Source organism: Pseudomonas mosselii, assembly GCF_005796105.1.
Taxonomy (GTDB): Bacteria; Pseudomonadota; Gammaproteobacteria; order Pseudomonadales; family Pseudomonadaceae; genus Aquipseudomonas; species Aquipseudomonas mosselii_C.
On record NZ_VAUO01000008.1, the window covers coordinates 57,286 to 114,956 of the forward strand.

At 60.4% G+C, this 57,671-nt stretch carries 42 protein-coding genes and 2 pseudogenes (2 of these 44 only partly in view); 16 read left to right on the forward strand and 28 right to left on the reverse strand.

What is annotated here, in order from left to right:
* The 3 genes from FEM01_RS16875 to FEM01_RS16885 form a co-directional block, all read left to right on the forward strand.
* Nucleotides 1-1,230 carry the 3' end of a S8 family peptidase gene (locus FEM01_RS16875; protein ID WP_138220629.1) on the forward strand. 1,266 nt of this gene lie to the left of the window's left edge, so only the last 1,230 of its 2,496 coding nucleotides appear in the window; its start codon lies beyond the left edge, outside the window; it ends in the stop codon at nt 1,228-1,230.
* A 1,391-nt stretch (nt 1,231-2,621) separates the two neighbouring features.
* Complete coding sequence (locus FEM01_RS16880) at nt 2,622-4,325, forward strand: VPA1262 family N-terminal domain-containing protein (protein WP_138220630.1); 1,704 nt, start codon at nt 2,622-2,624, stop codon at nt 4,323-4,325.
* Entirely contained in the window at nt 4,322-6,259 is a 1,938-nt protein-coding gene (locus FEM01_RS16885) for a hypothetical protein (protein ID WP_138220631.1), read from the forward strand. Before FEM01_RS16880 ends, FEM01_RS16885 begins: the two co-directional genes overlap by 4 nt.
* 528 nt (nt 6,260-6,787) lie before the next feature.
* On the opposite strand, the gene FEM01_RS16890 is transcribed toward FEM01_RS16885, so the two are convergent.
* The 3 genes from FEM01_RS16890 to FEM01_RS16900 form a co-directional block, all read right to left on the reverse strand.
* Nucleotides 6,788-7,000 carry a hypothetical protein gene (locus tag FEM01_RS16890; protein ID WP_431188612.1) on the reverse strand — a complete coding sequence of 71 codons (213 nt, stop codon included), beginning with the start codon at nt 6,998-7,000 and terminating at the stop codon, nt 6,788-6,790.
* A 102-nt stretch (nt 7,001-7,102) separates the two neighbouring features.
* Entirely contained in the window at nt 7,103-8,821 is a 1,719-nt protein-coding gene (locus tag FEM01_RS16895; RefSeq protein ID WP_171030984.1) for a UvrD-helicase domain-containing protein, read from the reverse strand.
* A gap of 3 nt (nt 8,822-8,824) precedes the next feature.
* Entirely contained in the window at nt 8,825-10,636 is a 1,812-nt protein-coding gene (locus tag FEM01_RS16900; protein ID WP_138220633.1) for an ATP-dependent nuclease, read from the reverse strand.
* A gap of 174 nt (nt 10,637-10,810) precedes the next feature.
* On the opposite strand from FEM01_RS16900, the gene FEM01_RS16905 reads away from it, so the two are divergent.
* On the forward strand, nt 10,811-11,527 hold the full coding sequence (locus tag FEM01_RS16905) for a GIY-YIG nuclease family protein (RefSeq protein ID WP_138220634.1): 717 nt from the start codon (nt 10,811-10,813) through the stop codon (nt 11,525-11,527).
* A 57-nt stretch (nt 11,528-11,584) separates the two neighbouring features.
* On the forward strand, nt 11,585-13,279 hold the full coding sequence (locus tag FEM01_RS16910) for a hypothetical protein (protein ID WP_138220635.1): 1,695 nt from the start codon (nt 11,585-11,587) through the stop codon (nt 13,277-13,279).
* A 41-nt stretch (nt 13,280-13,320) separates the two neighbouring features.
* On the opposite strand, the gene FEM01_RS16915 is transcribed toward FEM01_RS16910, so the two are convergent.
* The 5 genes from FEM01_RS16915 to FEM01_RS16935 form a co-directional block, all read right to left on the reverse strand.
* Complete coding sequence (locus FEM01_RS16915; RefSeq protein WP_138220636.1) at nt 13,321-14,193, reverse strand: hypothetical protein; 873 nt, start codon at nt 14,191-14,193, stop codon at nt 13,321-13,323.
* 479 nt (nt 14,194-14,672) lie between these two features.
* The gene (locus FEM01_RS16920) at nt 14,673-15,785 is read right to left on the reverse strand and encodes a TniQ family protein (protein ID WP_138220637.1); all 1,113 of its coding nucleotides are present in this window, start codon (nt 15,783-15,785) and stop codon (nt 14,673-14,675) included.
* On the reverse strand, nt 15,746-16,633 hold the full coding sequence (locus FEM01_RS16925; protein WP_138220638.1) for a TniB family NTP-binding protein: 888 nt from the start codon (nt 16,631-16,633) through the stop codon (nt 15,746-15,748). The genes FEM01_RS16920 and FEM01_RS16925 overlap by 40 nt, the downstream gene beginning before the upstream one ends.
* A complete protein-coding gene (locus FEM01_RS16930; protein ID WP_138220639.1) occupies nt 16,630-18,549 on the reverse strand; it encodes a Mu transposase C-terminal domain-containing protein in 1,920 nt (639 codons plus the stop codon). The genes FEM01_RS16925 and FEM01_RS16930 overlap by 4 nt, the downstream gene beginning before the upstream one ends.
* Before the next feature lie 2 nt (nt 18,550-18,551).
* Entirely contained in the window at nt 18,552-19,235 is a 684-nt protein-coding gene (locus tag FEM01_RS16935) for a TnsA endonuclease N-terminal domain-containing protein (RefSeq protein ID WP_171030985.1), read from the reverse strand.
* A gap of 114 nt (nt 19,236-19,349) precedes the next feature.
* Between FEM01_RS16935 and FEM01_RS16940 the strand changes: the two are divergent.
* Nucleotides 19,350-19,994 (forward strand): annotated as a pseudogene (locus tag FEM01_RS16940) (ATP-binding protein); the annotation flags it as partial.
* 20 nt (nt 19,995-20,014) lie between these two features.
* Here FEM01_RS16940 and FEM01_RS16945 read toward each other — a convergent pair.
* The 3 genes from FEM01_RS16945 to FEM01_RS16955 all read right to left on the reverse strand — a co-directional run bounded on the left by FEM01_RS16945 (nt 20,015) and on the right by FEM01_RS16955 (nt 22,088).
* The gene (locus FEM01_RS16945) at nt 20,015-20,470 is read right to left on the reverse strand and encodes a hypothetical protein (protein WP_138220640.1); all 456 of its coding nucleotides are present in this window, start codon (nt 20,468-20,470) and stop codon (nt 20,015-20,017) included.
* A 248-nt stretch (nt 20,471-20,718) separates the two neighbouring features.
* Nucleotides 20,719-21,072, reverse strand: a complete 354-nt coding sequence (locus FEM01_RS16950; RefSeq protein WP_138220809.1) for a response regulator — start codon at nt 21,070-21,072, stop codon at nt 20,719-20,721.
* 23 nt (nt 21,073-21,095) lie between these two features.
* Nucleotides 21,096-22,088 carry a response regulator gene (locus tag FEM01_RS16955; protein ID WP_138220641.1) on the reverse strand — a complete coding sequence of 331 codons (993 nt, stop codon included), beginning with the start codon at nt 22,086-22,088 and terminating at the stop codon, nt 21,096-21,098.
* A gap of 236 nt (nt 22,089-22,324) precedes the next feature.
* Here FEM01_RS16955 and FEM01_RS16960 point away from each other — a divergent pair, with 236 nt between their 5' ends.
* On the forward strand, nt 22,325-27,412 hold the full coding sequence (locus FEM01_RS16960) for a trifunctional serine/threonine-protein kinase/ATP-binding protein/sensor histidine kinase (protein WP_138220642.1): 5,088 nt from the start codon (nt 22,325-22,327) through the stop codon (nt 27,410-27,412).
* Nucleotides 27,413-27,553: 141 nt separating this feature from the next.
* On the opposite strand, the gene ycaC (FEM01_RS16965) is transcribed toward FEM01_RS16960, so the two are convergent.
* A complete protein-coding gene (gene ycaC / locus FEM01_RS16965) occupies nt 27,554-28,180 on the reverse strand; it encodes an isochorismate family cysteine hydrolase YcaC (RefSeq protein WP_138220643.1) in 627 nt (208 codons plus the stop codon).
* Between the two features lie 69 nt (nt 28,181-28,249).
* Nucleotides 28,250-28,615 carry a helix-turn-helix transcriptional regulator gene (locus tag FEM01_RS16970; protein ID WP_138220644.1) on the reverse strand — a complete coding sequence of 122 codons (366 nt, stop codon included), beginning with the start codon at nt 28,613-28,615 and terminating at the stop codon, nt 28,250-28,252.
* Between the two features lie 224 nt (nt 28,616-28,839).
* On the opposite strand from FEM01_RS16970, the gene FEM01_RS16975 reads away from it, so the two are divergent.
* Complete coding sequence (locus FEM01_RS16975) at nt 28,840-29,796, forward strand: GlxA family transcriptional regulator (protein WP_138220645.1); 957 nt, start codon at nt 28,840-28,842, stop codon at nt 29,794-29,796.
* 171 nt (nt 29,797-29,967) lie between these two features.
* Entirely contained in the window at nt 29,968-31,755 is a 1,788-nt protein-coding gene (locus FEM01_RS16980; protein WP_138220646.1) for a monovalent cation:proton antiporter-2 (CPA2) family protein, read from the forward strand.
* A gap of 3 nt (nt 31,756-31,758) precedes the next feature.
* On the opposite strand, the gene FEM01_RS16985 is transcribed toward FEM01_RS16980, so the two are convergent.
* Both FEM01_RS16985 and FEM01_RS16990 read right to left on the reverse strand, forming a co-directional pair.
* Nucleotides 31,759-32,043 carry a HigA family addiction module antitoxin gene (locus FEM01_RS16985; protein WP_138220647.1) on the reverse strand — a complete coding sequence of 95 codons (285 nt, stop codon included), beginning with the start codon at nt 32,041-32,043 and terminating at the stop codon, nt 31,759-31,761.
* A 13-nt stretch (nt 32,044-32,056) separates the two neighbouring features.
* Nucleotides 32,057-32,335 (reverse strand): type II toxin-antitoxin system RelE/ParE family toxin, encoded by a 279-nt coding sequence (locus tag FEM01_RS16990; RefSeq protein ID WP_138220648.1) that lies wholly within the window; start codon nt 32,333-32,335, stop codon nt 32,057-32,059.
* A 531-nt stretch (nt 32,336-32,866) separates the two neighbouring features.
* On the opposite strand from FEM01_RS16990, the gene FEM01_RS16995 reads away from it, so the two are divergent.
* Nucleotides 32,867-33,160 (forward strand): DUF6124 family protein, encoded by a 294-nt coding sequence (locus tag FEM01_RS16995; RefSeq protein ID WP_138220649.1) that lies wholly within the window; start codon nt 32,867-32,869, stop codon nt 33,158-33,160.
* A 67-nt stretch (nt 33,161-33,227) separates the two neighbouring features.
* Here the strand turns inward: FEM01_RS16995 and FEM01_RS17000 are convergent, their stop codons facing one another.
* The 3 genes from FEM01_RS17000 to ycaC (FEM01_RS17010) all read right to left on the reverse strand — a co-directional run bounded on the left by FEM01_RS17000 (nt 33,228) and on the right by ycaC (FEM01_RS17010) (nt 35,444).
* Complete coding sequence (locus FEM01_RS17000) at nt 33,228-34,118, reverse strand: hypothetical protein (protein WP_138220650.1); 891 nt, start codon at nt 34,116-34,118, stop codon at nt 33,228-33,230.
* A 61-nt stretch (nt 34,119-34,179) separates the two neighbouring features.
* Nucleotides 34,180-34,614: a hypothetical protein gene (locus FEM01_RS17005; protein WP_138220651.1), complete on the reverse strand. Its 435-nt coding sequence runs from the start codon at nt 34,612-34,614 to the stop codon at nt 34,180-34,182.
* A gap of 200 nt (nt 34,615-34,814) precedes the next feature.
* On the reverse strand, nt 34,815-35,444 hold the full coding sequence (gene ycaC / locus FEM01_RS17010) for an isochorismate family cysteine hydrolase YcaC (protein WP_138220652.1): 630 nt from the start codon (nt 35,442-35,444) through the stop codon (nt 34,815-34,817).
* A 276-nt stretch (nt 35,445-35,720) separates the two neighbouring features.
* Here ycaC (FEM01_RS17010) and FEM01_RS17015 point away from each other — a divergent pair, with 276 nt between their 5' ends.
* The gene (locus FEM01_RS17015) at nt 35,721-37,148 is read left to right on the forward strand and encodes a mechanosensitive ion channel family protein (protein ID WP_138220653.1); all 1,428 of its coding nucleotides are present in this window, start codon (nt 35,721-35,723) and stop codon (nt 37,146-37,148) included.
* Between the two features lie 75 nt (nt 37,149-37,223).
* On the opposite strand, the gene amaA is transcribed toward FEM01_RS17015, so the two are convergent.
* Nucleotides 37,224-38,510: an L-pipecolate oxidase gene (gene amaA, locus FEM01_RS17020; protein WP_138220654.1), complete on the reverse strand. Its 1,287-nt coding sequence runs from the start codon at nt 38,508-38,510 to the stop codon at nt 37,224-37,226.
* Between the two features lie 137 nt (nt 38,511-38,647).
* Nucleotides 38,648-40,138 (reverse strand): L-piperidine-6-carboxylate dehydrogenase, encoded by a 1,491-nt coding sequence (amaB, locus tag FEM01_RS17025; RefSeq protein ID WP_138220655.1) that lies wholly within the window; start codon nt 40,136-40,138, stop codon nt 38,648-38,650.
* A 135-nt stretch (nt 40,139-40,273) separates the two neighbouring features.
* Between amaB and FEM01_RS17030 the strand changes: the two genes are divergently transcribed.
* Nucleotides 40,274-41,164: a LysR family transcriptional regulator gene (locus FEM01_RS17030; RefSeq protein WP_138220656.1), complete on the forward strand. Its 891-nt coding sequence runs from the start codon at nt 40,274-40,276 to the stop codon at nt 41,162-41,164.
* A 112-nt stretch (nt 41,165-41,276) separates the two neighbouring features.
* A complete protein-coding gene (gene hglS / locus FEM01_RS17035) occupies nt 41,277-42,662 on the forward strand; it encodes a 2-oxoadipate dioxygenase/decarboxylase HglS (protein ID WP_138220657.1) in 1,386 nt (461 codons plus the stop codon).
* A gap of 218 nt (nt 42,663-42,880) precedes the next feature.
* On the opposite strand, the gene FEM01_RS17040 is transcribed toward hglS, so the two are convergent.
* Entirely contained in the window at nt 42,881-44,788 is a 1,908-nt protein-coding gene (locus FEM01_RS17040) for a methyl-accepting chemotaxis protein (RefSeq protein WP_138220658.1), read from the reverse strand.
* A 181-nt stretch (nt 44,789-44,969) separates the two neighbouring features.
* Complete coding sequence (locus FEM01_RS17045; protein ID WP_138220659.1) at nt 44,970-45,899, reverse strand: LysR substrate-binding domain-containing protein; 930 nt, start codon at nt 45,897-45,899, stop codon at nt 44,970-44,972.
* Between the two features lie 155 nt (nt 45,900-46,054).
* Here FEM01_RS17045 and FEM01_RS17050 point away from each other — a divergent pair, with 155 nt between their 5' ends.
* Nucleotides 46,055-47,440, forward strand: coding sequence for a NorM family multidrug efflux MATE transporter (locus FEM01_RS17050; RefSeq protein ID WP_138220660.1), 1,386 nt, complete (start codon nt 46,055-46,057; stop codon nt 47,438-47,440).
* 81 nt (nt 47,441-47,521) lie between these two features.
* On the opposite strand, the pseudogene FEM01_RS17055 reads toward FEM01_RS17050, so the two are convergent.
* A pseudogene (locus FEM01_RS17055) lies at nt 47,522-49,050 on the reverse strand (putative bifunctional diguanylate cyclase/phosphodiesterase); the annotation flags it as partial.
* A 470-nt stretch (nt 49,051-49,520) separates the two neighbouring features.
* Here FEM01_RS17055 and rep point away from each other — a divergent pair.
* Both rep and FEM01_RS17065 read left to right on the forward strand, forming a co-directional pair.
* Entirely contained in the window at nt 49,521-51,530 is a 2,010-nt protein-coding gene (gene rep / locus FEM01_RS17060) for a DNA helicase Rep (protein ID WP_138220662.1), read from the forward strand.
* 63 nt (nt 51,531-51,593) lie between these two features.
* Entirely contained in the window at nt 51,594-52,166 is a 573-nt protein-coding gene (locus tag FEM01_RS17065) for a xanthine phosphoribosyltransferase (RefSeq protein WP_138220663.1), read from the forward strand.
* A gap of 108 nt (nt 52,167-52,274) precedes the next feature.
* On the opposite strand, the gene FEM01_RS17070 is transcribed toward FEM01_RS17065, so the two are convergent.
* The 5 genes from FEM01_RS17070 to dadA form a co-directional block, all read right to left on the reverse strand.
* Nucleotides 52,275-54,134 carry an acetyl-CoA hydrolase/transferase C-terminal domain-containing protein gene (locus tag FEM01_RS17070; protein ID WP_138220664.1) on the reverse strand — a complete coding sequence of 620 codons (1,860 nt, stop codon included), beginning with the start codon at nt 54,132-54,134 and terminating at the stop codon, nt 52,275-52,277.
* A 330-nt stretch (nt 54,135-54,464) separates the two neighbouring features.
* A complete protein-coding gene (locus FEM01_RS17075) occupies nt 54,465-54,869 on the reverse strand; it encodes a c-type cytochrome (RefSeq protein ID WP_138220810.1) in 405 nt (134 codons plus the stop codon).
* Between the two features lie 154 nt (nt 54,870-55,023).
* Entirely contained in the window at nt 55,024-55,572 is a 549-nt protein-coding gene (locus tag FEM01_RS17080) for a cupin domain-containing protein (RefSeq protein WP_039581939.1), read from the reverse strand.
* Between the two features lie 108 nt (nt 55,573-55,680).
* Nucleotides 55,681-56,754, reverse strand: a complete 1,074-nt coding sequence (alr, locus tag FEM01_RS17085; protein WP_138220665.1) for an alanine racemase — start codon at nt 56,752-56,754, stop codon at nt 55,681-55,683.
* Nucleotides 56,755-56,883: 129 nt separating this feature from the next.
* Nucleotides 56,884-57,671: the 3' portion of a D-amino acid dehydrogenase gene (dadA, locus tag FEM01_RS17090; RefSeq protein WP_138220666.1), read on the reverse strand. Its footprint extends 514 nt past the window's final position; 788 of the gene's 1,302 nt are visible here — the last part of the coding sequence; its start codon lies off the right edge, out of view — the gene reads right to left on this strand; it ends in the stop codon at nt 56,884-56,886.

Sequence of the window (57,671 nt, forward strand, 5' to 3'; positions counted from 1 at the left end):
CAACGCGCAAATCCTCGGTTGATGATTGTCTCCGCCGGCAACGCCAAGGAATCTGGCTGGATGGAGTACCCCAATAGCAACATCACCGACGGTATCCACGATCCTGGTCAGTCTTGGAATGCGCTTTGCGTCGGAGCCTACACGCTCAAGGACAGGATTGTTCCACCGTACCCAAACTCAACTGCATTGGCCGCCCACGGCAGCTTGAGCCCGTACAGCACGACGTCGAGACTCTGGCTCAACACCCCATGGCCATTGAAGCCTGATGTCGTGTTCGAAGGGGGAAATCTCATCCGGGACGAGATTGGCGCGTTTAGCCACACATCGTTGTCGCTGCTCACCACCTCTCATCGGCCTCAAGAGCGCCTCTTCTCCACCACTTGGGCAACCAGCGCAGCCTCAGCGCTCGCCGCACGAATGGCGGCCCAGATATCGGCGGCTTACCCGGAGCTGTGGCCCGAGACCGTCCGTGCGTTGATTGTCCACTCCGCCGAGTGGACTGAGCGCATGAAGCTGGACTTCCTCAAAGGAAACGCCAAAGGGGCATATGAAAACCTCGTGCGTACCTGCGGGTTCGGTGTACCCGACATCGGGCGAGCGCTGTGGAGTGCTTCCAACACTCTGACCCTCATCGTCGAAGATGAATTGAAGCCCTATACCCGCGTGCAATCCAAACCACCCACTGCCTTCGACATGCATCTTCACCAGTTGCCATGGCCGAAGGAGGCTTTGATCGACCTGGGCGAGGCCGAAGTTGAAATGCGTGTGACCCTGTCGTACTTCATCGAGCCCAACCCCGGGGTAGCTGAGCGTGGTCTAAAAGGACGCTATCGCTACGAATCACATGGGCTTCGCTTCCAGGTAAGCCGCCCCAACGAAGACGTGATTGATTTCCGCCACCGTATTAACAAGCGGGCTCGCGACGAAGAAGAGGGGCTTCCGATTGTCTCCAGCGCGTCGGACGACCGCTGGTTGATTGGCGTGAATGCGCGCCACCGCGGCTCTCTCCATTCGGATGTGTGGCGAGGCCCAGCCTCAGATCTAGCAGGCCTGGGCATACTCGGTGTCTACCCCGCCCCAGGATGGTGGAAGACCTTGGTATCGAAGAAGCGATTCCACGATAAGGTTCGATACAGCCTGGTCGTCTCGATCAAAACACAGCAGACCGAAGTGGACCTGTACAATGCGGTAACCACTGAGATCGTGAATAGAGCGGCCATTACTGTCTGATCGCGCCTGGCAGCAATACGAGTGGTCAGGGGCTGTACGCTTCCGCGAGCCAGCGCTTGACCCACCCAAGCAGCAAGCGCTGAGCCACGTGCCGGTCTCACACAAAGCTCTGTGCCGACCGCTTCCAACGCACGTGAGGATGTACGACCACTTCAGTCCAGTGTCGCGGCAAATCCACCGTTCTGCGGCCCCACAAGAGCGTAATTGACACTCAGCAGCAAGCTACATCATTGCGCACTATCTCGCCGGGTATTTTTATACAACTTATGCAAGGAACATCACCATTCACTCACAAAACCCGAACATAAAGCAGTTTTTTGAGCTAGTTACTTCCTCGCTCGCCAAAGGCCTAGCGGCTCTATCGGACGGGAGAAGCACTTATCAACCATCGCCTATGGAGCGGTACTCTCAAGAAGTCTTTGCAAGGACTGCAGAGATTGACAATGCATTTAAAAACATAGATATTACATTCGAATATCTAGCAAAGAAAACACACACAAATTCTAATTTTAAATTCTCCGAACACCATGCATTCCATGTGGAAAACTTCCTTCTTAGATTAACCAGCGTAGTCGACCGCTCATACTTGCTGGCCGGCTCAACGATGCTTTTAGAGAATAGTAAAATTGAGAAGCTAGGAGGTAAAAAACTGGTCCACAATAAGATATCAGAGTTCTCACCTGAGTCCTTTTCCATTTTAAAGCGGATGGAGGATACCATCAGCCACTTAAAAGGCCATAGGAATAAGGTTGCCCATCAGTCAGGGTATTCAAATAAAAATCTTTGCATCCTGCAAGCAATCGAAAACTCAGATCCAACGTCAACTCCAATACGCGAGATCACAGAAATAATATCATATGAGAGCATAAAGAACCTTGTGATCACTGATTCTACTCGCGAGTTTCAAAAAATCACATCAACCTTGGACTCCCTAGTAACGCAGCTTATAGATAGCCTTTCTTTTGTATACTCCGGACTACTAAAAAATCACAAAGTTTTTAGCAATTAAGAAAATCTAACAAAGTTTCTTATTCTGCGTCACGGCCTCTAAATCATGGCTGTTAACCACACAATTGCGTTCGACGTGACCGGTCGTACCCATGGCTGAAGGGTAAGCGCCGCATCCACGACAGGCAGCTAAAGGCCCAAAGCAGCCTCGCATGAAGACGTGCTTACGGCCAGAAGCTGCCATTGGCAGAGAGCCTATTTGGCGCTGTTCATATTCAAACTTGGCTAGGGAAATAAGGTCGATTCACTTCCCGCGACAACCTTCTGCTGCTCCTTTTCAGAGACTGGATGCGACATTCGCTTGCTTCTGCTGGGTCGATAGCATATAGCAACGCGTGAGCTCATCGGGCGCAGGACCCATCATCCAGGGAGGCAAGAATCAGATGTTAACCACTGCCCAGAATGCGGCTATTCTCGAAGACGATTACGTGCATGCCGTGGTCGACATGGCGTGTCTGTTTCACAACGATGCATGCTACTTGGTATTCGCAGCAGCACAGCTGTTCCCTGCCGAACTTGACGCCCCCGCCGAAGAACAGCCAACCAGCTATCCGGTCAAGATTTTGAAGAGCAAAGGCCGATTGGTGCGTCGCCGGTATCTCGTGACGGCCAAGCAGGCGCAAGCCTGGTATCACAACTGCCTCAAAGGTGAGGTTCAGTTGCTGAAGGGCGATGAGCAAAGTTATCGACCGCTGCACGAGAAGCTATTTCCCGAGCCCTCTTGGCCACACTTGGCGACCACTGAAGACTTCGTCGCGGTGAGTGACGTGATGGGAGCACTACGCGTGCACCACCTCATGCCTCGTGAGTGCCCGTCCGTGCTATCTCAGCTCTGCGACGCCGCACCGGCTGCAGTCGCATGGCTGTGTAGTGAACTGGGTATCGACTTCCTGCGTCATCCTGAACAGTTTGGCTCAGTACATTTGCTGTTGCCGAACCCCGTCTTGCGCTACCTGCAGATCAAACTCCATATTGATGCACACGGCGCTGAAAAATCCCTGCTGCGACTATCGCCGAGGCGCAATCACTCGGTCAGTGGCCTCGAAGCGATGATGGTAGAGCATCGACCTACGGGGATAAGCGCCATCCAGACAGTCACTGCCGAGGGTTCGTACCTCGAAATTCCGCATGCAGGTACAGCCGAGAAATTCGAACTGTTCATCCGTTGTCCGGTGCGGGGCGTGCTGGAGTGGAAAAAAGACCGTAGCTATGTCACAGAGGGGCATTTGGGTCTGGAGGTCATAGGTACTCAAAAAGTCATTCAGGTCCCCGGCAAGGACGGACTTTCGTTCACCGTTGACGTCCGCGAGCGGGTTTCGGAGCAAGTGATAGGCAAGCCTGGCCGCGCTAACAGCATTCCGGCAAGACTGCGTCAGGGGCAATACGACCGTCAGCGGACACTGGCCGCCGAGGGCCTCGGGCAAAAGTGGCTGCATCGCAACCAGGAAGAAGCGACAGCCTTCGTTCGGCAGCTTATCGGCGCGGGCAAACACCGTGTATGGATCATCGATCCATATTTTGCGACGCCCGAGCTTTTCAGTTTCGCCGCTGCTACGGCCTATCTGAGCACCGAAGTGACGATTCTCACAGGCGCAAGTACTGCACTCACCAAACCCGATGTCAACGACAAGGAGAAGGAAGCTGGGGAGGTCATGTTGCTAAACACCTCCCACAGTGACATGAAGCACATTCAGATACGAGTGATGACGGGGGCTATGCCAACGGTGCATGACAGGTTTCTGGTGATCGACAACGATGTTTGGTTCACCGGTAACTCACTCAACTCGCTCGGTGAACGCGCTGGAATGATGATCAAGCTTCCGGCGCCTGAGCCGGTGATCGACAAGATTAGCCAGGTCCTGCATGACCCGGATCGGACGAAAACCCTGGCGGACTGGGTAAAACACCGCCTAGAGACACGGGAGTCTGCGCCATGCTCAAGGTTCATCAAACTGCTCCGCTGGGCCCGTAAGCTCAAAGGTCAAGCGTTTAGCAGGCCCCACCCGCCCTCGACATTGCAACCGCTTGTTTTGAAGGTTGATAACAAAATAAATGAGATCAGCGTCGAACTGGAGAAAAAGCCATGATCGATCCACGCATCGCTGAAGCGGATCACTACGTCAAACGGTGTGTTCAAGAGGATGATTTGGCACGCTCTCTCTGCGAACAGCTCTGGGTTCCCCGCGCACGAGAAGCCATCGCTAAACTGCTGGGCCGATTTCTCGCCAGTCTCGATGGTGCCACTGAGGATATTCCTGAAAAGCTCCGGAAGCTCAGTCTGCTGTACGGGCACGCACTAGATGATCTAGACCTACCTGAACAGTCGAAACATGCTATTCACGCCCTACTGCGCGACCTGATACACAATGACGCAGAGGGTGGTGAAGCCCTAATCGTCGGCCTTGCTCTGGGAGATGCACTGCTTGAACGCGCCCGATTCGCTATCGATATCGTGCCGGTTGCATTGCTGGCCAGGCACAACTATCTGCTCGTCATCGGTCTCACCGAAGCGACTCAAACCTCCCTTGCGTCTTCGGATCATCAACTGTGGGGCGCCTTTGAGTCACTCATCGCCTATGAGAATCAGCTCCATGAGGATCCGGGCCACTTCCGGCACAAACATCGGATGGACATGCTGAAAGGCTGGCAGCAAGAGACGGACATGCACGAGCTTTGGCATATGCATGCTTGGGGAATGAGCTGCTTGGGCCCGGAGGTACTTTTGCTTTTGATGGCTGCCCGCCATGCCGATCCAAAACGCTACCTACAAATGGCCGAAAAGCTCACCTTTCCGACGATTGCGTCGGACATGCTTTACACATACGACATTCGCTACGATTTCGATCACCTGCTTGTATTGCTGGAAAGTGCCCCGACCGTCTTGGATGAAAAGGGCAACTGGAATCGAAACATAATGGCTCCACTGCTGCTCAAGGTTGCCTTCCAGCATCTGCAGGATCTGGGCAACCCGCCAGGAACAGCAGAGCCTATAGCGGATCTGGACGAAACGAGAGCGAAGGTCCGTTCGATTGTATCGGTACTGCTCACGCGCACCGATGGTCGTCACCTCTGCGTGAACTGGCTGGTACATCTGCTAACGCCACTTCACCGAACCTGGGCTTCTCAGTTTGTGGACACTCTCATCGATGAATGCATCATTCAACTGACGATTAATGCTTTTCCGGCAGCAACGCTAATTCTGCCCCCCATGCAAAAACTGAAAATCGGACTTCAGGACCTAAAAGACGTCACGTTGCCCGACAAGGATGGCAAACGCGCGTACTTTCACTTTTTCATTGCGCTGTTACTCCAGAGCAAGGCACCCGTCACGGCGGACTTACGTGAGTCGTTCGAAAGTCTTCTGGTTGCAGCTCGAACTCAGTTCGGCTCCTCAACTCAGTACAAATACGGTTGGCAGCATACGTTGGTGGCCAATCTCTACCTGAGTGAAAATGAGTCTATTGCTCACCGATGGCAAGTCGCATTTGACCGTTTCGCCTCGATGCTCAGGCGTGATCGGCTCGATCAGGCCGTTAGGGACCTGGGTGTGCCGAGCTTGTTCCTCGCGGGTGTGGGCATCGCCATGATTCGAGTGGGCACAAGTCCAGACGCCCAACCAGCCCTTGCGGCGCAGATGGCCGAGTTATGGTCGACTGTCTTTGAAGCTGCATTTCACGCCCATGTCTGCTCCGACCCTTTTGGCACCTGGGCCGCCGTCATCGAAGACTTGTTTAGGTGCTTTCCCCGCATCCAAAGACTCGAAGGGGAAGATGGGTCTAGGCCGCTTCTGACTTACATTGAGCGTGTGGGCTCAGATGACCGTTTGCTGGTTCTGACCATCACGGCTCTTGGCATGGAGGGACTTGATCTACGCGAGTTCATCGATGACGACAATCTGCGAGACAAAGTAGAGGATCGCATCACCACATACCTTGCATGGAGCATGCAATTCGAATCACGACAGCCCCCAGCTTATATATGCTCTTATTGGCACAATAGACGCAATCGCCGAGTCACCTGAGATGACGGGGCAGTTGTCAGCGATCGCGAGCTCCCCACAATTTCGTTTTTTGCGCGCACTGCCTAACGGGCCTGCTTTGGGCCAAGGCTGTGTAAAAACACTTTCGTTCAGATGCAGTAATCAAAATCGGCGCGAAAATCACTCGCCTATGCAATACCTTGATCTGCTGACTAACCGAAACGCTTTCAGATTTAACGTAGAAGCCAAGACTTTAAAACGGAGTCTAAGTTTTACACAGCCAGGACCGATAGCCGCCAGTGGCGACAGGCAGCTCTTGGTCGATTGCTGCCGGTCAAAACGTATCCGAGCGCCGGTCACATCCGATGCAAATGGCTGGTCAAGAGGGATGCAAACGCTTGGTAAAGTCAGGTGCAACTTCCCAGCGCCCCAAAACTGAAAGCTATGACTAATGATTGGCGACCGAAAAATGGCTCTGATCCCTGAAACGAGAGGACTGAAGCAGCAGTGCACCCGATTAAGCAAGCATTTACTCATCGCTGATGGCAGATTTTGAGGGATACGAGCGCGTCAATGGAGCGTGGCGGAAAATCCCCCGAGTGCGCGCAACTGGTAGTCGGAAACCGCTTGATAGAGAGACTCTGCCAACAGCCGGCGGCGCTCAATATCATCGCGGCCAAGCCCAGCAGTTGCAGCTTCGTGATAGACGCGTAACGCCTCAATCGCCTGCGGCATGAGCGGCTCACCTGCTTCGATCATGCCTTGCAGTGTCCGTTTCATCAGCCCTCCCAACATCATCCGTCACTTGAACTAAACACTCGGGGCCCGATCCCACAGGTGCTCAGTGTGACTGTAAAACGCTCAGGCCTTAGCTCAGCCTTGCTCTCAAAGCAACGGGCTGCGCTTTCGTCCAATCGGCGTCAAAATGGTGACCTTCTTCATTGCACGAGTGACCGCAACACGCATAGCTAAACGGGTCTGAAGGACACGATCCGCTGTGGCCTCGGTCGGTAGAAAACGCCCCTTCATGACTCCCTCATAAAGAATGACCTCCGTGAACTCCTTTCCCTTAGATTTATGCATGGTCATGAGATGGATTCCCTTCCAGTCCTTTGTGACAGTTTGGAAGTGATCCTGAATTAGAGCATCTCGCACCAGCCTCTCTGCTCCTGGGTAACCTCCAGCTGAGCGCCACAACTCACTCAAGCGGCTTCGAAGTAGGGATCCCTTCCCCAGCAAGCGCACATATCGGCCATCGATACCTATCTGATTGAAGACCTGCTCGGTGTTTGAATCCAGCAAATGTCGCGCGGCAATCCAGTCAAGTTGGGGATCGCCAGTCAATTGCAGATCAAGACGCTGGGCCGCGATGACCTGCGCAGCCGCAAGAACCCGCTTGTGCGGCACTCGACGGAGCGGTTGTCCACCGAACAACTGCTCCAGGGCGAGCACCAATTCCAAATGCGGCTTGCTGGGGGCCTTCTCGCCTTTCCTGCCACGCAGGTGAGCACATAAATTTCTGAGCAGCCTTTCAGCAATGATCTCTGCAGTCGCGCCGCCTTCGAGAAGCGCAGCGATAGCCGTAGCAGACAGCGCCGCAGCCTCTTGGTCGAACGCAACCTCATGGGAAAGTCTCGGCAAATTATCCGAGTCACTCGACAGATACGCGGAAACCTCTGCCATGAAGCTCTTGCTAGGCACCAGAATGGCTAGCGACCAGTCACGTCCGTCTCTATTCAACCGTGCTATGGCGGTCAGAACGGCAAATTTGAAAGCCCGATGAAGCATCCCCTTGCGCGGGGCATAGGGTGTCACCGAAACATGGGTGTAGGCTCTGCTCCTATTGGTTCCTGTCAGCAAATCGTTGCCGAACTGCACGATGTCGGTCCCCGTGCTCCGGTGATTTTCCATTCCAAAAGAAAAGGAGGCGGGACGGTAGGCTTCTTCGAATTCTTGAATCCTGTTAGCACTAGCACCGCGGAATTCGTAGATTCGTTGTTCCGGGTCAGCCAAAGCCAGTACCTGGCTATGTCGAGTCAGCGCTCGAATGAAACGCCACTCATCCTCGTTCGTGTCCTGGAACTCGTCGAGTATGATTAGTGGATAGCTGTTGCCGTAGATGCGCTGCAGCGACTGGCTTCTCTCCAGCAACATGGCAGCATTGCTGGCGAACAGGTCAAAGTGCAACAGTCCCTCCTCCTCGAGCAGCCTGGCTTTCTCCAACGCTATCTGCTCTTGGCTCAGTGTGGACAATCGCGCAGCAGCCTCTGGCGGAGGAAGCAGCGATAAGGGCCGCCCGTTGCGGAGCAAGTAGCCATGGCTGCGCAGCAAATTCCACGTGAAGCCATGGTAGGTGTTGACCTCGAGCCGAGCCTGCTCGAGTTTCGGCAACATTTTCCCGGCTTGTTCCGCAACCCTTGCTACCGTTGCTCTGGCGAAGCTCAGGAACAGCACCTGCTGATACTCTGTGAGGTCTAGTCGGCCTAAAAATGCTTCAGCTTTAAGCAATGCGACTGTGGTTTTCCCTGAGCCAGGGCCCCCCATCACGACCAGATGGCTGGGGGAGTCGATAACATCCCGTCGAGACTGATCAAGCACCATCATCTGTTAAGGCCCGACCAAATCGAGAAGGTCATCATTCAGCTCTGGAAGTTCAGGCTCGGGCTTCTTGGGGACAATTGTGGCTGTAATGCTCTCGAGCGTGCTGACAATGAATTCCGGGAGGTGATGTCGGGTCATAGCGGTACAAAGCAAGCTGGCAGCAGCACCATCGCCTTTCCAGCGCTTCAGCAGCACCCCTAGAATCGCTACTACCTCATCTGTGGTGGCATCAACACCCGGGGCCTTGTCCCGTAAGTCTGAAGGCCAAGCACCACTGTCGATCAAAGACACCACCCAGGCACGCAACACATCCTCATTAGTGCCTTTGAGAACGACATTCTCGAAACCTTTTTCAGGCGCCTGATAGGGGTAGTCGACCGACGCCTTGATAGCTTCGAGCTGCTCGGGTGACTGTTCGTCAAACACGGCGTAGACCTTCTTTCCGAGTCTGCGGTAGTAAGCCCCCATCGGCGCGATCAAGGAATCTGTCGTCGCATCAATGATTGGGATGCCCAACGCCTCAAGCGGCATGAAAGACTCTGGTTCCTGCTGATGAAGCAGTCGCGCTACAGCGGGCCAAGCGTCGTATTCCGTCCGGCCCTCGGCAATCAGCACCCGACGCGCCAGAAGGGCCTCACAAACACGCAGCCGCATGTCCTGTCGGTACATTTTTGCTTTAATGCCCGGCGGCAGCCCTGCAGGCATGGCACTCAGTGTCCCATCGTTTCGGCTGATGACGATGACCTGCTCGGGTTCGAATTCTTCGAGCACGTAGGGCGAATGCGAGGTAAACAGCGCCTGGGCTGACTTGCTGCGCACGCCGTTGATGATGCGCTTTTGAATATGCGGCGGGATCGCTATCTCTGGCTCCTCCATCGCAAAAATCACGTTCTGCTTCAGCTCCGCGATCAGTGACAGAAGAGCCAGTACCATCATGTTGATAGTACCGGTGCCTTGGCTCTGGAATGGTGCTGCATGCGCTTCGCCATCACTGCGCTGAGCTCCGGTTACCATGAAGACAGTCAACGCTTTTCGCAGAGACTCACGAGTCAGCTGTGTAACTCGCATTTGGGGATCGCTGCCGTCATCGCTGGGCATGTAGCCGCGGATTGATGACTGCACATTCGCCAGGATGTCGTTGATCCCAATCTCTGGATCAGCTGCAACCTGCAACTGTCGAAGCTCGACCAAGAGTCCTTCCCAGATCTTGAAGTTCTTGTCGTCCTGCAACCGCAAAATAATGTCCAGGAGCGAACCACGCTCAAGGCTCAACGCACGACTGCCAGTTCGGATCGTGCGCAGGTACAGAAATCCACAGACACGCTTATCGGCCGTTCTGAAGAAGTCGTAGGACCCATCCTGCTTCATCGGCGAGCAGAAGAATGTGGTGCCAGCAAAATCATCCTCATCGGCGTCGTAGTTGCCGACAAAAACGACGCGCAAACAGGCCTGTACCATCTGCTCATCAGTACCCTCCGTTGGCGGGCCTCCGAGCAGATCTCCCGTACCGTTATCCCACCACTCGATGTGATCCCGGAAGCGCATTTCCTGATCCTGGTTCAGATCAGTGATCACTGCTTCAATAGTGATGTTGACTGGCTGCCCCTGTGGATCGACATATTCCCCCGCATAGAAATCGTGCTCATCAATCACCGGCCGACGCGAGAGTCGCTCGGGGCCTAGGACGAGATCAATCGCCTCCAGCAGCGTTGACTTTCCGATGTTGTTGTCACCGACGACGACAGCATGCTTGGGCAACAAGACATCCGCACGCTTAATACCCCGAAAATTCTCAATCTGCAGCCGTGCAACCCGCATATCCGTCCGCTCCCGATCCCGTGTAGGCCTTAGATGACAAGGCCAATAGCCATCAAACAGTAGTCGAGAAATGGGCCCGGCGCGTTCTCGGGGGCTGCTTTGCTCAACGCGCGAGTTGCCATCGCCGCGCTGTTGACCGTAGGCTCCAATTGCAAAGAGCCATCAGGAGCCCAAATGGACCGGGAAGCGATCGAACATGCCAGGCGGCTGAAGAGCACTATGCAGTCCGCGATTGATGCTGGGCTGATTCGGACTCGACAGCAGCTACTAGCGGTAGCCGCAAGCAACGACCTGAGCGTGACGCGAAACGGTCGTGACTATGCCGGCTTCCTCTGCAAGAGCGGAAAGCGGCTCAGAGTCCGATTCGACTTCAAAGACCGTCCGCCGCCAGGCCCTGAGAAAGTCCTGCGTCGAACGGAGACAGCCGGCTACTGGATCTACGCGCTGACCGCACAGAGCAATGACGGTATCCGTAAAGCCTGTTACATCGGCCAAGCAGCTAACCTGCGCAAACGTCTGCGAGAGCATTTCAATCACGCCAGAGTGGGGCACAGCTCGTACGCGCTATTTGAATGGGCAAAACATGAGCAGGTGGAGGTTCGCGCTGCCGTGTTGACCTGGGTCGCAGGCACCCAAAGCAATGCAACCTACTTTGAAGGTTATTGGCTTGAGCGTGCGCTGAAGGCCGGATTTGAGGCGCCTGACGTCCACAACTGGGGAAGGCTCCCTAAGCTTGAAAGCCTACCTGGCCAGCCAAGGAGTTGGCCGGGGACAGAGGTACAAGCCAAGTCGATACCGCTCGCCGACATCATCATGAAAAAGCTCACCCTGCAGCCACTGTATGCCAAGGAGGCGCCTCCCCATCAGGCCGAAATGGATTTCGACACATGAGAAGGCAAATTCATATAGCTGTGTGCTCAGCCCCCTTGTCCCCAGCATGAGGCGCCGATGCTAGACCCTTACTCAATTCGAAAGCCAGGAATCGGATCGAGCAATCTTCACGTTGAAGAACTTGCGAAAGTTCGAGGTCAAGTAGTGGTCTGCTGGCATGGCGGTCTGCAGAAAAATCATAGCCCGAACACCGTCCCGCTTGCCGAAGTCACGTTCAGGACGCTGCATCCAGACAACAATTTTGGCTCCCTTGTCCATCACGATGTGGTGATCTCACACTTGGGAAGCCTCAGGGTAGGAACCGTCTGGAAGCAAGGTAACTTGATCGGCGAAATTGGGATGGATCGTCTGCGACCCCAGAGAGTCAACTTCGACCCTAGGTCGTGGCAATTAGTAACGGCTAAATCAGCCAGCCTTTTCGAGAGCTACATGCAGCAATTCCCTAAGCGCTGCGGTTCCAGCTGGCTAATCAAACTAACGACAGCATCAGGCGAGACAATCTTAGTGCCTTGCCTAGAATTCCTAACCCGATGCTACGGGAGAAGCTCAGAAACTGCGCGATTGCTTGTAACCTATGGGCTAAAAACAATCCAAGACTTGTACTTCTATGAATTTAATCCAAACCCAGAGCGGCTTTTGCTACCTCTAGAACGTGGAGTATCGGTTCGTGAAGCTCCGTTTCTTGCACATGCAATGTATGACGATTACACCCGAGACATTTGCCAAATCCTTCACAATAAATTACAAGCAGAATTTAAACCTGGCAACCAAGCATTCATCCAAGTTCCACCTTGGTTCAAGGGTTGGGGGCAGATAGAAGGGCAAGGTTATTGGATCGATGACAAAACCTTTCTCTTGCTGAGGATCGACGGGCTTAGCGAACCTGATGGCCCACCGATTACAGTTGAGTATAAACGCTACACAAAGGATGCGGCAGAACAAGGTACGAGCGCTGGACGCCCTTATTCCCGCAAGCTTCCGCTAGGCGCCTCTACCGTGGCAGTATCCATCACCGGCACCGAAGCGCCCAACAGCAAGACGTCACAGACCGTTTATGACCCGCCTTTCCGAACCCTCGGAACAAAGCGAAAACTCCACCATAGAAAGAAATCTATTCCTGGCCAAGCAGGTCGACCGGTACCAGGATGTGAGAAAGATCGACTTGCCCCTGGAGACCCCCGGGGTAATGGCGAAGGTGGGGGGAAAAGCGAACACGTGTCGCCAGAAGCTACGCCAGAAGGAATAGTTGCGCTGATGTGGCAGACCTGCCTGTCTCTGGCTCAAAGCCTTCCCACGTACATCAGTGAGTTAGGCTGGTATACAAAAGCGTTTGGCTTCCAAACCGAGGGAGTGCCAAGATTTGAGTATTTGAGTTTCCCCACTAAGAAGAAGGGAGCTCCCATACGTCTACCAAAGCCCGTGTTGATCATTCGAATGATGGTGGGCGGCAGACACATCTACATTTTGGAGATTCACCGAAATCCCAGGAAATCCGAAGATGAGAAAGGTATAACCAAGCACGTCGAAGATAGCTACAGAGGTCTCATGGTAGAGCTTCCACCCAATGGAAAAGTAGCTGACATAGAGTTAGCGGTAATCTTTAAAAATATCATTGCAAATAACTGTCGAATCAAAAAATCGCAAATGTCCAACTACCCCCATGTCACCTTTGTTCATCGCCCCAAGGAGGAAGGCTGCCAGCCTTTTGGCAAGGTAGTTCTTAAGCATCTGAGTAAGCTAATCGGACACTAAAGAGCGCGTGGAAATTTCGAGTTCAAGACTACAGACACACGTTAACCGTGCCCCTGACCACCTGCGCCGATTGGTAAAGGGATCCAATAGTCTTGGCCTCTCAGCTTGACGAGCAGCCCTTCCTGATCAGGAATTGTCATCAGCGGCATATCTTTCTTATGGACCTTCGCCACACCATGGAAGTAACCCAAGGCAGCCACATGCCACCGATCAAGAACACTTTTACCCGCAGCAGCCTCACCCATGAGCAATCTGAGTTCTCTTTCAAAACGGCTGCGCCTACACATGATCGCATTGCGGTTATCTTTAGGAAACTCGATAGCAGCCCCATGAAATTTGTTCAGAAAGCTGACGAAGCTGCTCAGGGACGCGACTATCCCTGGTGTTTCTGCCAGCAATGACCTCAACGAATGCGAAGTCGGCATCGAATTGCCAGCTGCCTCACTGGCGAGAACAAGATTTGCCCCACTACGAAGTGCCATACGAACAGACCTCAGGGAGTTCGCTCGCCTATGGGGTTTAGATTCAAGGTGTAGGCGGTAATTTTCGAGCAGATTTCGACCCATCTCCGAAGGCACTGAAGCGAGGATGCCTTCGATACGGCGCTTCTCTGTGAGCTCAGTCTTCAAAGCGGCATCTACCTGCATTCCGTGCTTCTCGATCATCCACTGCACCGGTAGTTTCGCGCGCCTTATCCAAAGCGCACCTTTGGCTTTCAGCAATTCCTGATACGTAGGTAACCTCATCCAGAGGGCGTTCATTTCCCGAAAACTGTCCAAATGGCGATTGATCAACAGGGCCGCCCTCACCGGGCCGGCCCGATCGAGAAGCCACGCGCCATACTCGGTATAAGCCTCACGGAAACCATCATGAGTGAGCGCCTCGATGTTGATCTGCAGGCGCTTCTGGAACACACGGCGGCTGTAGCAATTTCGACATTCAGCCCCATAGCCTGCTGGAGACATCTCGCTGCAGGTTTTGCATTGGATGCTACCCACCTGCGCACAGAGCCGACACTCCCTGACACCGCAGCGGCCATCAATCAATACTCGGTATCGCCGGCAGCTTGGGCATGTCTGCGCGTTGCTCGCACATCTCGGGCAGCAGCTCAGTACCCTATCCCCAAAGTTTTTTTTTAGAGAGACGCGTCGAGGACGCATTACATAAATCGCAGCGTCGTGCGTTAGTGAAGTAGTGAGCGCAGGAGTTACAAGCAGGCCCATAGGGCGTGATCCGTCCCAGCGGCCTCCCGATACGCCGGCAGCGAACGCATGGAGCAGAGACGAGATTGGCGTAACAACCCTTACAGTAGCGCAGGCCGAAATAAGTACGGTGAGCTTTCTGCATATCCTCGCCGCATACCGAACAATAGGCACGCCCTACTGAATGCCCCTCAACCATCTCGATACACCTTTCGTTTCAACCGGGCCCACAGCTTTTTAACGGTCTGCCGTGATACTGGAGATCGCGCGCGCTTGGCTGTAGGCGCTCGCACACTACCTGGCGTAAGTTTTTTGAGCATCTCCTGCAGCGCAGGCGAGATATTTCCGGCCGGTATGGGAACAGAGTGTCGAGGCAGAGAACAGGCTTGTATCACCTCGATCAGCTGGTGCTCACCCATCTCAAGCACCTTCCAAACGGCCGACAGGAAATCCATTCTTTCTCGCACCGAAAGCAGCTCAATAGGTAGCCCAGAGTCAGGACGAACAAGGTGACCGAGGTTGAAGGCGTCCCTAAAGCACGCGAAGGTTTTTGAATTGTTCGTACTTGAAACCCTGAGTACCCCAAAAATAAAACGTGCCCGCTGAAACCACACGTCTGGCTCACAAGGTGCACCCGTATCGTGGTTTACACCATGAATGGCGTCATCCCCTGCGCACTGAAAAGCGAGAGCTCCAGGAGCAAATCCAAGCTCATGAGATGAAGTGCTCAACGGAGCATGACAGCGGTCGCAATGAGCGCAATTAGAGTCGATCTGCTGCAGGTTATGAGGTTGTAGCGGTGAGTCGCATCTTGGGCAGCGATCGATCAATCTCACCAGGTGTTTTTCACAGCACGTGTGCCAAGCCAAGCGCCATGAGATCCGGTAGTAGGGCGTGCCCTCCAACATACAAACAGGACAGCATTGCAAACCACCAGCATGGCGCCGATTACGCGCCCCGAGAGCGAGGATCCATGGCCAGATGCCTTTTTTGGAGTCCAGCGATGGATTAATGGCTGATGCGATGGGGTGTAGGGTCGCCGTACAGATATCTGATGTCCCGACACCGGTCATTTTGGCCAAAGGCAACGCATGCTCAGACGCAATGCCTCTATCTACATCAACAATCCAGCATCGCCAGCCTGGCCATAGACTTCCGGTGAGCGTCATCGGTGAGCAGCCATGCGCAAAAGCATTGCGAATGAGCCAAGAGGACAGGAGCTCATCCGCCAGCAAGCTCCTTGCGTTCGGCCACTGCGGACTGACTACATCAATTCGCGAATGCCACGAGTAGGTTGAAGCCATGACTTGCTCTTGATTATGTCAGCGTCAATCTTCTCCCTACCCGAACCAATCGCTTCCTTCGCGCACTCAACCAAAAGCCTGTGCAAGTCACCTGTGTTTCCTGCAGATATGCCATGCAGCAGGCCTGCCAAATGCGGCGTGAAAAGCCCAGAAGCCTCACGCAGCGGGAGTACGGATTCGAAGCCTTTCAGAAAACGCTGAAACTCCACATCCATCCTCCAGTTCTGCAAGGTAAAGACGTCGAACCGGCTCGCATGCTGGGGATCAGTATGTAGCACCCGAACAGCATCTTCAGTCCCCACACCGATGACCGGTATCGCGAGCTCGTTACAAAGCGACTTGATAACGTTCATCATCCCTCGCTGCTGCCTGGGCGTTCCCTCCAGCATGGAATGAAACTCATCAATGAGGAGTAACCTCACCTGATTCTGCCGCATCTGGTGTATCACCTGATATCGCAGTTTTAGTTTTGAGTCTGTCGTCCGATAGGGTGTCCAAAACCGCTCCAGAATCGCACAGTAGAGCGCGCACTCATCAGCAGAAGGTGGAGCATCGATCCTGATGATGGGTTTGACAGGCTCCCCCTCAGAGTCAGTGTAGCCCTGACCATGTAACGAATCGAACCTCGCTAGGATGGTTGTTTTACCGTTATTGGGGCTGCCCACGACGAGAAGATTGGGCATACGGGGGCGCTTCGGAACGCTCATCAGATGATGCAGGAGGTCCATCAATTTTTGCGCTACGGGGTAGCCGATCCAACGTGGCTCGTAGAGAAAGTCGATACGTTCTTGATCCGACTGGAGCATGACAGCCCGGAACTCGGGATGGATGTGCTTGTAATGAGTCATGAGATATCACCGAAGTCGTCAAGATCGCCATCAACCATGTTCACGAACGTACCCGCGGGCGCAGGAGCAATTTTGACCTTCTGAGGGCTTGGCTCGGCAGGGGTCTTACCTTTCGAATGCACCCGGTGCCGCTGGGCTTGTCTTCTGGTCTTGGCCGTCTGCGCTTCGGCCTTTGCGACCAGCTCCCGATTCTCCAAGATGTAACGCTTGATCAGCATTTCGTTGATATCGGCACGGCCCTCGTCGACCGCACGCTTCTTGGCTGCCTTGTACTCCCAGATGCTGGCAGCTGGAAACGCCTGGTTCGAGACAGGGACTTTGAAGTATTGCTTGAGTAGTGGGTCAAAAAACCAGATGAAGCTGATATCACGAGGGTCACGCCGGAAAACGAATGTCTGCGCTTTACCCGTATCCTGGTCTTTGGCATTTATCCAAGGTCTTAACGCCTCGGAGTAGTAGAGGAGATCGATCTGCACACCGTAGTGCTGAACAGTCCGATCAAAAGACGGCAAAAAATCTCTCTGTAGCGTGAAGGGGTCAGTCGGCCGGGGAGGAATTCCAACCAGGGGGTCTTGGTCAGAATTGCCAAATACGCCAATGTGCCACTTCCTGCGCGGGCTCATGAAAATCTTCGAATGGTAGGACTCGTTGTAGATCAGAATTTCCCTGATCAACCACGTCTCGAACTCATCGAAGGTCAGCGCTGCATGCCTCTCAGAATCATAACCGTCGCGGTCGGCTTTATTGCTGTAGGTTCTCCCTGGCATGTCTTTCAGCGTTTGAGCGAAGGTGCCCATGAGACGCTCAATATGCGCCCCGTAGCGGGGGCGCTTAACTGGCCTGAACCGGTTTTCGATCCCGTAGTTAGAGCATGATTTCTTAACGTCTTGGCTCTGAAAATCGGGACCGTTATCAGCGTGCAGAATCTTGGGCTTGCCCCAAACCGGCCATTCCCCCTCGACGCCATGTGCGAGAAGCCATTCCTCCTTAGGCAGAATGGCGTGCGCGACACACATCGCCACCGAAATGCCTGCTGGAGCATCCAACGACAAGTAGTAGCCAGTGATCATTCGGCTGAAAACGTCGATCGAGAAGGTGATCCATACCCTACCGATTGAACGCCTGTGAACATCGTCGACCAGCAGAATGTCCATAGGCGTGTGGTCAATCTGCACGACTGCCAGAGGGTAGTCTGCATCCGGGAACGAGCCGGGAGTGGGGGTGTATTTGTTCCGCGCCAATTCTGCAAAGCCTCGCCCACGGAGATACGCTTTGTCTGGGATACCTTTTAGCCTTGCCCGGATAGCCGTCTTACCTGGCGTTGGGAGTTGCGCCTCTTCACAGGCATCAACGATGGCCTGAATCGTGGCAGGTATTGTGGGGCGATGGGGCTTCAAGTAGAAGTTGGTGATGACCTTTTCGATGATCTGGTCCACTTCATCTGAGAGGCGCGAGCTACCTTCTTGCCATCCTCTCCTACGCGGAACCAACGCCAGCATTTCGCCCCAATCTTTGTATCGCTTGATCCAGCGGTACAAGGTAGCGACATCTACGCCGGTCGCATTAGCCCTGGCGATAGCGTCGTTCCGCCCCACAACCGTACTACCCAGCAGCGGCTGGATAGCAGCGTAACGCCTTTGAGCCTCCGCCCAATCCTCGCTACCAATCAGCGAAATATCATAATTCGCGTAAAGGCCATCAACCCGCTCCCGCTTAATCGCTCTCAAGCTTCCAATGGGTAGAGCAGCGGCTTTACCTGAATCGAGCTCCACGCCAACCACGGTGCGAAAATCAAGGATCTGAGAAATCCGGTACGCAGAGTCACCATGAGCGACAATCGCCCCTACCTCAATAGTCACCTGGCTCCGGTCAGGCTCATATGGGACCAGCTGGCTATCTGGATTTTCACTGTCCATGGTTAAACCACCCAAACTTCGAGGAAATTGTTCAGAGGAAGGCGAATGTCGCAGGTCAATCGTCGAGTAGCGATCAGATGCCAAAGGTGACTAATACACTCAGCTCGGTAGTAGTCACAGGAGTGCAACGCCAGCAGGTAGTGGACGGGAGCTACCCCCATTTTCTTCACCGTCCCGATGATCCAGTCGCTGTCTTCGGGAGCGAAGGTCATTCGCTCGTATCGTTCCAGAAACTTGATGTTCTGTAGTGCTGTATCCCGAATTCTCGACTCGTCATGGATGTGGAAAATCCACCCTTGGTCCCGAGCGTATCGCCAGGCGGCTTTCCATTTCGGGAGCCATGCCTGCCAATTTTTCCTCCACTCCGCCTCAGGCTTCACTTCAACAAGCAAGGGCTTTGGCCAGTTCTCGGGGCCACGATCACCGAGCCTGAATTGGACCAGGAAATCAGGGGTGTAGGTATAAGTACGCCCGTTAACACTGAACGGGATCGCCACTGGCTGCGACGTGATCGCTAGGACATCCATCGAAAATTCGGTGCGAAGGATGAAGTCCCGCTCAAGAAGGGATTCATACGGAATCCCGCCCTCGCCACGGAACGGAAAGACTCCCGATACGCTGCGCTTGGTGGGCTTGATGGCACGGACCGAACTGGGCCTAGGTTTGTCGCGGTTATTTGAAGCCATTCGTAGGTCCGTCGCAGCTATTCAAGAAATACGTCGCAGCTATTACTGGACGCGCTACTGAGAATTCAGGGTGTTCAGGACACAGTTGTCGCATTTTATTCAGAATCCTACAGTGGCAGTCGCCCGCAACCCGGCGAAATCACCCTCGCCCACCATGGCGTGCTGTTTCTCGACGAGTTGCCAGAGTTCGAACGCCGCGTGCTGGAGGTGCTGCGCGAGCCTTTGGAGTCAGGTGAAATCGTGGTGGCCAGGGCGCGTGATCGGGTGCGCTTTCCCGCACGCTTCCAGCTCGTGGCTGCAATGAATCCCTGCCCCTGCGGCTATTTCGGCGACCCCACGGGCCGCTGCCGTTGCAGCCCCGAGCAGATCCAGCGCTATCGCAACAAACTCTCCGGCCCGTTGCTCGACCGTATCGACCTGCACCTGACCGTGGCCCGCGAAAACACCGTGCTGCACAACCAGCCTAGCGGCGAAACCAGCGCCAGCGTTGCCCAGGTGGTGGCCCAAGCGCGCGAACACCAACAACGCCGCCAGGGCTGCGCCAATGCCTTTCTCGATCTCCGGGGGTTGCGCCGTCACTGCGCGCTGACGCCAGCGGACCAGACCTGGCTGGAAAACGCCTGCGAACGGCTGACCCTGTCGTTGCGCGCAGCGCACCGTTTGCTCAAGGTTGCGCGGACCCTGGCCGATCTGGCGCAGGTCGAGGCTATCGACAGGGCGCATCTGGCCGAAGCATTACAGTATCGGCCAGGGGCTTGAGGCTGAGCGGGGCTCGGCAACTAGCCGCCCAAGCCCTCACGTCGGGGCTTGGGCAGCACCCACCAGACCACCACCAGGCTGGCACCAGCGCCCAAGGCTGCCGAGGTCAGTCTGCCAAGCCCCGGCAATGTCAGGAACAACTCCCCGCTGATGGTCTGGCTGGCCATGAATTCGGCCCACCCCTGGGACAACAAGGCGGCCAACGACACGACCAGCGAACCGGCCCGCCAGGTACGCTGAAGACGCAACACCACGCAAGTCAGCCCCACGAGCACGGCGGGAATACCATAGAACATCAAGGCGCCGATCATCATCACCACGGCCAGGCCGAAGTAGCCGAGCGCATTGGTCAAAGCGCTTGCGCCCATGAGCGAATGCACAAGCTCGGCCAGCACCAGCAGCAACCCGGTCAACGAAGGCGCTGCAATGAACGCCAGCAGCACACGGGGGGTTGGATAGGCGTGTTGATCATCCATGCAAAATAGCCTTGCACCAGGTCGAGATGCCACCGCATAGGCGGGCGACCAAGCCGTGGATACGAGCACACATACTTTCAGTCCCTTGAACGCGTCGAATCAGCACAATCGCTGAAATGGTCGTCTAAGAGAAGCCGCACAACGTTTAGTTCAACCTGCGGCGTGCCGCTATCCCCGCCACCGACCACGCGCCTGGGCCGGTCAGCGCGGTGCTCAATCGATGGCGCCAGCAATGTGCTCGGCCCCGGTTACCGTGCCGCCAGTGCCTGCGCCACGGCCCTGAGCAGGGTTTCCTCGCTGAACGGCTTGCCCAGGCAAATCACCGCCCCCCGCCCCATCGAATCCTGTCGCGCCATGGGGTCCCAATGCGCCGACATGCAAATCACCGGCAAGGCATACCCGCGCCGTGCCAATTCACGCTGCACCTCATGACCACTGCACCCGGGCATTTTCAGGTCGACCAACGCGCAATCGGCCTCACGCGACAGTCGCGAGGCCAGGAACACCTTGCCATCGGCGAAGGGATACGCCTCGAAACCCGCCGAACGCAGCAGGTTCGACAGGCTCTTGCGCACCGAGACGTCGTCGTCGACGATGCACACCCTCACCGGGCGGCCCCGACCGGTCATGCCACGCCCTGGCCAAAGGCCTGGGCATCACCCGCGATCACCTGATGCATGGCCACTAGCTCGACCAGCGAGCGGGACTGCATCTTGTTCATGATGTTCTTCTTGTGGACCTTGATGGTCACTTCACTGGTGCCCAACTGACCGGCGATCTGCTTGTGCGACAGGCCTTCGACCACCAGCGCGAACACTTCGCGCTCGCGGGGCGTGAGATGCTGGTACTTGTCGCGCACTTGGCGTGCCTGTCGCCAGTCGCGACCGGCGGCCACCGCGCGAGCACGCACGGCCTCCAGCAACGCCAGCAACTGGCGCTCGTCGAACGGTTTGGTGAGGAACTCGAACGCCCCGGCGCGCATGGCCTGCACCGTCAACGGGATGGTCCCGTAGCCGGTCATGAAGACAATCGGCCAAGGCAGGTCGAGGCGGCGCAAAGCGTGTTGCAACTCAAGGCCCGAAGCGGCTGGCAGGTTGATATCCAACAACAGGCAGGCGTAGGGCGTGTCCCACTGCTGTTCGAGCAACGCCTCAGCCGAGGCGTACAGGCGATGGGGGATGTTTTCGGCCCGGAACAAGCGCCCCAGCGCATTGCGCACCGACGGATCGTCATCAACCACTAGCACGTGCACCGCAGCGCCGTCAGGCTCCAGGGCATGGCTGTCGAGCGCATGGCAGGCACGCGCCGGTGCCAGCGCCGAGGTATCCGGCGAAAGGTCGGCGAGCAAGCGATAACCCCGGCGCGGTACGGTCTGGATGACCTGCTTGTCACCCAGCCACTTGCGTAACAGCGAGACCTGTACCTGCAAGTTGTTGTCCTCGACCACCGTGCCTGACCAGACCTGGCTGAACAATTCGTCCTTGCTCACCACCCGGCCATTGGCCCGCGCCAAGGTCGCCAGCACCTCGAACGCGCGGCCTCCCAGCGGGATCGGCTGGCCGTCGCGGAAGGCCTCGCGTCGCTCAAGCGACACCATGGCTTTGCCTATTCGGATCATCGCATCCTCGACTCTCAGGGCTGTGGCGATTGCGCGGGCTTGAGCACGATAGGCCGGCGCACGCGGACAACGAGCAGTCTTAGAACTATCACACAGCCCCGCGCACCTTGCCGGCGCCCGAGCGGACCATAACGGTCAGAATGGTTCCCGTTCCTGCCAAGGCGCCCCGCGCCGCATTGCGTCGCCTAGGCGCTCCGTATACTCCTCGCCAGGCTGTCGTTTGCAGGGGTGCCATGATGCTCGATGAATGTCTCGTTCTCGTGTCGGTCGATAACGATCCGGCGATCGACGAACACTGGCTGAGCCGCTGCACCACGGTAGCGCTGGGCCAGGAAGGCGAGCTGTGCCACTTCTGCCTGTTCGACACCGAGACCCGCCAGTCCTGGCACGCGATCCGTGCACCGGTCGAGTCGCCGGCCGCCTGCCAACGCCTGGAGCGCGACTACCGACTGGCGCTGGACCCGGCCTGGGCAGTGCTGCCCGCAGCCTACGTGCGCTCGGCCGAAGGGCCATTGCTGGTCTATCCCACCGGGCTGTCGGTAGCCGACCTGATCGACCAGGGTCGGCTTTTTCTGGAGCGCTTCCTACACGTCGCGGTGAACGCTGCCACCACCTTGGCCAAGGCCCACCAGGGCAATGCCGTGCACGGCGCCCTGCGCCCGCGCCAGTTGCTGATCGGCAACGATGGACAAGTGCGCATTGGCGGTTTTCGCGCCGATGCCAGCGACATCCCGAGCACCCAGCCCGACAGCTGGACCTACCTGGCCCCCGAGCAGGTCTGCCCGCACGGCACCCACACCGACCGGCGCAGCGATATCTATGCGTTGGCGGCCATCCTCTACCAGTTGTTGCTCGGCCAACTGCCACTGGCCGGACGCGACATCCAGCACTGGCGCCAGCTGCATGCAGGCGTGCAACCGCGGCCAGCCGGGGAGCTTGACCCGACCCTGCCAAGGGTGATCAGCCAGATCCTCGGCAAGGCCTTGGCCAAGGAGCCCGATGCGCGCTACCAGAGCGCCGAAGCACTGGCCATCGACCTGGCGCATTGCCAACGGCAATGGGCTGCGCATGGCGACATCGCGCCGTTCACCCCAGGTTGCGCCGACCTGGTGCCCGCCGCCGGCGAGCGCCTGTATGGACGCGACGGTGAACAACAGACCATCGCCCGCCTGCTCGACAGCCTGCGCCGCGACAACACCCCCCAAGGCCTGCTGGTCAACGGCGCCACCGGCATGGGCAAGTCGAGCCTGGTGCACACCTCGCTCAAGGTCCACGCCAACGGTTATTGGGCCAGCGGCAAGTGCAACAGCCTTGAGCAAGCGGTGCCCTATGCCCCCTGGATCGAGATCCTCGGTACGTTGGCCACGCAGTTGCTGGCCAGGAACAGCAGCGACCTGGACGCCACCGCTCGCGATATTCGCCAGCGCCTCCAGGGTCGCGGCCAATTGCTCAGCCAACTGGCGCCCGATCTGCAATTGATCCTCGGCCCCAGTGCCGACTTCTCCATACAAGCGTCGCGCCTGACGCTGGAAAAAGAGCACCGCGCCATCGTCGAGGTGCTCGAAGTCTTCAGCAGCCCCGGCCAACCACTGGCGATCTTCCTCGATGATCTGCAATGGGCCGACGATGCCAGCCGTTACCTGCTGCAAGCGCTGCTGGCAAAGCCACCGCGAGGTCTGTTGCTGATCCTCGCCAGCCGCAGCGATGGCAGCGCCATGTCACTGATCGACCTGCCTGCCACGCCCACCGCCCTGCGCTGCCAGAGCCTCACCCTACAGCCGCTGCCGGTCGCGGCGATCGTCGAACTGATCGTGACCCGCTATCACGTCAATGCCGCCGAGGCGCTCCCGGTGGCCGAGCGGGTGCACGCCAAGACCGCAGGCAATCCGTTCTTCGTCCGGCAAATTCTGCGGGCGATGGTCGAAGACCGGTTGTTCGTCTTCGATACCCACGCCATGCGCTGGTCCTGGTCGATAGACGCCGTGGCCCACCATCGCTATGCCGACAACGTCGCCGACCTGATGGTGCAACGCCTGACCCGCCTGCCCTCGGGCCAGCGCGAGTTGCTCAGGCTCGCGGCAGCCGCCGGCGGGCGCTTCGATGTAGCGCTGCTGCGGCGCCTGGCGGGGCAGCCGGACGAGCGCCTCGACGGCCGGCTCAAAGCCTTGCGCGAGGCGGGTTTCCTCGCGTCCACCGCGCATGGCCTGGCTTTCGCCCATGACCGCGTGCAGGAAGCCGCCTATCAACTCACCCCGGAGCACGAACGCAGCGCGCAGCACGCGCGTATCGCCCAAGCCATGTGGCAGGCCTGGGCAGACAGCCCCCGTGAGGGCCTGTTCGAACTGGCCAACCAGCTCCAGCGGGCCGCGACCGATCGCTTCACCGCGCAGCAATGCGCGACCTTCCTGGCGCTGCTGCTGCGCGCCGCCACCCAGGCCCGCGACGCCGCCTCCCACGAGCAGGCCGCCGGCTACCTGCAAGCGGCGCACGCCTTGCAACAGCGTTGCCCGATTGATGCACGGCAGGCGTTCACCCTCGCCTGCATGGCCACCGAATGCGACATGCTGCTGTCACGCACGGGGCGCGCCGAGGCCGGTATCGCCGCGTGCCATCGCCACGCCCGTACAGCACTGGAGCGCGCCACGGCCCACCGCTTGGCCGCACGCCTGAACACCCTGCGCTCGGATTACCCAGCCGCCATTGACGAAGCCATGCGTGGCCTGCAACTGCTGGGAATCGAGCTGAACCACGGCGACGAGCCACAGCCCGTCGAGCGCCAGTACGCCACTGTCCGTAGACTGATCGAGCAACGCGGTCGCCACTGCCTGGAGGCTTTGCCACGCGCCACGTCCGAGCCTGTCGAGGTGGCCATTGCACTGCTCGCGACGCTGTCCTCGTCATTCTTCGTGCGCGACGAAATCCGCTTCCTGCACTTGTCGCGCATCCTGGAACTGAGCCTGGCCCACGGCGTGGCCCCCGGCAGCACCTATGGCCTGGCCTGGTTCGGGGTGATGTGCGCCGAGCGCTTCGCCGCCTACCACGACGGCCACGCTTACTGCCTGGCGGCGCTCAAGCTGATCGAGCGGCACGGATTCGAATGCGACCTGACCAGCACCTTGCTGGCCCTGGATCAGGTCAGCGCCTGGACCTCACCCATGGAGTTCGCTCGCCGTACCGCGCTGGAGGCAATCGACTCGGCCAACCTTTCCGGTGACTTGGCCATGGCCTGCTACGCCTGCTGCCACGCTGTCTCGGACGCGCTGGTGATGGGCAAGCACCTGGATGCGGTGAACCAGGAAGTGGAGCGCGGCCTGGCCACCGTGCGCCGCTATGGCTACCGCGATGTCGAATTCATTCTGCTCGCCCAACAAGCCTTCGTCGCCGACCTGTGCGGCGCTCCCGCTACGCACGATGAGCGCAACGCCGTGAGGCTGCACGACACACCGAGCGCCTGCATCAGTTCCAGCACCACGCGTTTCTTCCAGAGCCTGTTCGCCGGCATGGCGGCGTTCTACCTGGGCGATATCGGCCAGGCCACGGCGCACTTGGAGCAGGCCGATGGCCACGTCTGGGCGGTGCCGGCGCACATCAACCTGGCCGATTTCCACCTGTTCCAGGCACTGACCCTGGGCAGCCCGCAAGCACCGGGTACGCTTGAAGCGAAGCTCGAACGCCTGGCCCGGTTACGCCTGGTGTTCAGCCAGTGGGCGCAGTTCAATCCGGTCACGTTCCGCAACAAGGTGCTGCTGATCGAAGGGTTGATCGCCCGCCTTCAGGGTGATGGGCTGTCGGCCATTCGCTGCTTCGACCAGGCGCAGATCGCCGCCACCGCTGCCGGCTTTATCCACGAGCAGGCCATCGCCCACGAGCAACTGGCCGAGGTGTGCATCCCCAGTGGGCTGATCTCGGGCGCCAACCTGCACCTGCGCATCGCCCGCGATTGCTTTCATCTATGGGGCGCCACGGGCAAGGTGCGCCAGCTTGAGACGCTGCACCCATTCCTGCGCACCCAGCCAATTCAAGAAACCTTCTGCACGACCTCACAAGCCAACCTGGACCTGGAAGCCGGTATCGAGGCTGCGCGCGCCTTGTCCGAAGAAACCTTGCTCGAAGGCCTGATCGAAACCCTGATGGGCCAGCTCACCCAGCATGCCGGTGCCGACCATGGCGCGCTGTTGATCGTCAGTGGTGCGGAGTACCAGATGGCCGCGCTGGCCGACATCGACGACGCCGGGCTGCGGGTGAGCATGGAGCAGTGCCAGAAGTTCATGACTCAGGCGCCGCGCTCGATCATCAACGCGACCCTGCGCACCAAGAAAACCCTGCTGCTGCACGACGCCCAAGTGGACTGCCCCGAAGCGTTCCGCCAGGACCTGCACGCGCGTGGTGCACGCTCGGTGCTGTGCCTGCCATTGGTGATCCAGGGGGTGCTGATCGGTCTGGTGTATCTGGAAAACTGCCTGGTGCCCAACCTGTTCGGCGGCCAGCGCCTGGCCATGCTGGAAATCCTCGCAGCGCAAGCGGCGGTGTCGCTGCAGACCGCCAAGTTCTATACCCGCCTGGCCGAAGAGCACCAGACCCGCGCTCAAATGGAAGCCGAGCTGCGGCGCTCACGGGCAGAGCTGGCGCGCAGTGCGCATTTGCAAGTGATGAACGAACTGTCGGCGTCCATCGCCCACGAGATCAGCCAGCCACTGCTGGGCATCGCCTCCAACGCAGCGGCTAGCCTGCGCTGGCTGCGCCGCGATACGCCGGATCTCGACGAAGCCATGGCGGGTCTGGAAGACATCCGCGCCGACAGCGAGCGCGCAGCCAATATCGTTCGCGCCCTGCGCTCGCTGGCCAAGCAGACGCCGATGCAGTTCAAGACGCTGAAGCTCGACGACTTGATCTTGCAAGTGATCCGCCTGGCCTCGGCCGATGCTCGCAAGAGTGCGGTGAAACTCCAGGCGCAGCTGGATGCCGGGGTGACGGTGCTGGCAGACCCTGTGCAAATCCAGCAACTGGTGTTCAACCTGCTCACCAACGCGCTGGAGGCGCTGGCCGGGTATCGCGGTGATGGCGTGGTGCGCATCAGCTCATGCCGCTGTGGCGACGAGGTGCAGGTGCAAGTGGACGACAACGGCCCCGGCATTGATGCTCAAGACCGCGAACAGGTGTTCGAGGTGTTCCACACCACCAAGCCCGGTGGACTGGGCATGGGGCTGGCAATCTGCATGTCGGTGGTGCAGGCCCACGGCGGGCGCTTGCAGGCGTTGGACTCGGAGCTGGGCGGGTGCTGCATTCGCTTCAGCGTGCCGGTGGCGGGCACACAAGCCGGCTGATGTGTAGGTACTTGTAACAAGGGCCTTGCCGGGGTGCAGGGCCGGTCGGAAAGGGTCGCGTAGCGCGCCCCGGGATTTATGCATGATGCAAAATCGCCGAGGCTGCTACGCAGCCTTTTCGCGGCACAAGGCCGCTCCAGATCAGCGCGCCGTCAACGCCGCATAACTGTTCATCAAGTTGCGGTAATTGGGGATGCGCTGGGACAGCAGGTTGCCCAGGCCTTCGATGTCGTTGCGCCAGTCGCGGTGCAACTCACACGCCACCGAGAACCAGTTCATCATCTGCGCCCCGGCTTGAGTCATGCGCGCCCACGCGGCCTGCTGCACAGTCTCGTTGAAGGTGCCCGAGGCGTCGGTGACGACGAACACGTCGAAGCCCTCGGCCAGCGCCGACAGGGTCGGGAACGCCACGCACACATCAGTCACCACGCCGGCAATGATCAGCTGCTTGCGCCCAGTGGCCTTGATCGCCTTGACGAAATCTTCGTTGTCCCAAGCGTTGATCTGGCCAGGGCGGGCGATGTACGGCGCGTCCGGGAACATCTCCTTGAGTTCCGGCACCAGCGGGCCATTGGGGCCTTGCTCGAAGCTGGTGGTGAGGATGGTCGGCAGGCCGAAGAACTTGGCCAGGTCACCCAAAGCCAGCACGTTGTTCTTGAACTCGTTGGGCGAGAAATCCTGCACCAGCGAGATCAGGCCGGTCTGGTGATCGACCAGCAGCACGACGGCATCATCTTTGTTCAGGCGCTTGTAGTCAGGTTGGCTCACGACGGTGACTCCTTGGGTGGGATGAAGGTGGCATTGGCCCTAGGGCCTATACCTTTGGGTAACATGGCATTAAAGGTGACCCGCCGCCTGACGCCAGGCCTTGGGAGGCTGACCGACCAAACGGCTGAAGGCGCGCGTGAAATGCGCTTGGTCACAGAAGCCGCACTCCAGGCTGACATGGGTGATCGGCACTTCGGTGGCCAGCAGACGTTTGGCCTTTTCCATGCGTGCTCGCAGGCGCCAGGCTTGCGGCGACAGTCCGGTAGCCACCTTGAAGGCGCGCGAGAAGTGACTGCGCGTGAGATGGCAGACGCTGGCGATCTGGATGATCGACAGTGGGCTGTGGAGCATGAGTTCCTTGGCCTGGCGCAAGCGCTGCGGGGTCAGCGCGCCGGGCTGGGTGTGCCGGGCTTCTGGGGCGGACTCAAGGGCCATGTCGACTCTCCTGTTTCGATGCAGGAAGTCTGGCGCGCGGCCGATGACAAAGTCCTGAGCCGAACCTTAAAAGTTCTTAAGCGTGACGGCCCGTCACCACACAGGTCGCGTCTGGCCCATGACGCTCTCGGGTGCGCTGGCCCTACACGCCCTAGCGATCCTTTAAAATGCTCGCATGTTTGATTTCAGGCTATCTGCACAGGTAGTCGCAAAGGTGAGTCACGATGCTGAAAACAGTGGTGATAGTGCTGTTCAACGATGTTCTGATGCTGGATGTCAGCGGCCCTATGGACGTCTTTTCCATCGCCAACCGGTTCCTCCCGGCAGACCAGCACTACCACCTGCTCACCCTTGCCGAAGACAACGCCCCGCTGCGTAGCTCCTGCGGCCTGAAGGTACTGGCCGACGCACGCCTGGAGGCGTTGCCGATGAACGTCGACCTGCTGCTGGTGCCTGGCGGCCCAGGCGCCTACGACCATCCGACACCGGCGCTAGAGCGTTGGCTGGCGCAGGCAGCGCGCAGCGCTAAGCGTTTCGGTGCGATCTGTACCGGTATTTTCCTGCTGGGGCGCGCTGGATTACTCAGCGGCTATCGCTGCACCACCCACTGGAACTACATCGAGCGCCTGGCGCGGCAGTTTCCCGAAGCACGAGTGGAAACCGAACAGATCTACGTGACCGACCGTAACTTGATCACCTCCGGCGGCATCACCGCCGGTATCGACCTGGCCCTGGCCGTGGTGGCCGAGGATCATGGCCGGGACTTGGCGCTGGAAGTGGCCAAGGTGCTGCTGGTGGCGCGACACCGCCAAGGCGGTCAGTTGCCCTACGGTCCATTGCTGGCAGCGGTGCCGCGTGACGGCGGCCCAATCGCCCGGGTCCAGGCGTATATCGTCGACCATATCGACGAAGCCTTCACCGTGCAGAAAATGGCCGAGTTGGCGGCCATGAGCGCGCGTAATTTTGCCCGCGCGTTCCAGCGCGACGTGGGGATCACGCCACTGCAATACTTGCAGAACGCGCGCATCGACCATGCGCGCAAGTTGCTCGAGGGCTCGGATTTGCCACTCAAGGTGGTGGCCGCGCGCAGTGGGTTCGGCAGCGACCGGCACATGCGCAAGGTGTTCGGCGAGCGGATCGGCATGACGCCGAACCAGTACCGCGCGCAGTTTGGCGGGTGACGCAACAGCCGGACCACACGCTCCTACATAGGCGTGCGTGCGGTTCATATTGTCCCCTTCAAGGAGACAATATGTCTCCATAGAATCGGATTGTCTCCACACAGCCCATTCCGCAAAATGCTCGACTCAACGCTATAACCGCTGCCCCGGCAGTTCACGGAGCCAGAACCCATGCCACACGAAGGCAGCCTGCTGCAAACCGCGGTGATCTTCCTGTTCGCCGCCGTCATCGCCGTCCCCCTCGCCAAACGCCTGAAGCTGGGCGCCGTGATCGGCTACCTGCTCGCGGGCGTGGCCATCGGCCCGCAAGCACTGGGCCTGATCCGCGACACCGAGAGCGTCGCGCACATTTCCGAACTGGGCGTGGTCCTGCTGCTGTTCATCATTGGCCTGGAACTGTCGCCACGACGCCTGTGGCTGATGCGCAAATCGGTGTTCGGTGTTGGCACCGCACAGGTGCTGCTGACCGGCGCGGTGATTGGCGCCATCGCCCTGTTCGGCTTCAGCCAGACACTGCCAGCGGCCATCGTGCTTGGCCTGGGCCTGGCGCTGTCGTCCACCGCCTTGGGTCTGCAAAGCCTGGCCGAGAGCAAGCAGCTCAACGCCCCGCATGGCCGCCTGGCCTTCGCCATCCTGCTGTTCCAGGACATCGCCGCCATCCCGCTGATCGCCCTGGTGCCGTTACTGGCCGCAAACGGCCCCGACACCAGCCACGGCGACAGCCTGGAGCATGGCCTGAAGGTATTCGCCAGTATCGCCGTGGTGATTGTCGGCGGGCGCTATCTGCTGCGCCCGCTGTTTCGCACCGTGGCCCGCACGGGCCTGCCGGAGGTGTCCACCGCCACCGCGCTGTTGGTAGTGATCGGCACCGCCTGGCTGATGGAAGAGGCCGGTATCTCGATGGCCCTGGGGGCCTTCCTGGCCGGCCTGCTGCTGGCCGATTCGGAATACCGGCATGAACTGGAATCACAGATCGAGCCGTTCAAGGGCCTACTGCTGGGGCTGTTCTTCATCAGTGTCGGCATGGGCGCCAACCTGCGCCTGCTGCTGGAAATGCCGCTGGTGCTACTGAGCCTGACCCTGCTGCTGATCACCGTGAAACTGGCGCTGCTGATCGGCGTCGGGCGCCTAGCCGGTGGCCTGAACAAGGCCAGCGCGTTGCGCCTGGGCATGGTGCTGGCAGCCGGTGGCGAGTTCGCCTTCGTGGTGTTCAAGCTGGGCAAGGATCAAGGCCTGTTCGACACCCAGACCTACGACCTGCTGATGATGACCATCACCCTGTCGATGGCCATCACCCCCCTGCTGATGCTCGGCTGCGCCCGCGCCCTCAAGCGCCCGCAACCGACACGCGAAGTGCCCGAGCAGTACAAGGCCATCGACGCCGGCACCCCGCGCGCGGTGATCGTCGGCATGGGGCGCATGGGGCAGATCGTGGCGCGTATCCTGCGGGCACAGAAGATCCCCTTCATCGCCCTGGAAACCTCGGTGGATACCATCGAGATGACCCGCATGTTCGAGCAGGTGCCGGTGTTCTACGGCGACCCGTCGCGCCCCGAGGTGCTGCATGCGGCCAAGGTCGGCGAGGCCGAATATTTCATCATTACCGTCGACGACCCCGAGGTCGCCACCCACACCGCCGAACGGGTCAAGCGCCTTTACCCGCACCTGAAGGTCATCGCCCGGGCGCGTAACCGCCAACATGTGCACAAACTGCTGGACGTCGGTGCCGAGCCAATCCGCGAGACGTTTTATTCGAGCCTGGAAATGAGCCGCCGCGCACTGGTGGGGCTGGGCTTGAGCGAGGCCCAGGCGGCCGATCGCATCGAACGCTTTACCGAGCACGACGAGCAGGTGCTCGAAGCCCAGGGGCAGGTGCGTGATGATCGCGCGAAGGTGATGCAGACCGCCAAGGAGGCGCGGGTGGAGTTGGAGCGGTTGTTTGAGTCAGATGCAGACTGACGCTCAGGCGAAGGCAAGCCGAGCGATGGGCGGATGCTCACGGTGCGCGGCTTGCCAAAGGTCGTAGGCGGCTTGTTCGGCTAGGTACTGGCGAGCACTGCCCAGACCTGCCAGTTCCAGGCGATAGGCCAGGTCGGCGGAAATCGCCGCACGGCCGTTGAGCACGGTGGATAACTGGCCACGAGAATAGCCGAGATGACGGGCGAGGGAGGAGACGTTCATGCCGATTGCGGGCAGGACGTCTTCGCGCAGGGCTTCGCCTGGGTGGGGCGGGTTGTGCATGGGCATTAGGTTCAGCCTCTTAGTGATAATCCAGATAGTCGACCAGCTCGACATCGGTACCAATAAAGCGGAAAACCAACCGCCAATTGCCCGATACATTCACCGCCCAAAAACCATGTAGATGCCCGTGCAAATGATGCAGGCGGCTTCCTGGTCGCTCCATGTCAGAGGGGCATTGCGCAATTTCGAGCGACGCGAGTAGACGCTTAAGACGCGCAACGTGGTCAAACCTGACCCCTGACGTATCTCCTCGCTGATACAAGGAGCGCAGCCCCTTGTGCCTGAAGCTGCGAATCATGGTGGCGTAAGTGTAAGGCTATACCTTACACCCTTCAAGACTGTCCTGGTCATGCTGAACCTCCACGCAACTCAAAGTGCGCAGCCTGAAGACCAAGTCCAGTGGAAAGGCAGTCCCATGGGTCCGGGATTTACGTCAGAAAGCTCCCTCCTCGCTGTGAGCTGGCTTGATTGGATGTGCGGGCTGGACTGAGGCGCAAACCATCCATTCGGCAAAGTCCTACGTTGTCCTCAGACCTTTCTCACTGGTCATCCTACAGCCTGGGAAATACCCTACGAATCCTGTCGACTCCAGTCTGATTGTCCGGGGAAACCATGCCCTCTAGGCTCTTGCGGTCGCTGTCGGTTCAGCGATCGGACGTGGAAATCCGGCTGTTGGAATATCGGAAGTTCTGTCGTGACGGCAGCTGTACGCGGGAGGCCATATGGCCTGCCGGGGTTTCCGATGACCTGGGTTTCCACCCCGCGTACAGCCGCCACCCTTCGCGTGGAAACGAACGGTGCCGGCCAATATCTCTATCGGAGCTTGGCCATGAAAAAGATCGTCCCCGCCCCACCCGTCCCCGACACCACCCACCGCCCCTTTGGCAAATGCGACGCCGGCCACCCGCCGCTGTTCTCGGTGAACCCGAACATCAACGCACAAGATGCCCTTACGCATGCCGCCGAATACCTGCGCAGTGCCTATGACGTGGGCTACAAAGCATTGGAGCATATGGACGACGTGGGCAAGAGCTTGCAGTGGGCCAATCTACAGGGCATCGAACTGGCCGAAGGGCTGGTCGAGGCGATGCTCGATGGGATTGAAGATCGGGCGATGGGCTGAAAAACAGTCACGCGATCGAGGGCGGGTCACCTTCACAACGACCGGCCCTCGACAGTATCAGCGCGGATTATTGACCTTCGCGCGTTACCGCTGGCGAGGCGCTTGCAGCAGCCGGGGCGAGGGTTTGCTGGTTATGGATATCGACCAGTTTCGATAGAAAATCCAGCGAGAAGCCTGCCCCGCTAGCTACCCCAATCCTGGGATTCAGCAGGTACTGCAAGAAATCGTTGCTCAACCCCAGGTTACCTTGAAGCTTGGCCCTGATCTCAGCAACCTGTTGGGTAACGGATTCCGACACCTTAAACTTCGCCGCCTCGATCTTTTCTGGATCGGTCTCGCTAAAGTCCCAGCCGAGGGGAAACGCATCCCCCTCTTTCAGCCTGCCTCCCCAGTGATTTTGAACGGCTCTTTCAAACGCTAGAAGCTCAACTTTCTCCAGGTCCAGCCCATTCTCCATGGCCGTTATGTACACGTCCGTAAAACTATCGACATCGGCCAGAGACAAGCTTGACATCACATTCATCGAGCCTAGTTTTTCTTGCCGAGCCTTGTCGTCATATTTGATGCTAGCGATATCCGAATTGTCCTTTTTCAGCTGGGCCAGCACGTCAGACTTCTCTAGTGTAAAACCAAGACTTTTTGCGGAAGACACCATATCTTCTGCAGCCTTATCAAATAAATAACTATTGTATCTCTCTACATTCACATATGCGCTGGGCGGCGAAATACCGTTGACTGGACCGGCGTACCTCTCCATATGCTGACCCCTTACATAGCCCCCAGCAGATTCATAGAGCGACATAAGCACTTTAGCCTCATCTGAAATCTGAAGGTCGTCACGGGTAAGAGGGTCGGTCGCTGCTGTATTTTCCGCGCGTGCACTGCCCTCTTTTATTTTCACCGAGGTAATGCTGGCGGTGGAGGGCTGGTGAGCGCTTGTCGAGTTTATGTTAAGCATAGAAATACCCCAGAAAGCCAAGGTGCCTGCACGGATTAGGCAGACTCCTGTTACCTGTTAATCAATATTGATATTCAACCGTGATTGTATTTCGATGCCTTGGATAAACAGGATATGTCCCACCAGAGAGAACCCCAGTTATTTTGAATTGACCCTTGGCGTCCAATCCTTTAAAAAGCGTCGTCGAGCCGACACGCATATTCGTGAGGTCGTAGCAGATATCATAACTAGTGGTATACCGGCGCGCATAGCAAACCGTGAAAAACTGTCCCGCAGCCCCATTATCGTAGAGGCCCACATCCCAAGACACTGTCGTGATCAAAGCGCCCTTGGGCACCGATATAGGGGTCGTGTAAAAATTCGAATTTTCGGTCTGTGCAATGACGACGTTCGGCGCCAGTTTATTTGACGTCCAGCTATCAGTCGTCGCCGCGAGAGAGGCTTGGGCCAGGAGAACAGCGGCAGCCCAAGTCGTTAACTTAACTATCTTTTTCATTATTCAGCTTCCCGCCAAAATGATCCGTGCCCTCCCTGGCGTTTCAGTTGATTACCTATGCCTATATCGGCAGCGTTACACCGGCCTTGAGGTATCTCCGGCCAGCATTTGGACGCCTTTATTTGACATAGATCAAATCAAGCCAAACAAAAAGGCCGACCCTTCATCAGGATCGGCCAATTCATTCAAAGCGGTGATCGTTACTTGCCAGCCGTCAGCGCGTTATAACTGGTCATCAGGTTGCGGTAGTCGGGGATGTGGTTGGAGCACAGCGCCGCCAGGCCTTCGATGTCGTTGCGCCAGTCGCGGTGCAGCTCGCAGGCCACGCCGAACCAGGTCATCAGTTGCGCACCGGCCTGGCTCATGCGGTCGTGGGCGGCGTTGCGGGTCATTTCGTTGAAGGTGCCGGAGGCGTCGGTCACCACGAACACGTCGAACTCTTCTTCCAGGGCCGACAGCGCCGGGAAGGCTACGCACACTTCAGTCACCACGCCGGCAATGATCAGTTGCTTCTTGCCAGTGGCCTTGACTGCCTTGACGAAGTCTTCGTTGTCCCAGGCGTTGATCTGGCCTGGGCGGGCGATGTACGGGGCGTCCGGGAACAGCGCCTTCAGCTCTGGCACCAGCGGGCCGTTCGGGCCTTGCTCGAAGCTGGTGGTGAGGATGGTCGGCAGGTTGAAGAACTTGGCCAGGTCAGCCAGGGCCAGCACGTTGTTCTTGAAGCGATCCGGCTCGATGTCGCGCACCAGGGACAGCAGGCCTGCCTGGTGGTCGACCAGCAGAACGGCGGCGTCGTCTTTGTTCAGGCGGTTGTATTTGAATTGGGTCATGGTCGTAGCTCCTAAAGGGTTTTGAAGTTCTTTGCTGTGAGTTCGGTGTTTCGCGTTGATGAGCAAAGATTAGATTCATCACCTTTGAAGCGGTAGACTGCGAAAATTGGCTTTAGCGTTCTATTTTGTGAACGCTGGATCGGTGCTGGCTTCTTCGCGGGCAAGCCCGCTCCCACAGGGGGCGTGGGATCCTGCGCAAAGCGCTCGAACTGATTGCCTGCCCCCTCAACCTGCTCTATTACTACCCACCAGCCCTCCCCTCACCCCGAGACTTCCATGCTGGCGCTCATCCAGTCCTACCCGTTGCTGCTCGGCTTCTTCCTGCTCCTGCTCGACCTGTTGCTGTGGCAACTGATCCCACTCCAAAAGCGCGCCTGGCGCATCGCCACACGGTTGGTGATCTTCCTGTTGTTCAGCGCCGTGCTGCTGGCTGCTGGCATGAGCCCATTGCAACCACCGCCGTGGGCCGACGACGTGGCGCGCAACCTAATGGCCACGGTGCTGGAGATCGCCTGGTGGCTGTTTGCCGCGCGCACGGTGACTGTGGTGTTCGGCCTGCTGCTGGTCGCTCGAGGCAGCCACGGCGGACGCCTGCTGCAAGATGTGCTCGGCGCGCTGATTTTCCTTGCCGCCGTAGTCGCCGCAGCGGCCTATGTGATGCAGTTGCCGGTCAAGGGCCTGCTGGCCACCTCGGGGGTGATGGCCATCGTCATCGGCCTGGCGCTGCAAAGCACCCTGAGCGATGTGTTTAGCGGCATCGTGCTCAACACCACACGGCCCTATCAGATCGGTGACTCGATCTCCATCGACGGCACCGAAGGCAAGGTGGTGGATATCGACTGGCGCGCCACGCGCCTGATCACCGGGACCGGCAGCCTGGCGGTGATCCCCAACTCAGTGGCAGCCAAGGCGCGCCTGCTCAACCACAGCCGCCCGGCTGACCGTCACGGCCTGGCCATCAGCGTGGTGGTGCCGGCCAAGGTGCGGCCCAAGCGGGTATTCGATGCCCTGGAAAAGGCCCTGCAAGGCACCAGCGCGCTGCTCGCCTCACCCGCACCGAAGGTCTCGGTCAAGGCCTCGACGCTGGAGTCGGTAGAGTACGAGGCCAGCGGCTTCGTCGCCGATGCGGCGCGCAAGACCGAGGTGCGCAACCAGCTGTTCGACCTGGCCCACCGTCACCTGGAAGCCAGTGGGGTGATGTGGAACGTCGACCTTGGCCTGCCGCCACGCAGCCGCCAGCGCGAGCTGCTCGACGACGTGCGGGTATTCCGCTCGCTCAGCAGTGAAGAGCGCGACGCCCTGAGCCAGCGCATGACGGCAGTGGAGTACCTGGCCGACCAGGTGATCCTCGGTATCGGCGACAACGCCGAGCACTTGCTGGTGATCGGCAGCGGTGTGGTCCAGGCCTCGGTGCGTAACGGCGACACGCTGCTGGAGGCCGGGCGCATGGGGCCCGGCGAGGTGCTGGGGATCGAGGGGCTGGTGGACGAAGACCAATCTCTGGTGGAGTTTCGTACCCTCACCAGTTGCCTGCTGTACCGCATCGAGAAGGAGCAGGTACGCAGTTGCCTGGAGCAACGCGGCGACGTGCAGACGGCGTTGGTGAAGCTGCAACGCTTCCGCCAGCAAAGCCGCGCGTCGCTATTGCTGCAAAAGCCCGCGCAAGTGAAGAAGGGTGGCTTCCTGAGCTGGTTGCACAAGTAGCCAGCCAACGCCCTGTGAGCGGCCTTGCCGGGACACCGGACCGGCAAGGCCGCTCCACAGACCGCGCCAATGCGGTTACAGAACGACGCGCAGGCACTGCCCTGCGTGATACAGCGAGAACCCCGACTCGTAGAACGCCGTGCGCAGGGTCGGTGCACTCACCGGCTTCATCGGCGAGAACGGCAGCGGCAGGCTGTCTGGGTCGTCCTTGAGCAAGAACTCGGCAAACGCCCGGCCAATCACCGTGCCAGTGGTATTGCCCCGGCCGTTGTAGCCGGTCACCGCCACCAGCCCCGGGGCGGGCTCGAACAGACGCATCAGATGGTCGGGGGTGAAGTCGATGCAGCCGGTCCAGTGCATCTCCCACTCGACCTTGCCCAACTCGGGGTAGTAGTGGCGTTGGATACGGTCAGCCCAGCTGCGCACGAACCACGCCGGCTTGTTATCGACCCGCCCGAGGCTGCCGAGCAACAGGCGGCCCTGGTCGTCACGGCGGATACTGCTGAGCACGGTGCGGGTGTCCCACGAACCCTGGCCATGCGCGAGCACTTTGTCGGCAGCGGCGCCGTGCAGGGGTTTGGAGGCGACCTGGTAGTAGTAGCCGCGGAAGAAATGCTTTTGCAGACTGCTCCAGTCGCCTTCGGTGTAGGCCCCGGTAGAGATCACCACCTTGTCGGCACGCACCGCGCCAGCGGCGGTCTTCACCCGCCAGGCGTCGCCGTCACGCTCGAGGCCTTCGACCGCCGATTGCTGGAACAGCTTGCCGCCTAGCCGGGTCACGGCAGCGGCCAGCCCTTGGGTGTAGCCCATGGGGTTGATGGTGCCCGCGCGGCGGTCAAGCAGCGCGGCGGAAATCTTTTGGGTACCGCAGTATTCCTGGCAGCGCGCACCGGTCAGCAGCTCGACGTCGGCGCCACGGCGCGACCATTGCTGGTGGCGGGCTTCAAGGTCGGCGATGCCCGTGGCGTTGTGCGCCATGTGTAGGGTGCCTTTGTGTTGTGCCTGGCAGTCGATGCCTAGCCGTTCGATCAGCGCGAACACCTCGCCCGGTGCTTGGCCAAGCACCTTGTTCAGGCGGCTGCCTTGCTGCTGGCCGAGGGTGGCCTCGACGTCGTCGGGGCGGATCCAGGTGCCTGCGTTGACCAGGCCGACGTTGCGCCCCGAACCACCATGGCCGATCTTCCAGGCTTCCAACAAAATCACCGACTTGCCCTGTTCGAGCAGGTGGATCGCCGCCGAAAGGCCGGTGATACCACCGCCGATCACGCAGACATCGGCCTTGTACTCACCGGCCAGGGCCTGGGCGGCGACGCTCGGCTGGGTGACGTGTTCCCACAGACATTCTTGACGCAGTTCGGACATGGCCCGGCTCCAGCGATTGTTCTTGTTGGGGCCGCTATGCGGCCCAATCGCGGCACAAGGCCTACAGGAAATTGCGAGCAATCTGTAGGAGCGGCCTTGTGCCGCGAAACGGGGGCAACGCCCCCGCCTGCGATCCATCAATCGAACACGATGCCCTGCGCCAGCGGCAACTCGCGCGAGTAGTTCACGGTGTTGGTTTGCCGGCGCATGTAGCCTTTCCAGGCGTCCGAACCCGACTCACGGCCACCGCCCGTTTCCTTCTCGCCACCGAACGCCCCGCCGATCTCGGCGCCGCTGGTGCCAATGTTGACGTTGGCGATGCCGCAGTCGCTGCCCGAGGCGCTCTGGAAACGCTCGGCCTCGCGGATGTCGGTGGTGAAAATGCACGACGACAGGCCTTGCGGCACTTCGTTGTTCAGGCGCAGGGCCTCTTCGAAGTCATCGTAAGCCAGCACGTAGAGGATCGGGGCGAAGGTTTCGTGGCGCACCACGTCGCTCTGTGCTGGCATTTCGGCGATGGCCGGGGACACGTAGTAGGCGTTCGGATACTGCTCGACCAACTGACGCTCGCCACCGAACACCTGACCGCCTTCGTCACGCGCCTTGGCCAGCGCACCCTGCATGGCATCGAACGACAGCTTGTCGATAAGCGGGCCAACCAGGTTGTCCTTGCGTGGATCGCCGATACGCACCTTGCCATAGGCGGCTTTGACACGGGCAACCACTTCATCCTTGATCGAGCGGTGCACGATCAGGCGACGCAGGGTGGTGCAACGCTGGCCAGCGGTCCCGACCGCCGAGAACAGGATGCCGCGCACGGCCAGGTCCAGGTCGGCGCTCGGAGCCAGGATCATGGCGTTGTTGCCGCCCAGTTCCAAAATGCTGCGACCGAAACGTGCGGCCACACGCGGACCCACTTCACGGCCCATGCGGGTGCTGCCAGTGGCGCTGACCAGCGGCACGCGCGGATCATCCACCAGGGCTTCACCGGCTTCACGGCCACCGATGACCAGTTGGCTCAGCCCGGCAGGTGCATCACCGAAGGCTTTCAGGGCTTTCTCGAACAGTGCCTGACACGCCAGGGCGGTAAGCGGCGTCTTCTCGGACGGCTTCCACACCACCGAGTTACCCGCCACCAGGGCCAGCGCAGTGTTCCACGCCCACACCGCCACCGGGAAGTTGAAGGCACTGATCACCCCGACCACGCCCAGCGGATGCCAGGTTTCACGCATGTGGTGGCCTGGACGCTCGGAGGCGATGGTCAGGCCGTATAGCTGGCGCGACAGGCCGACGGCGAAGTCGCAGATGTCGATCATTTCTTGCACTTCGCCCAGACCTTCCTGGGTGATCTTGCCGGCTTCGATCGACACCAGCTCGCCGAGGTCGGCCTTGTGTTCACGCAGCACTTCACCGAACAGACGCACCAATTCGCCACGGCGCGGGGCCGGCACGCTGCGCCAGGCCTCGAAGGCCTGCTGCGCCTGGTCGATGCAGGTAATGGTCTCGGCCTTGCCGAGCAGTTTCACCGAGGCGATCTGGCTGCCGTCGATCGGGGTATGGACAGGGTAGTCGCCCTGGGTGTGAGCCGCGGCGGCAACGCCAAGGCGCTCGAGCAATGCAGCAACCATTGTGCTTCTCCTTTCATCGCGTGAAGGGTTGGAAAATGACGTGGGTCAGTATTAATCCGATTACACAGGTGCAACAAACGACCTTTATTCCGCATATCATTCCACCAGGTAATGACTTGCTCACAGAGATCTCTTATGTCCAAACGCCTGGTGCCCTCCATGACCGCCCTGCAGTGCTTCGAGGCCGCAGCCCGCCATTTGAGCTTCACCCGTGCCGCTGAAGAGCTGCACCTGACCCAGAGCGCGGTGAGCAAGCAGGTGGCGCAGCTGGAGGAGATGCTGCGCCATCACCTGTTCCTGCGCATTCGCCGGCGCCTGCAACTGACGCCTGCCGGAGCCTTGTACCTGGCCGAGGTCAACAAGATCCTTACCCAGGTCGACATGTCGAGCCGCTACGTCCTCACTTACGGCGCCCAGACCGAAGTCTTGAAAGTAGCCACTCAACCGAGTTTCGGCGTGCGCTGGTTGATTCCGCACCTCAAGGGCTTCGGCAAGCGCCACCCGAACATCCACCTGGATATCCGCAACGAAATGGAGCCATTCGCCTTGCTGCAAGGCTCGGCCGACGTGGTGTTCTTCTACGGCCAGGGCACCTGGCCGGGGGCTACCTGCGTGGCGCTGTTCGGTGAGGAGGTGCTGCCGGTGTGCGCCCCGGAGCTGCTGCAAGGCCGCCGTCTCACCGGGGCCGCCGAGGTGGCCGAACAGGTGCTGCTGCAAAGCACCTCGCGGCCGGAAGCCTGGCACGAGTGGTTCCTCGACCAAGGGCTACACACCGACAACAGCTACCATGGGCCGCGCTTCGATACGTTTTATATGGCGCTGAGTGCGGCGCAGACCGGCTGCGGGGTGGCGCTGGTGCCACGCTACCTGGTAGCCAAGGAACTGGCCGAGGGCAGCCTGGTAGTGGCCTGGGAGCATGCGATGCCGAGCAGTGGCGCGCATTACCTGGCCTATGCCGAGCATGCGGCAGAAGTGCCGAAGGTGCGGGCGTTGGTGGACTGGGTCAAGGAACAACTGCCCGCGTGAGGGCCGGCAAGATCGATCAAAAAAGGAATGAATGACCCACTTTTTTTCGCTTGTGAGCAAAGTGCATTCCCAGCTTTCATGTAACGATCCAAAACCAACCAGGAAGCTTGCGATGCCCGCCCTCGATTTCGTCAGCCCCGACAGCATCCGCGCGCAGTTCTCTGCCGCCATGTCGCTCATGTACAAACAGGAAGTGCCCCTGTACGGCACGCTGCTTGAGCTGGTGAGCGAAATCAACCAGCAGGTGATGCAGCAGCAGCCCGAGGTTGCCCAGGCGTTGCGCTGGACCGGCGAGATCGAACGCCTCGACCATGAGCGCCACGGCGCCATCCGTGTCGGTACGGCCCAGGAGCTGGCCACCATCGCCCGCCTGTTCGCGGTGATGGGCATGCAGCCGGTCGGCTATTACGACCTCAGCTCAGCTGGCGTGCCGGTGCACTCCACCGCGTTCCGCGCGGTGCACGAGCAGTCGCTGCACATCAGCCCGTTCCGCGTGTTCACCTCGTTGCTGCGCCTGGAACTGATCGACAACCCCCAACTGCGCGAACTGGCCCAGGGCATTCTGGCGCAGCGCCAGATCTTCACCCCACGGGTGCTGGAACTGATCGCCCAGAGCGAGCGCGACGGCGGCCTGACCGCCAGCGACGCGACAACCTTCGTGCAGGAGGCCTTGCACACCTTCCGCTGGCACCAGGACGCCACGGTGAGCGCCGAGCAGTACCAGCAATTGCACGACCAGCATCGCCTGATCGCCGACGTGGTCGCGTTCAAGGGACCGCACATCAACCACCTCACCCCGCGCACCTTGGACATCGATGCGATCCAGCGCGGGATGCCAGCCAAGGGTATCCCGCCCAAGGCCGTGGTCGAAGGCCCGCCCACCCGCCGTCACGCCATCTTGCTGCGCCAGACCAGCTTCAAGGCGTTGCAGGAGAACGTCGCCTTCAGTGATGCGCAAGGCAGCCACACCGCACGCTTCGGCGAAATCGAACAACGCGGGGCGGCGCTGACGCCCAAGGGCCGCCTGCTGTACGACCGCCTGCTCGATGCCACCCGCGCAGCCTTGGGTGGAGCGCCGACGGAGGCGAACGCCGAGCGCTACAGCACACTGCTCGCCGCGCAATTCGAAGCATTCCCCGATGACCTGGCGCAGATGCGCGAACAAGAACTGGCCTACTTCCGTTACTTCGCCACCGAAAAAGGCCTGGCCGCCCGTGGCCAGGCAGATCGCCCCAGCAGCCTGCAAGGGCTGATCGATGCCGGACACGTGCATTACGAGGCGTTGGTGTACGAAGACTTCCTGCCGGTCAGCGCGGCGGGAATCTTCCAGTCCAACCTGGGCGACGAGGGACAGGCCGAGTACGGCAGCAACGCCAACCGCGAGGCTTTCGAAGCGGCGCTTGGGCTCACGGTGCAGGATGAGCTGGCGTTGTATGCGCAGAGCGAGCAGCGCTCGAAGCAGGCGTGTGCACAGGCGCTGGGTTTGGAGGCGATTTAAGGCTCATGAGCGACGGGGGCTGTGCCGGCCTATTCGCGGGCAAGCCCGCTCCCACAGGGTACGCGGCGCGCTTGCGAAATCAGTTCTCTGCGCGACAGCGCAGCCCAAAGGGCTGGGTGATCTCCCACAGGATTTCGCCCAACCTGAGGAATGTGCGGTCCCTGTGGGAGCGGGCTTGCCCGCGAATAGACCAGTACAACTAACAACAGCCTCAGCCCTTAACGCCCCACCCGGAACCGATCCACTTCCTGGCGCAACTGCCCCGCCAGCCCTTCCAGCTCACGCGCGGTATTGGCCAGCTCGTTGGCCACATCGCGTTGTTCACTGTTGGCGTGGGCGATGCTCTGCAAGTTGCGACTGAGCACCGTCGCGGTGCTGCTCTGCTCTTGGGTGGCAGTGCTGATGACGGCGAACTGCTCGCCTGCGGTGCGGCTCTGCTCGTCGATGCGCGCCAGTGCCTCGGCCACTTTGTCGTTACGCACCAAGCCTTCCTGCATCAGCTTGTTGCCCTGCTCCAGGGTGCTGATGGCATGGCCGGTCTGCTGCTGAATGCTGGCGATCATGCCCGAGATTTCATCGGTGGCCTGGCGGGTGCGCGCCGCCAGTCCACGGACCTCATCGGCAACCACGGCAAACCCACGCCCCTGCTCACCGGCGCGCGCCGCCTCGATGGCCGCGTTGAGTGCCAATAAGTTGGTTTGCTCGGCAATGGCGGTGATCGTACCGACAATTCCGCCGATTTCCTGGGAACGTGCACCGAGGGTATCCATTACCGTGGCGGTGCCGCCCAGCGCTTCGGCGATCTGCTTGAGCGAGGCCGAAGCCTCGTCCATGGCGCTGCGCCCGATGCGGGTCTGCTGGGCGTTGTCGCGAGCCATGCGCTCGGTTCCGGCCATATTGTCGGCGATGTTCATCGAAGTGGCGCTGAACTCCTCCACCGCGCCGGCCATGCTGGTGATCTCGCCTGACTGCTGCTCCATGCCTTCGCACGCCCCCGAAGACAATCCGGCCAACGAGCGCGCACGACCGCTGACCTGCTCGGAGGCGCTGCGAATGTGCTCGACCATGGTCGACAGCGCATCGCCCATCGTGTTGAAACTGCGCGCCAGTTGGCCGATCTCGTCATGGCTGGTGACGTTCAGGCGAGCGTTCAGGTCGCCAGCTCCCAAGGCCTCGGCCTGACGCACCAGGTCGCCCAGCGGACGCAGCTTGCGCCGCAGCAACCAATGCGTGGCGGCCACGGCCAGCAGCATCGCCAGCAGGCTGCCGATGGCCAGGCGCAAGCCCACGCTCCAAGTCACTTCGCGAATTTCCGCCTTCGGCATGCTGGCCACCACGGTCCACGGGCCCTCGGCGAACGGCGCGCTGACGCTGAACAGGTCCTGGTCGGCATTGGCGGGTGCCACCAACCATTGGTCCTTTTCGTCACGGATCGCCAAAGAGCCGGTCTGGCCGATGCGGAAACGTTTGAGGTTGGCAAACTGGGTGTTCTGCGCATCGGTGTAGTCGAAACCGACAAACAGTACCGCGATCACGCGGCCCGCAGCATCACGCACCGGTACGTAGCGGGTCATGTAGTTGCGTTCGAACAAGACGGCCCGACCGACGTAGGTCTGCCCGGCCATCAACTTGCCGTAGGCCGGGTGCTGGCGATCGAGCTGGGTGCCAATGGCGCGGCTGCCATCCTGCTTGGTCAGGCTGGTGCTGATGCGCACGAAGTCATCGCCGCTGCGCACGAACACCGTGGCGACACCGGCGGTCATCTGCTGGAATTCGTCGACCTGCTGGAAATCGTTGTTCAGCAGGTGCTCGCCCAGGTAGAGCGCGGGCGTCGCGGTGCCGGCCACATTGACCGTTTCGTCCGCGTGCAAGGACAGGCCCGTGGCGAAACGGCGCTCGAACAAGCCGCTCAGGCGCTGGGTGTTGTCCTTGAGCGAACCGTGGAAGGTGTCGAGCTGGTCGGCCAGCAACCGCGCCTCACTGCCCAGGTGTTTCTGGCGAGTGGCGAGGTTGGCGTCATCCAGCGAACGCAGGGCGAACAAGGTACTGCCGGAAATCACCAGCGCCAGCACGACGGCGAGGGCGATCCCGAGCTGCGAGGCGATTCGGGCACGCGGTTGAGACATGGAAAGCTCCTGGCAGAAGGCCGGGATCATCCTGATCACACTGACCGCCCGCGGATTATCGACGGGAAATCGCATCCTCTTCGGGGATGCTTGTGCTAGTGAATCGGCGGCGCAAATGAATACTTGAGCGTCGGACGAGGGTATTCGCAAACCTTTGCGACGTGCGGCAGCGTCAACGCTATCAGGCCTGCGCCGACAACACCTGCACAGCGGGTAAATCCACCGCCTCCGCCTCTTGCTGCAAGAACAGACTCAAGCGTCCCAGCCGCTCCCCACCAGGTCGGGTGCGCGGCCAGACCAGGTAGTAGTCCAGACCACTGGGCACCGCCGTTGGCCAGGGCAAGCTCAGCCGGCGCTGGGCAACATCCTCGGCCACCATCAGCAGGTCGCCCATGGAAATGCCATATCCCCGAGCGGCGGCGATCATGCCCAGCTCCAAGGTATCGAACACCTGCCCCCCCTTGAGCGACACGGCGTCCAGCAGCCCCATGCGCGCCAGCCAGGCACGCCAGTCGCGCTTGTCGGGGGTAGGATGCAGCAGCTCGACAGCCGCCAGGCGCCGCGCATCCCAAGGCGCATCGTCCAGCAGGTCAGGCGCGCCCACCGGGATCAGCAACTCGGCGAACAAACGACGCACCTCCCAATCAGCCGGAAACACGCCGTCGCTGAGTAACACCGCGCAATCGAAAGGTTCCTGGTTGAAGTCGACATGGTCGACGTCCATCCAGGCGCTGGTCAGTTGCACTTCGTTGCCCGGCTGCAGATGCCGAAAGCGGCTCAGGCGGGCGAGCAGCCAGCGCATGGTCAACGTCGAGGGCGCCTTCATACGCAAGATGTCGTCTTCGCCGCGCAATGCTTCGCACGCCCGCTCCAGCGCGGCGAAGCCGTCGCGCACACCCGGCAACAGCATACGTGCGGCCTCGGTGAGTTGCAGGCTACGGCCGTTGCGCACGAACAGCTTGCAGGCGAAGTGCTCCTCCAGGGTGCGGATATGTCGGCTGACCGCGCTCTGGGTGATCGACAGCTCGTCACCGGCGCGAGTGAAAGAGCTCAGCCGGGCAGCGGCTTCGAATGCGCGCAACGCATAGAGCGGGGGAAGCTGGCGAGACATGAGTTACCTATGATGCGGGGGCCAAGGAGGTAGATCAGAGCATACAGGCATGAGTCAAACTCATGTGAGTGATCGCTTTTATCCTTTTGTGCAAAGTTGACCGAGGCCTCAGAATCGAGCGCTCGCCCTCAGTACCCTGCACAAGGATCGCCTCCATGCACGTTGCGCCTACTACCGAACTCAAGGCTTTGCTGCGCCTGGCCGGGCCGCTGATCGCCTCGCAGTTGGCGCACATGCTGATGGTGCTCACCGACACCTTGATGATGGCCCGCATCAGCCCCCAGGCCCTGGCCGGGGGTGGGTTGGGTGCGGCCAGCTATTCGTTCGTGTCGATCTTCTGCCTGGGTATCATCGCGGCGGTCGGCACGCTGGTGGCGATCCGCAAGGGCGCCAACGACACCGTCGGCGCCACGCGCCTGGCGCAGAACGGCCTGTGGCTGGCCTGGGGCCTGGCCTTGGCGGCAGCGCTGGTGCTGTGGAATCTCAAGCCCGCCTTGCTGCTGTTCGGGCAAAAGCCCGAGAACGTCGACTCGGCCATGCAGTTCCTCACCCTGCTGCCGCTGGCCCTGCCCGGCTACCTGACCTTCATGGCCCTGCGCGGCTTCACCAGCGCCCTGGGGCGCTCGACACCAGTAATGGTCATCAGCCTGGTGGGTACGGTGCTCAACTACGTGCTCAACCATGCGCTGATCGAAGGCTTGTTTGGCCTACCCAGCCTGGGACTGCTGGGCATCGGGCTGGTCACCGCCGTGGTCTCGATGGGCATGGCCATCGCCTTGGCGCTGTACATCCGCTGGCACCCGGCCTACACCGACTACCCGCTGCGCAAGGGCCTGTCGCGGCCCTCGCTGCCGGCGCTACGTGAACTGTGGCGTCTGGGGCTACCGATCGGCGGAACCTATATGGTCGAGGTCGGCCTGTTCGCCTTCGCCGCGCTGTGCATGGGCGTGCTGGGCAGCACCGAGCTTGCCGCGCACCAGATCGCCCTGCAGATCGTCTCCACTGCGTTCATGGTGCCGACCGGGCTTTCCTACGCGGTGACGATGCGCGTCGGGCTGTACTACGGCGCGGGCAACCTGCTGGCAGCGCGCAGCGCCGGACGGGTGGGGATCAGCTTTGGCGCCACGCTGATGCTGGGCTTCGCAGCGCTGTTCCTACTGCTGCCCGAGCCACTGGTGGCGTTGCTGGTGGACCGGCATGATCCGGCCTTCGCGGCGATCTTCCAGCTGGCGGTGCAACTGTTGATGGTAGCGGCCTGGTTCGAGCTGTTCGATGGCGTGCAGACCATCGCCATGGGCTCGATCCGCGGGCTCAAGGATGCACGCACGACCTTCCTGATCGGCGCGGTGTGCTATTGGCTGGTGGGCGCGCCGGCTGCATGGCTGTTCGCGTTCAATCTAGGCGGTGGGGCGCAGGGCATCTGGTGGGGACTGGCGTTGGGGCTGGCGTGTGCATCGGTAGCGCTGACCTTTGCCTTCGAGTGGCGGATGAAGCGCATGATCGGCAAGGCAGGCGGCATCGAAGCCGCCGTCACCACGTAACCCTGTAGGAGCGGCCTTGTGTCGCGAATGGGCTGCGAAGCGGCCCCGACGATCGTGCATGGGACTGAGATCCTGGGGCCGCTACGCGCCCCATTCGCGACACAAGGCCGCTCCTACAGGACGTCCGCTAGCTTTGGCTTTGGGGCCTGCAACAGGTACTCGATCAACTCGGCCACCGGTAGCGGCCGGCTGACTAGGAAGCCCTGCACCTGGTCACAGCCGAAAGCATGCAGCAAAGCCATCTGCTCATCGCTCTCGACCCCTTCTGCCACCACTTCCAGGTTGAGGTTGTGGGCCAGGTTGATCATCGCATGCACCAGCTTGCGGTTTTCTTCGCGCTGCTCCATGCCGGCGACGAAGCTGCGGTCGACCTTGAGCAAGGTGATCGGCAAGCTGTTCAGGTGCACGAACGAGGAAAATCCGGTGCCGAAGTCGTCTAGCGAGAAGCGCACGCCCAGCCGCCCCAGGGCGTCCATGGTCTGGCGCACCACTTCGTTGCGGCGCATCACGGCGGTTTCGGTCAGTTCGAACTCCAGCCAGCGCGCATCTACCTCGTGCTCGATGATCAACCGGCTCAGGGTGGCCAGCAACTGGCTGTCCTGGAACTGGCGGAAGCTCAGGTTCACCGCCATGTGCAGGGGGGCCAGGCCATGCTCGCGCAGCGACTGCATGTCGCGCAACGCGCGGCAGATCACCCAGTAGCCCAACGGCACGATCAGCCCGCTCTGCTCGGCCAGCGGCACGAACTCGCTGGGCGGCAGCAAGCCACGTTCGGGGTGGTTCCAGCGCACCAGCGCCTCCAGGCCGACGATCTGGCCATCGGCGAGGTTCAGGCGTGGCTGGTAGTGCAGTTCCAGCTCATCACGGCGCAGGGCGCGGCGCAGCTCGCTTTCCAGGTCGGCGAGGCTGCGTGCGTTACGGTTGATGCGCTCGTTGAACACGTGGAAGGTGCAGCCCTGGCTACCCTTGGCCTGGCGCATGGCAATGTGCGCATGCCACATCAGTGGGTCGGCACCGGCCTGGGCGCGAGCGTGGGCCAGCCCCAGGCTGCAACCGAGCAGCAAGCTCTCGCCGTCGATCCAGTAGGGTTCGGCCAGGGCCTCGACGATGCGCTCGGCCAGCCACTCGGCACGATTGGCGTCACGCCGGGTGTCGATCAGCAAGGCGAACTCGTCGCTGCCCAGGCGCGCCAACTGATCGCCAGCCTCCAGCTGCTTCTGCAAGCGTGCCACCACTTGCAAGATCAGGCGATCGCCGCCCTGATGACCGAGGGCGTCATTGACGTGACGGAAGTTGTCCAGATCGAGGTGGCCGAGGGCCAGGCCGCGACCTTCGTTCTCGGCCAGGCGCGCCGTCAGCAAAGCGTGGAAACCCTGGCGGTTGGCGATGCCGGTGAGCGGATCTTGCTCGGCCAGGCGCTGCAACGTGGCCACCAGCACACCGCGCTCGCGTACATGGCGCAGGGAGCGGCGCAGGGTGTCGCTGCTCAGTTGCGCCCGCACCAGCCAGTCGCTGACACCAACCGGCGCGGTGCCGGGCTCGTGCTCCAGCAGCAGGATAGTCGGCAACTCGCAGCGCCCCGGCGCGGGTTGCAGTGCAGGCGTGGACAGCACCACGGCCTGGCGGTCATTGGCGAACAGGCTGTCCACCGCAGCCCAGTTCGGCGCGGTCAGTAGCACCACGCTGCCAGCCATCGGCTGCAGGCACTCGCGCAGGCTCGCGGCCCACTCAGGCTCATCGGCCAACAGCAGCAAACGCAGGGGGTCGGCGGGCGTGGACAAGCAGGCTCCTTAGACATGGACGGTAGAACGAGGGACGCGGTCTATCCTACCGCACAAGTGAAAATGATTTTCACTTTTAGTCATGGCCCATCTCTGGCCTGTACCCGACGTATTTTGACGTGCATCCTGCGCGAAACCGACGCAACCGGCAAACGGGATTTCGGCGTTTGGGCGCAAGCCTGCCAGGCGTCAGGCAGGATTCGTGCAAAACGTTGACTCTCGCGTCAGACGGTCACGCCATAACCGGCCCATGCCTGCTAGAATGCGCGGCTATTTTCTGGTGACCCCCGGTTTCTAGCATGTCTCGACTCAACCCCCGGCAACAGGAAGCCCGTGACTACGTCGGCGGCCCTCTTTTGGTGCTCGCCGGTGCCGGCTCCGGCAAGACCAGCGTGATCACGCGCAAGATTGCCCACCTCATCCAGAACTGCGGCATTCGTGCCCAGTACATCGTCGCCATGACCTTCACCAACAAGGCGGCGCGCGAGATGAAGGAGCGGGTCGCCACCCTGCTGCGTCCGGGTGAAGGCCGCGGCCTGACGGTGTGTACCTTCCACAACCTGGGGCTGAACATCATCCGCCGGGAGCATGAGCGACTGGGCTACAAGCCAGGTTTCTCGATCTTCGATGAGTCCGATATCAAGGCGTTGCTGTCGGACATCATGCAGAAGGAATACTCCGGCGACGACGGCATCGACGAGATCAAGAATATGATCGGTGCCTGGAAGAACGACCTGATCCTGCCACCCGAGGCCCTGGAAAAAGCCCGCAACCCACGCGAGCAGACCGCTGCCATCGTCTACACCCACTACCAGCGCACGCTCAAGGCGTTCAACGCGGTGGACTTCGACGACCTGATCCTGCAACCGGTCAAGCTGTTCCAGGAACACCCCGACGTGCTCGAACGCTGGCAGAACCGCGTACGCTATTTGCTGGTGGACGAATACCAGGACACCAACGCCAGCCAGTACCTGCTGGTGAAGATGCTGATCGGCATGCGCAACCAGTTCACCGTGGTGGGCGACGACGACCAGTCGATCTACGCCTGGCGCGGTGCGCGCCCCGAGAACTTGATGCTGCTCAAGGAAGACTACCCGTCCTTGAAAATCGTCATGCTGGAGCAGAACTACCGCTCCACCAGCCGCATCCTGCGCTGCGCCAACGTGCTGATCGCCAACAACCCCCACGCCTTCGAAAAGCAACTGTGGAGCGAAATGGGCGTGGGCGACGAGATCCGCGTGATCCGCTGCAAGAACGAGGAAGCCGAAGCCGAACGCGTGGCCATGGAAATCCTCACCCTGCACCTGCGCACCAACCGGCCGTACAGCGACTTCGCCATCCTCTACCGGGGCAACTACCAGGCCAAACTGATCGAGCTGAAGCTGCAACACCATCAGGTGCCGTATCGCCTGTCGGGCGGCAACAGCTTCTTCGGGCGCCAGGAGGTCAAGGACCTAATGGCCTACCTGCGCCTGTTGGTGAACCCGGACGACGACAACGCCTACCTGCGGGTGATCAACGTGCCGCGCCGCGAGATCGGCTCGACCACCCTGGAAAAGCTCGGTAACTATTCCACCGAGCGCGGTATCTCGATGTACGCCGCCAGCGACGAGCTGGGCCTGGGCGAGCACCTCGACGCCCGCTACACCGAGCGCCTGCAACGCTTCAAGCACTGGCTGGACGGGGTGCGCCACAAAGTCGCCCTGGAAGACCCGATCGCCGCGCTGCACGAGATGATCCGCGACATCGACTACGAGAACTGGATCCGCCAGCAGACCGCCAGCGACAAGGCGGCGGAGTTCCGCATCAGCAACGTCTGGTTCCTGGTCGAGGCGCTGAAGAACACCCTCGAAAAAGATGAAGAGGGTGACATGACCATCGAGGACGCCATCGGCAAGCTGGTGTTGCGCGACATGCTCGAGCGCCAGCAGGAAGAGGAAGAGAACGCCGAAGGCGTGCAGATGATGACCCTGCATGCCTCCAAGGGCCTGGAATTCCCCTACGTGTTCATCATGGGCATGGAGGAGGAGATCCTCCCCCACCGCTCGAGCATCGAGGCCGACACCATCGAGGAAGAACGCCGCCTGGCCTACGTGGGCATCACCCGCGCACGCCAGACCCTGGCCTTCACCTTTGCCGCAAAGCGCAAGCAGTACGGCGAAATCATCGACTGCACCCCCAGCCGCTTCCTCGACGAATTGCCGCCGGACGACCTCGCCTGGGAAGGCCTGGATGACGCACCAGTGGAGGTCAAGGCCGCCCGTGGCAACAACGCGCTGGCCGACATCCGGGCGATGCTCAAACGCTGATCAACCCTTACTCTTTAACCTTGCCGCATTCAGCGGCCATGCTTGTTACATCGGAGATACACAGTGGAAGCACTGCAGCAGAAGATTCGCGAAGAAGGCATCGTGCTTTCCGATCAGGTTCTCAAAGTCGATGCGTTTCTCAACCATCAGATCGACCCTGCGCTGATGCAGCTGATCGGTGACGAGTTCGCCCGCCTGTTCGCGGACTCCGGCGTGACCAAGATCGTCACCATCGAAGCCTCCGGTATCGCTCCGGCGGTCATGACCGGCCTGAAGCTCGGTGTGCCGGTGATCTTCGCCCGCAAGCACCAGTCGCTGACCCTGACCGAGAATCTGCTGAGCGCTTCGGTGTATTCCTTCACCAAGCAGACCGAGAACACCGTGGCGGTCTCGCCGCGTCACCTCAACAGCAGCGACCGCGTACTGGTGATCGACGACTTCCTGGCCAACGGCAAGGCATCGCAGGCGCTGATCTCGATCATCAAGCAGGCCGGCGCCACCGTGGCAGGCCTGGGTATCGTCATCGAGAAGTCGTTCCAGGGCGGCCGTGCCGAGCTGGACAGCCAGGGCTATCGCGTTGAGTCGCTGGCCCGGGTGAAGTCGCTGGAAGGCGGTGTGGTGACCTTCATCGAGTAAGGCCACGCACCTATCCTGTGAGAGCGGGCTTGCCCGCGAATGCGATATCAAATTCACCATCGCATTCGCGGGTAAACCCGCTCCCACAGGGTCCCGTGAATCCCTGTGTCACCGAGTAGCCTCAAGCCCCGCCAGCAGCAAGCGCTGGTACAGTTCTTCCTTCAGCCCCTGCGGCTGCCCCAGCCCCATGCGCGCCAACTGCGCGGCATAGGCCTCGGGCGCCGGCGCGTCCAACGCCGCCTTGCCCAACTCCAGCACCTCGCTCAGCTTGAACTTGCTCTTCAGCCAGTTCAGCGCGCGCAGCAAGTCGCGCTCCTCAACCGTGAAGTCACTGCCCAGCGGATACTCCGGGAACAACCGGGCATGCCGCGCACGTATCGCCTCCAGCCGCTCTGGGGTGTTGTCGGTGTAGCGCTCATCCAGCTCGAAATCCTCGGCCAGCTTGCCCGCCGCCTTGGCTTTTTCCATGAGTTCGCCCTGAAAGCGTGAATCGCAGATCGCCAGCAAGCGGGCGATGCACTCGCTGTCAGTCTGCCCGCGCAGATCGGCGATGCCGTATTCGGTGATGACGATATCGCGCAGATGACGCGGGATGGTGCAGTGGCCGTAGCGCCAGAACAGGTTGGACGTCACCAGGCCTGCGGCCTCGCGCCAACTGCGCAGCAGCAATACCGAGCGTCCGCCTTCCAGCGCATGCCCCTGGGCAACGAAGTTGTACTGCCCGCCCACACCGCTGAGCACCCGGCCATCTTCCAGCTGGTCTGCGACACCCGCACCGAGCAGGGTCATGCCAAATACCGTGTTGACGAAACGCGCGTCGCGGCGCTGGCGGCGTTTCAATTCCTCCTGCCCGTACAGCTCGTTGATGAAGCTGATGCGGGTCATGGCGAACTGCGCGCGCTGCTCGAACGGCATCTCGCGCAGGCGCTGGTAGAACGCCCGTGGGCCCAGGAAGAAGCCACCATGCACCACCACCCCCTGCTCGTCTGCCGGGCGCCGCACCACGCCGGCTTCGGCCAGCGCCAGCAGGCCGTTGACGAACATCTCGCTACAGCCGTACAGCCCTTGAGCGAACGTATCCAGCCCGCCCTCGCGCTCGATCAGCGCCTGCCACGGGTCAACGTCCAGTTCGTCGAGCAGCGCCCGGTAGCCGGCATTGTCAGCCTGGCGCGCCAGCAGCGCCGCCGCCACGGCATCGCCCATGGCGCCGATGCCGATCTGCAGAGTGCCGCCGTCGCGTACCAGGGTGCTGGCGTGCAGGCCGATGCAGTGATCCTGGGTCGACACCGGCAGGTTCGGGGTGGAAAACAACCGGCGCTGTTCGGGTTGATCGATCAACAGGTCGAAGTCATCCAGCGCCAGCTCCGAATCCCCCGGCATGTAGGGCAGTTCGCTGTGCACCTGGCCAAGCAGCAAGATGGTTTCGCCCGCCGCGCGGCGCTTTTCGATCATTGGCAGCAGGTCGAGGGTGATGTCGGGGTTGCAGGCCAGGCTCAGGTGGTTGGGGCGCTGCGGATCGGCGGCCACCAGCTGGGCGACCAGGTTCAGGCCCTTGGCATTGATGTCGCGCGCGGCGTGGCTGTAGTTACTGCTGACGTAGTCCTGCTGCGCAGCGTGGCTGTGCAGTAGGCTGCCGGGCTGCATGAAGAACTGCTCGACGCGGACGTTGGCCGGCAGGCGGTCGTGCAGCAGGTCGGTGACGTAGGTGAGCTCTTCGTAGTCGGCGTACACGCGCTCGACGAAGGGCTCCAGGAAACGCCGCTGCAAGCCATCGCCCAAAGCTGGGCGGCCGAGGGACAACGCGGTATAGATCGTCAACCGGCGGTCGGGCAACTCGCGGATGCGTGCGTAGAGGGCGTTGACGAACGCATTGGGTTTGCCCAGGCCCAAGGGCAGGCCCATGTGGATGTGCGCAGGCAGGCGGGCCAAGGCCTGCTCGACGGCCAAGTCGATGGAGCAGAGGTGCATGGGGACCTCCTGAGTCGTCCGTGGGTTCAGGGGGTTGGACATGGGGTCAGGCGGGTTGGTTGCCTGGGCCGGCCCTTTCGCGGGTAAATCGGGGCGCCGAACCGCCGCTCCCACAGGTTCAGCACAGGTTTCAGCCCTGCGAAGTCCCTGTGGGAGATTACCCAGCCCTTTGGGCTGCGCTGTCGCGCAGAGAACTGATTTCGCAAGCGCGCCGCGTACCCTGTGGGAGCGGCGTTTCGGCGCCCCGATTTACCCGCGAAGAGGTCCGAACAGGCTACCCAAAAACAAAGCCCGCCATCAAAGGCGGGCCCTGGGTAATTCAGGCGTGGCTCACAGCCCCGACATTTTCTTGATTGCGCCTTTGAGGTCGTCATCCGAGCAATCCGCGCAGGTGCCCTTGGGTGGCATGGCGTTGATGCCGGTAATGGCCTTGGCCAGGATACCGTCCAGGCCGCCCTGATGGTCGGCGCGTTCTTTCCAGGCTGCGGTGTCGCCGATCTTCGGCGCGCCCAGCAGGCCGCTGCCATGGCAGGCGTTGCAGTGCTTGGCAATGATTTCGTCGGGCGTCTTGGCGCCACCGCCGCCTGCGGAGGCCGCCACTTCCATGCCCTTGCATTCCTGGCCCTGGACACACACCTGGCCGACCGGTTCCAGGCGCTTGGCGATGTCATCATTGGTCGCTGCGGTTGCGCTCATTGCCCATAGGGCGACTACGGCTGCTGGTACGGCCAGCATCTTCTTGATTTGGTTCACGCGAACACCCTCATGGTGGCTAATCACGCCCGCGGCCACGGAATTGCGAGCGTTGAAAAGTATAGCGGCTACCCGGAAGGCGTGAAACGACCCCACTTCGAGAATGGGTATTGACGCGTCATTGCACTGCGCTGGATCAAAAGTTCGACGGTGTCGCCGCGCTGATCAGCCGTGCTGGCTCGTCGAAAGGGTTGCGAAAGCGATGCGGGCGGGTACTTTCGAAGTAGTAGCTGTCGCCGGCTTCGAGCAGGAACGTCTCGGTGCCCACCACCAGCTCAAGGCGGCCTTCGAGCAAGATGCCGGTCTCTTCACCGTCGTGGGTGAGCATCTCTTCACCGGTATCGGCACCGGGCGGATACACCTCGTTGAGAAAGGCGATGGCGCGGTTGGGATGCGACTTGCCGACCAGCTTCATGGTCACCGCGCCGTCGGAAATGTCGATCAACTCGTGGGCCTTGTAGACGATCTGCGTGGGGCTTTCCGGCGCCAGTTCCACCGAGAAGAACTCGACCATGGACATGGGGATGCCGCTGAGCACCTTGCGCAGGGAGCTGATCGAAGGGCTCACGCTGTTCTTCTCGATCATCGAGATGGTGCTGTTGGTCACCCCGGCGCGCTTGGCGAGTTCGCGCTGGGACAGGCCCTTGAGCTTACGGATGGCTTGCAGTCGTTCACCGACGTCCAAAGCGGGAGCCTCCTGAAACGGTCGAGGTGGGGAAAGTGTGAACGATATGATGGCAACGCCGTTCAGTATTTACAACACACTGCCCCACAGCCTGTCCGCTTCAGCCCGTTATTCGCCGATATAGTCCCGTGGCACGCGCTTGAGGTTGCAGAAGATCTGGTACGCAATCGTACCGGCCTGCATCGCCACATCACTGGCCAGCACCTGTTTGCCCCACAGCTCGACCGGACTGCCGACGGTGGCCTCGGGCACTTCGGTGAGATCGACGCAGAGCATGTCCATCGATACCCTGCCGATCAGTTGGGTGCGCTTGCCGGCCACCACGATGGGGGTGCCGGTGGGGGCGTGGCGTGGGTAGCCATCGGCGTAACCCATCGCGACCACGCCTACCCGCGTCGGGCGTTGGCTGATGAACGTCGCGCCGTAACCCACTGGCTCGCCGGCCGGCAGTTCGCGCACGCTGATGATGCGCGATTGCAGGGTCATCACCGGTTGCAGGCGACTAGCCGCAGCCTGCTCCACCTCGAAGGGGCTGGCGCCGTACAGCATGATCCCCGGACGCACCCAGTCGCTCTTGATGGTCGGCCAACCCAGCACCGCCGGCGAGTTGCGCAGGCTGCACTCGGCCGCCAGGCCCTGGCGCGCAGCCTCGAATACCGCGACCTGCTGGGCAGTGGCCTCGGCGTCAAGCTCGTCGGCACGCGCAAAGTGGCTCATCAGTACGATACGCGAGACCTTGCCACTGGCCAGCAGACGTTGATACGCATCGTGGTAGTCCTTGGGGTGGATACCGACCCGGTGCATACCGGTGTCCATCTTCAGCCATAGCGTCAGTGGCTGGTGCACGGCGGTCTTCTCGATGGCTTCGAGTTGCCACAGCGAATGCACCACGCACCACAGGTCGTGCTCGGCGATCAGCGCCAGTTCGCTGGCCTCGAAGAAGCCTTCGAGCAACAGTACCGGGGCTTTGATCCCGGCCGCGCGCAGCTCAAGCGCTTCTTCGATGCAGGCCACCGCAAAACCGTCGGCTGCGGTTTCCAGGGCCAGGGCGCAGCGCACGGCACCATGACCATAGGCGTCGGCCTTGACCACGGCGAGGGCTTTGGCACCGGTCAGTTCACGGGCGAGACGGTAGTTGTGGCGCAGGGCCTGGAGGTCGATCAGGGCGCGGGCGGGGCGCATGACGGCATGCCTTCTGGTGGTTCAGGGTGAAAACAGCGTTTGCTTCTTCGCGGCTGAAGCCGCTTCCACAGGGATCGCGTTTCCTGTGGGAGCAGCTTTAGCCGCGAAGAGGCCGGTACAGGTGCCTGGTTACTGGTGGGCAGGCGCCGTATGACCTGGCTTGGCCACTTCCCGTTGATTGCCGTAGCGGGAAATATCCAGGCCTTCGGCACTGATCTGCGGCTTCTTGCGCGCGATCAGGTCAGCCAGCAGACGACCGGAGCCGCACGCCATGGTCCAGCCCAGGGTGCCGTGACCGGTGTTGAGGAACAGGTTGCGGTAGCGGGTGGCACCGACGATCGGAGTACCGTCCGGGGTAGCCGGTCGCAGGCCGGTCCAGAAACTGGCCTGGCTCAGGTCGCCGCCGCGAGGATAAAGGTCGTTGACGATCATCTCCAGCGTTTCGCGCCGACGTGGGTTCAACGACAGGTCGAATCCGGCGATCTCCGCCATGCCGCCTACACGAATACGGTTGTCGAAGCGGGTGATCGCGACCTTGTAGGTTTCATCGAGAATGGTCGAGGTCGGCGCCATGTCGGCGTTGGTGATTGGCACGGTCAGCGAATAGCCCTTGAGCGGGTAGACCGGCGCCTTGATGCCCAGCGGCTTGAGCATTTGTGGCGAATAGCTGCCCAAGGCCAGTACGTAGCGGTCGGCGGTTTCCAGCTTGCCATCAATCCACACGCCACTAATCCGATCACCGGCGAACTCCAGATGCTGGATGTCCTGGCCAAAGCGAAACTCAACGCCTTCCTTGAGGGCCAGCTCTGCCAGTTTGGTGGTGAACAGCTGGCAGTCGCCAGTCTGGTCGTTAGGCAGGCGCAGGGCACCGGCGAGAATACCCTTGACCCCGGCCAGGGCGGGCTCCACACGGGCAA

What these genes read in the sequence shown, in the direction of transcription:
- FEM01_RS16880 (WP_138220630.1), top strand. Translation starts at nt 2,622, where the DNA reads ATGTTAACCACTGCCCAGAATGCGGCTATTCTCGAAGACGATTACGTG.
- FEM01_RS16885 (WP_138220631.1), top strand. Translation starts at nt 4,322, where the DNA reads ATGATCGATCCACGCATCGCTGAAGCGGATCACTACGTCAAACGGTGT.
- FEM01_RS16895 (WP_171030984.1), bottom strand. Translation starts at nt 8,821, where the DNA reads ATGATGGTGCTTGATCAGTCTCGACGGGATGTTATCGACTCCCCCAGC.
- FEM01_RS16900 (WP_138220633.1), bottom strand. Translation starts at nt 10,636, where the DNA reads ATGCGGGTTGCACGGCTGCAGATTGAGAATTTTCGGGGTATTAAGCGT.
- FEM01_RS16905 (WP_138220634.1), top strand. Translation starts at nt 10,811, where the DNA reads ATGGACCGGGAAGCGATCGAACATGCCAGGCGGCTGAAGAGCACTATG.
- FEM01_RS16910 (WP_138220635.1), top strand. Translation starts at nt 11,585, where the DNA reads ATGCTAGACCCTTACTCAATTCGAAAGCCAGGAATCGGATCGAGCAAT.
- FEM01_RS16920 (WP_138220637.1), bottom strand. Translation starts at nt 15,785, where the DNA reads ATGGCTTCAACCTACTCGTGGCATTCGCGAATTGATGTAGTCAGTCCG.
- FEM01_RS16925 (WP_138220638.1), bottom strand. Translation starts at nt 16,633, where the DNA reads ATGACTCATTACAAGCACATCCATCCCGAGTTCCGGGCTGTCATGCTC.
- FEM01_RS16930 (WP_138220639.1), bottom strand. Translation starts at nt 18,549, where the DNA reads ATGGACAGTGAAAATCCAGATAGCCAGCTGGTCCCATATGAGCCTGAC.
- FEM01_RS16935 (WP_171030985.1), bottom strand. Translation starts at nt 19,235, where the DNA reads ATGGCTTCAAATAACCGCGACAAACCTAGGCCCAGTTCGGTCCGTGCC.
- FEM01_RS16945 (WP_138220640.1), bottom strand. Translation starts at nt 20,470, where the DNA reads ATGGATGATCAACACGCCTATCCAACCCCCCGTGTGCTGCTGGCGTTC.
- FEM01_RS16955 (WP_138220641.1), bottom strand. Translation starts at nt 22,088, where the DNA reads ATGATCCGAATAGGCAAAGCCATGGTGTCGCTTGAGCGACGCGAGGCC.
- FEM01_RS16960 (WP_138220642.1), top strand. Translation starts at nt 22,325, where the DNA reads ATGCTCGATGAATGTCTCGTTCTCGTGTCGGTCGATAACGATCCGGCG.
- FEM01_RS16970 (WP_138220644.1), bottom strand. Translation starts at nt 28,615, where the DNA reads ATGGCCCTTGAGTCCGCCCCAGAAGCCCGGCACACCCAGCCCGGCGCG.
- FEM01_RS16975 (WP_138220645.1), top strand. Translation starts at nt 28,840, where the DNA reads ATGCTGAAAACAGTGGTGATAGTGCTGTTCAACGATGTTCTGATGCTG.
- FEM01_RS16980 (WP_138220646.1), top strand. Translation starts at nt 29,968, where the DNA reads ATGCCACACGAAGGCAGCCTGCTGCAAACCGCGGTGATCTTCCTGTTC.
- FEM01_RS16985 (WP_138220647.1), bottom strand. Translation starts at nt 32,043, where the DNA reads ATGCCCATGCACAACCCGCCCCACCCAGGCGAAGCCCTGCGCGAAGAC.
- FEM01_RS16990 (WP_138220648.1), bottom strand. Translation starts at nt 32,335, where the DNA reads ATGATTCGCAGCTTCAGGCACAAGGGGCTGCGCTCCTTGTATCAGCGA.
- FEM01_RS16995 (WP_138220649.1), top strand. Translation starts at nt 32,867, where the DNA reads ATGAAAAAGATCGTCCCCGCCCCACCCGTCCCCGACACCACCCACCGC.
- FEM01_RS17000 (WP_138220650.1), bottom strand. Translation starts at nt 34,118, where the DNA reads ATGCTTAACATAAACTCGACAAGCGCTCACCAGCCCTCCACCGCCAGC.
- FEM01_RS17005 (WP_138220651.1), bottom strand. Translation starts at nt 34,614, where the DNA reads ATGAAAAAGATAGTTAAGTTAACGACTTGGGCTGCCGCTGTTCTCCTG.
- ycaC (WP_138220652.1), bottom strand. Translation starts at nt 35,444, where the DNA reads ATGACCCAATTCAAATACAACCGCCTGAACAAAGACGACGCCGCCGTT.
- FEM01_RS17015 (WP_138220653.1), top strand. Translation starts at nt 35,721, where the DNA reads ATGCTGGCGCTCATCCAGTCCTACCCGTTGCTGCTCGGCTTCTTCCTG.
- amaA (WP_138220654.1), bottom strand. Translation starts at nt 38,510, where the DNA reads ATGTCCGAACTGCGTCAAGAATGTCTGTGGGAACACGTCACCCAGCCG.
- amaB (WP_138220655.1), bottom strand. Translation starts at nt 40,138, where the DNA reads ATGGTTGCTGCATTGCTCGAGCGCCTTGGCGTTGCCGCCGCGGCTCAC.
- FEM01_RS17030 (WP_138220656.1), top strand. Translation starts at nt 40,274, where the DNA reads ATGTCCAAACGCCTGGTGCCCTCCATGACCGCCCTGCAGTGCTTCGAG.
- hglS (WP_138220657.1), top strand. Translation starts at nt 41,277, where the DNA reads ATGCCCGCCCTCGATTTCGTCAGCCCCGACAGCATCCGCGCGCAGTTC.
- FEM01_RS17040 (WP_138220658.1), bottom strand. Translation starts at nt 44,788, where the DNA reads ATGTCTCAACCGCGTGCCCGAATCGCCTCGCAGCTCGGGATCGCCCTC.
- FEM01_RS17045 (WP_138220659.1), bottom strand. Translation starts at nt 45,899, where the DNA reads ATGTCTCGCCAGCTTCCCCCGCTCTATGCGTTGCGCGCATTCGAAGCC.
- FEM01_RS17050 (WP_138220660.1), top strand. Translation starts at nt 46,055, where the DNA reads ATGCACGTTGCGCCTACTACCGAACTCAAGGCTTTGCTGCGCCTGGCC.
- rep (WP_138220662.1), top strand. Translation starts at nt 49,521, where the DNA reads ATGTCTCGACTCAACCCCCGGCAACAGGAAGCCCGTGACTACGTCGGC.
- FEM01_RS17070 (WP_138220664.1), bottom strand. Translation starts at nt 54,134, where the DNA reads ATGCACCTCTGCTCCATCGACTTGGCCGTCGAGCAGGCCTTGGCCCGC.
- FEM01_RS17075 (WP_138220810.1), bottom strand. Translation starts at nt 54,869, where the DNA reads ATGCTGGCCGTACCAGCAGCCGTAGTCGCCCTATGGGCAATGAGCGCA.
- alr (WP_138220665.1), bottom strand. Translation starts at nt 56,754, where the DNA reads ATGCGCCCCGCCCGCGCCCTGATCGACCTCCAGGCCCTGCGCCACAAC.